This window comes from Polycladidibacter hongkongensis (assembly GCF_001561995.1).
Lineage (GTDB): Bacteria > Pseudomonadota > Alphaproteobacteria > Rhizobiales > Stappiaceae > Pseudovibrio > Pseudovibrio hongkongensis.
Genome location: NZ_LLWC01000024.1, coordinates 230,687 through 288,357 on the forward strand (window position 1 = coordinate 230,687; position 57,671 = coordinate 288,357).

Annotated in this window: 47 protein-coding genes (2 of these 47 running past the window's edge); 31 read left to right on the forward strand and 16 right to left on the reverse strand. The window is 53.2% G+C overall.

Annotated elements, in window-relative coordinates:
* The 9 genes from nuoN to dnaE form a co-directional block, all read left to right on the forward strand.
* On the forward strand, positions 1 to 853 hold the 3' portion of the coding sequence (gene nuoN, locus AYK82_RS12595; protein WP_068316313.1) for an NADH-quinone oxidoreductase subunit NuoN. Its footprint begins 590 nt before the window's first position; the window shows 853 of its 1,443 coding nt (coding positions 591–1,443); its start codon lies beyond the left edge, outside the window; its stop codon occupies positions 851 to 853.
* 12 nt (positions 854 to 865) lie between these two features.
* On the forward strand, positions 866 to 1,648 hold the full coding sequence (locus tag AYK82_RS12600) for a biotin--[acetyl-CoA-carboxylase] ligase (RefSeq protein ID WP_068316314.1): 783 nt from the start codon (positions 866 to 868) through the stop codon (positions 1,646 to 1,648).
* 54 nt (positions 1,649 to 1,702) lie between these two features.
* Complete coding sequence (locus AYK82_RS12605; protein WP_068316315.1) at positions 1,703 to 3,367, forward strand: ribonuclease J; 1,665 nt, start codon at positions 1,703 to 1,705, stop codon at positions 3,365 to 3,367.
* Between the two features lie 366 nt (positions 3,368 to 3,733).
* Entirely contained in the window at positions 3,734 to 4,138 is a 405-nt protein-coding gene (gene mce / locus AYK82_RS12610) for a methylmalonyl-CoA epimerase (RefSeq protein ID WP_068316316.1), read from the forward strand.
* Positions 4,139 to 4,320: 182 nt separating this feature from the next.
* On the forward strand, positions 4,321 to 4,590 hold the full coding sequence (locus tag AYK82_RS12615; protein WP_068316464.1) for a DUF1467 family protein: 270 nt from the start codon (positions 4,321 to 4,323) through the stop codon (positions 4,588 to 4,590).
* Positions 4,591 to 5,027: 437 nt separating this feature from the next.
* The gene (gene proS, locus AYK82_RS12620; protein WP_068316318.1) at positions 5,028 to 6,359 is read left to right on the forward strand and encodes a proline--tRNA ligase; all 1,332 of its coding nucleotides are present in this window, start codon (positions 5,028 to 5,030) and stop codon (positions 6,357 to 6,359) included.
* Positions 6,360 to 6,476: 117 nt separating this feature from the next.
* Positions 6,477 to 7,763 (forward strand): lipoprotein-releasing ABC transporter permease subunit, encoded by a 1,287-nt coding sequence (locus AYK82_RS12625; protein ID WP_068316324.1) that lies wholly within the window; start codon positions 6,477 to 6,479, stop codon positions 7,761 to 7,763.
* Between the two features lie 2 nt (positions 7,764 to 7,765).
* A complete protein-coding gene (locus AYK82_RS12630) occupies positions 7,766 to 8,485 on the forward strand; it encodes an ABC transporter ATP-binding protein (RefSeq protein WP_068316327.1) in 720 nt (239 codons plus the stop codon).
* Positions 8,486 to 8,791: 306 nt separating this feature from the next.
* Positions 8,792 to 12,229, forward strand: coding sequence for a DNA polymerase III subunit alpha (dnaE, locus tag AYK82_RS12635; protein ID WP_068316330.1), 3,438 nt, complete (start codon positions 8,792 to 8,794; stop codon positions 12,227 to 12,229).
* A 126-nt stretch (positions 12,230 to 12,355) separates the two neighbouring features.
* Here the strand turns inward: dnaE and AYK82_RS12640 are convergent, their stop codons facing one another.
* Positions 12,356 to 13,051, reverse strand: a complete 696-nt coding sequence (locus AYK82_RS12640; RefSeq protein WP_068316332.1) for a hypothetical protein — start codon at positions 13,049 to 13,051, stop codon at positions 12,356 to 12,358.
* Between the two features lie 80 nt (positions 13,052 to 13,131).
* The gene (locus AYK82_RS12645) at positions 13,132 to 13,734 is read right to left on the reverse strand and encodes a DUF4410 domain-containing protein (protein ID WP_068316334.1); all 603 of its coding nucleotides are present in this window, start codon (positions 13,732 to 13,734) and stop codon (positions 13,132 to 13,134) included.
* Positions 13,735 to 14,031: 297 nt separating this feature from the next.
* Between AYK82_RS12645 and rpsB the strand changes: the two genes are divergently transcribed.
* The 15 genes from rpsB to AYK82_RS12720 all read left to right on the forward strand — a co-directional run bounded on the left by rpsB (position 14,032) and on the right by AYK82_RS12720 (position 29,039).
* Positions 14,032 to 14,820 (forward strand): 30S ribosomal protein S2, encoded by a 789-nt coding sequence (gene rpsB, locus AYK82_RS12650; protein ID WP_068316336.1) that lies wholly within the window; start codon positions 14,032 to 14,034, stop codon positions 14,818 to 14,820.
* 183 nt (positions 14,821 to 15,003) lie between these two features.
* Entirely contained in the window at positions 15,004 to 15,927 is a 924-nt protein-coding gene (tsf, locus tag AYK82_RS12655; RefSeq protein WP_068316338.1) for a translation elongation factor Ts, read from the forward strand.
* Between the two features lie 67 nt (positions 15,928 to 15,994).
* Positions 15,995 to 16,714 (forward strand): UMP kinase, encoded by a 720-nt coding sequence (gene pyrH, locus AYK82_RS12660; RefSeq protein ID WP_068316339.1) that lies wholly within the window; start codon positions 15,995 to 15,997, stop codon positions 16,712 to 16,714.
* Between the two features lie 81 nt (positions 16,715 to 16,795).
* Positions 16,796 to 17,353 (forward strand): ribosome recycling factor, encoded by a 558-nt coding sequence (gene frr, locus AYK82_RS12665; RefSeq protein ID WP_068316341.1) that lies wholly within the window; start codon positions 16,796 to 16,798, stop codon positions 17,351 to 17,353.
* Positions 17,354 to 17,377: 24 nt separating this feature from the next.
* Positions 17,378 to 18,148 (forward strand): isoprenyl transferase, encoded by a 771-nt coding sequence (locus tag AYK82_RS12670; protein ID WP_068316467.1) that lies wholly within the window; start codon positions 17,378 to 17,380, stop codon positions 18,146 to 18,148.
* Positions 18,145 to 19,044 (forward strand): phosphatidate cytidylyltransferase, encoded by a 900-nt coding sequence (locus AYK82_RS12675; protein ID WP_068316344.1) that lies wholly within the window; start codon positions 18,145 to 18,147, stop codon positions 19,042 to 19,044. The genes AYK82_RS12670 and AYK82_RS12675 overlap by 4 nt, the downstream gene beginning before the upstream one ends.
* A gap of 35 nt (positions 19,045 to 19,079) precedes the next feature.
* Positions 19,080 to 20,258, forward strand: a complete 1,179-nt coding sequence (dxr, locus tag AYK82_RS12680; protein WP_068316347.1) for a 1-deoxy-D-xylulose-5-phosphate reductoisomerase — start codon at positions 19,080 to 19,082, stop codon at positions 20,256 to 20,258.
* 131 nt (positions 20,259 to 20,389) lie between these two features.
* A complete protein-coding gene (gene rseP, locus AYK82_RS12685) occupies positions 20,390 to 21,526 on the forward strand; it encodes an RIP metalloprotease RseP (RefSeq protein ID WP_068316350.1) in 1,137 nt (378 codons plus the stop codon).
* A 166-nt stretch (positions 21,527 to 21,692) separates the two neighbouring features.
* Positions 21,693 to 24,068, forward strand: coding sequence for an outer membrane protein assembly factor BamA (gene bamA, locus AYK82_RS12690; RefSeq protein ID WP_068316353.1), 2,376 nt, complete (start codon positions 21,693 to 21,695; stop codon positions 24,066 to 24,068).
* Between the two features lie 70 nt (positions 24,069 to 24,138).
* Positions 24,139 to 25,179, forward strand: a complete 1,041-nt coding sequence (gene lpxD, locus AYK82_RS12695) for a UDP-3-O-(3-hydroxymyristoyl)glucosamine N-acyltransferase (RefSeq protein WP_068316360.1) — start codon at positions 24,139 to 24,141, stop codon at positions 25,177 to 25,179.
* A gap of 91 nt (positions 25,180 to 25,270) precedes the next feature.
* A complete protein-coding gene (fabZ, locus tag AYK82_RS12700; RefSeq protein WP_068316362.1) occupies positions 25,271 to 25,741 on the forward strand; it encodes a 3-hydroxyacyl-ACP dehydratase FabZ in 471 nt (156 codons plus the stop codon).
* Complete coding sequence (gene lpxA / locus AYK82_RS12705) at positions 25,742 to 26,545, forward strand: acyl-ACP--UDP-N-acetylglucosamine O-acyltransferase (RefSeq protein WP_068316365.1); 804 nt, start codon at positions 25,742 to 25,744, stop codon at positions 26,543 to 26,545.
* 14 nt (positions 26,546 to 26,559) lie between these two features.
* Positions 26,560 to 27,405 (forward strand): LpxI family protein, encoded by an 846-nt coding sequence (locus AYK82_RS12710; RefSeq protein WP_068316368.1) that lies wholly within the window; start codon positions 26,560 to 26,562, stop codon positions 27,403 to 27,405.
* Positions 27,395 to 28,609, forward strand: a complete 1,215-nt coding sequence (gene lpxB / locus AYK82_RS12715) for a lipid-A-disaccharide synthase (protein ID WP_068316371.1) — start codon at positions 27,395 to 27,397, stop codon at positions 28,607 to 28,609. The genes AYK82_RS12710 and lpxB overlap by 11 nt, the downstream gene beginning before the upstream one ends.
* A gap of 31 nt (positions 28,610 to 28,640) precedes the next feature.
* Positions 28,641 to 29,039 (forward strand): hypothetical protein, encoded by a 399-nt coding sequence (locus tag AYK82_RS12720; RefSeq protein ID WP_068316373.1) that lies wholly within the window; start codon positions 28,641 to 28,643, stop codon positions 29,037 to 29,039.
* Between the two features lie 31 nt (positions 29,040 to 29,070).
* Here AYK82_RS12720 and AYK82_RS12725 read toward each other — a convergent pair whose 3' ends face one another.
* The 6 genes from AYK82_RS12725 to gltX all read right to left on the reverse strand — a co-directional run bounded on the left by AYK82_RS12725 (position 29,071) and on the right by gltX (position 35,991).
* Positions 29,071 to 29,487, reverse strand: coding sequence for a hypothetical protein (locus tag AYK82_RS12725; protein WP_068316375.1), 417 nt, complete (start codon positions 29,485 to 29,487; stop codon positions 29,071 to 29,073).
* Entirely contained in the window at positions 29,474 to 31,522 is a 2,049-nt protein-coding gene (locus tag AYK82_RS12730) for a glycosyltransferase (RefSeq protein ID WP_068316377.1), read from the reverse strand. Before AYK82_RS12730 ends, AYK82_RS12725 begins: the two co-directional genes overlap by 14 nt.
* Complete coding sequence (locus tag AYK82_RS18015; protein WP_156453352.1) at positions 31,522 to 32,547, reverse strand: glycosyltransferase; 1,026 nt, start codon at positions 32,545 to 32,547, stop codon at positions 31,522 to 31,524. The genes AYK82_RS12730 and AYK82_RS18015 overlap by 1 nt, the downstream gene beginning before the upstream one ends.
* Entirely contained in the window at positions 32,547 to 32,852 is a 306-nt protein-coding gene (locus tag AYK82_RS12745; RefSeq protein ID WP_156453353.1) for a hypothetical protein, read from the reverse strand. The genes AYK82_RS18015 and AYK82_RS12745 overlap by 1 nt, the downstream gene beginning before the upstream one ends.
* A gap of 190 nt (positions 32,853 to 33,042) precedes the next feature.
* Positions 33,043 to 34,335 carry a citrate synthase gene (gene gltA, locus AYK82_RS12750; RefSeq protein ID WP_068316390.1) on the reverse strand — a complete coding sequence of 431 codons (1,293 nt, stop codon included), beginning with the start codon at positions 34,333 to 34,335 and terminating at the stop codon, positions 33,043 to 33,045.
* A gap of 231 nt (positions 34,336 to 34,566) precedes the next feature.
* Positions 34,567 to 35,991: a glutamate--tRNA ligase gene (gene gltX / locus AYK82_RS12755; RefSeq protein ID WP_068316392.1), complete on the reverse strand. Its 1,425-nt coding sequence runs from the start codon at positions 35,989 to 35,991 to the stop codon at positions 34,567 to 34,569.
* A 133-nt stretch (positions 35,992 to 36,124) separates the two neighbouring features.
* Here gltX and AYK82_RS12760 point away from each other — a divergent pair, with 133 nt between their 5' ends.
* Complete coding sequence (locus AYK82_RS12760; RefSeq protein WP_068316399.1) at positions 36,125 to 38,494, forward strand: ComEC/Rec2 family competence protein; 2,370 nt, start codon at positions 36,125 to 36,127, stop codon at positions 38,492 to 38,494.
* Between the two features lie 14 nt (positions 38,495 to 38,508).
* On the opposite strand, the gene lexA is transcribed toward AYK82_RS12760, so the two are convergent.
* The 6 genes from lexA to AYK82_RS12790 form a co-directional block, all read right to left on the reverse strand.
* On the reverse strand, positions 38,509 to 39,222 hold the full coding sequence (gene lexA / locus AYK82_RS12765; RefSeq protein WP_068316402.1) for a transcriptional repressor LexA: 714 nt from the start codon (positions 39,220 to 39,222) through the stop codon (positions 38,509 to 38,511).
* Positions 39,223 to 39,368: 146 nt separating this feature from the next.
* Positions 39,369 to 40,595 (reverse strand): molybdopterin molybdotransferase MoeA, encoded by a 1,227-nt coding sequence (locus AYK82_RS12770; RefSeq protein ID WP_068316404.1) that lies wholly within the window; start codon positions 40,593 to 40,595, stop codon positions 39,369 to 39,371.
* 58 nt (positions 40,596 to 40,653) lie between these two features.
* Positions 40,654 to 41,178, reverse strand: a complete 525-nt coding sequence (gene moaC / locus AYK82_RS12775) for a cyclic pyranopterin monophosphate synthase MoaC (RefSeq protein WP_068316406.1) — start codon at positions 41,176 to 41,178, stop codon at positions 40,654 to 40,656.
* A gap of 57 nt (positions 41,179 to 41,235) precedes the next feature.
* A complete protein-coding gene (gene trpC / locus AYK82_RS12780; protein WP_068316408.1) occupies positions 41,236 to 42,027 on the reverse strand; it encodes an indole-3-glycerol phosphate synthase TrpC in 792 nt (263 codons plus the stop codon).
* 9 nt (positions 42,028 to 42,036) lie between these two features.
* Positions 42,037 to 43,053, reverse strand: coding sequence for an anthranilate phosphoribosyltransferase (gene trpD, locus AYK82_RS12785; protein WP_068316410.1), 1,017 nt, complete (start codon positions 43,051 to 43,053; stop codon positions 42,037 to 42,039).
* Between the two features lie 73 nt (positions 43,054 to 43,126).
* Positions 43,127 to 45,016 (reverse strand): peptidylprolyl isomerase, encoded by a 1,890-nt coding sequence (locus AYK82_RS12790; RefSeq protein ID WP_068316413.1) that lies wholly within the window; start codon positions 45,014 to 45,016, stop codon positions 43,127 to 43,129.
* A 264-nt stretch (positions 45,017 to 45,280) separates the two neighbouring features.
* On the opposite strand from AYK82_RS12790, the gene tpiA reads away from it, so the two are divergent.
* From tpiA to AYK82_RS12810, 4 genes are all read left to right on the forward strand, one after another.
* Complete coding sequence (gene tpiA, locus AYK82_RS12795; protein ID WP_068316416.1) at positions 45,281 to 46,027, forward strand: triose-phosphate isomerase; 747 nt, start codon at positions 45,281 to 45,283, stop codon at positions 46,025 to 46,027.
* A 101-nt stretch (positions 46,028 to 46,128) separates the two neighbouring features.
* Complete coding sequence (gene secG / locus AYK82_RS12800) at positions 46,129 to 46,500, forward strand: preprotein translocase subunit SecG (RefSeq protein ID WP_068316419.1); 372 nt, start codon at positions 46,129 to 46,131, stop codon at positions 46,498 to 46,500.
* A 149-nt stretch (positions 46,501 to 46,649) separates the two neighbouring features.
* On the forward strand, positions 46,650 to 48,278 hold the full coding sequence (locus tag AYK82_RS12805) for a CTP synthase (RefSeq protein ID WP_068316422.1): 1,629 nt from the start codon (positions 46,650 to 46,652) through the stop codon (positions 48,276 to 48,278).
* 311 nt (positions 48,279 to 48,589) lie between these two features.
* Entirely contained in the window at positions 48,590 to 50,503 is a 1,914-nt protein-coding gene (locus AYK82_RS12810; protein ID WP_068316425.1) for a TolC family protein, read from the forward strand.
* A gap of 1 nt (position 50,504) precedes the next feature.
* On the opposite strand, the gene AYK82_RS12815 is transcribed toward AYK82_RS12810, so the two are convergent.
* On the reverse strand, positions 50,505 to 52,505 hold the full coding sequence (locus tag AYK82_RS12815) for a P-loop NTPase family protein (protein WP_068316428.1): 2,001 nt from the start codon (positions 52,503 to 52,505) through the stop codon (positions 50,505 to 50,507).
* A gap of 272 nt (positions 52,506 to 52,777) precedes the next feature.
* On the opposite strand from AYK82_RS12815, the gene AYK82_RS12820 reads away from it, so the two are divergent.
* Complete coding sequence (locus tag AYK82_RS12820; protein WP_156453354.1) at positions 52,778 to 54,097, forward strand: hypothetical protein; 1,320 nt, start codon at positions 52,778 to 52,780, stop codon at positions 54,095 to 54,097.
* A gap of 142 nt (positions 54,098 to 54,239) precedes the next feature.
* On the opposite strand, the gene AYK82_RS12825 is transcribed toward AYK82_RS12820, so the two are convergent.
* Positions 54,240 to 55,193 (reverse strand): tetratricopeptide repeat protein, encoded by a 954-nt coding sequence (locus tag AYK82_RS12825; protein ID WP_208976489.1) that lies wholly within the window; start codon positions 55,191 to 55,193, stop codon positions 54,240 to 54,242.
* A gap of 525 nt (positions 55,194 to 55,718) precedes the next feature.
* On the opposite strand from AYK82_RS12825, the gene parE reads away from it, so the two are divergent.
* A protein-coding gene (gene parE, locus AYK82_RS12830; RefSeq protein WP_068316433.1) for a DNA topoisomerase IV subunit B crosses the window boundary here: on the forward strand, positions 55,719 to 57,671 show its 5' portion. The gene runs 114 nt beyond the window's last position; the window shows 1,953 of its 2,067 coding nt (coding positions 1–1,953); its start codon is at positions 55,719 to 55,721; its stop codon lies beyond the right edge, outside the window.

Here is a 57,671-nt window from a genome sequence, read left to right on the forward strand (position 1 = left end):
TGGCGGCAATGGGGCATCACTTGGGCTCGTGTTCGGGCTGGTGTTTATACTTGCCGGTCTTGCCTTCAAGATTTCCGCTGTACCGTTTCACATGTGGACACCGGATGTTTACGAGGGGGCACCAACGCCTGTGACCGCATTCTTTGCAGCGGCGCCTAAAGTGGCAGCGATTGGTATGTTGATGCGCGTGCTTGTCGATGCGTTTGGTGGCATTGCCAGCGACTGGCAGCAAATCATCGTGTTTATCTCCATTTTGTCCATGGCGCTTGGTGCCTTTGCGGCGATTGGCCAGAAGAATATCAAGCGCATGATGGCGTATTCTTCCATTGGGCATATGGGGTTTGCGCTGGTTGGGCTTGCGGCAGGTTCGCAGGTTGGCGTTGAAGGGGTGCTGCTTTACATGAGCGCCTATCTGGCGATGACGCTGGGGACCTTTGCCTGCATCCTGTCCATGCGCCGTAAAGAAGGCATGGTTGAGGATATCAGCGATCTTGCGGGGCTATCGCGCACCAATCCGCTGATGGCGTGGCTGCTTGGTTTCTTGTTGTTCTCGCTTGCCGGTATTCCACCGTTTGTGGGCTTTTGGGCAAAGTATGCAGTGTTTACCGCAGCGGTGGAGGCGGGGCTGTATCCGCTTGCTATCATTGGTGTGATTTGCTCGGTTATTGGCTGTTTCTACTATCTTCGTGTGATCAAGGTGATGTTCTTCGATGAGCCTCAGGGCGAGTTTTTGCCGATGTCGGGGGAAATGAAGATTGTACTTGGTCTTTCTTCCATTGCTGTTGTGTTCTACGCAGTTGGTGGGGATCCAGTGTTGCGGGCCGCGCATCTTGCCGCCGGCTCGCTGTTCTGATAGCAACGCTTTATGCACGAGAAACTGATTGATAAAGGCCCGGTGCACACAGCTCCGGGCTTTTCCTTTGAGCACTTTGAAAGTCTGGCTTCGACCAACCCTGAAGCTTTGGCCCGGGCGCGCGACGATGGCCTCAGCCAGCATTGGATTGTAGCCGATGAGCAACGGGCCGGGCGGGCACGGCGGGGACGCAACTGGACATCGGAGAAAGGCAATCTGTTTGCCTCGGTGGTGGTGCGCTTTGCACAAGAGCCGCAAAGACTTATGCAGTTACCGTTTGTGGCGGCACTTTCGCTGATGGAGGCGGTGGAGCTTGCTTGCGGCGCGCATGGGTTGATCGAGCTTAAGTGGCCCAATGACCTGCTGGTGGAAGGCGCTAAGATCTCAGGCATTTTGTTGGAAAGCGAGCCGGCTGAGCAAGCAGGTCAGGTAAACGTGGTGTGCGGCTTTGGTGTCAACTGTTTGCATCACCCGGATATCGCCATGTATCCGACCGTCTCGCTGGCAGGGCTTGGCTACCGGGTGGCGCCGCAGGATTTGTTCTTGCAATTGGCGGCACGTTTTGCCGCATGGATTGAAATTTGGCAGGGGCCTGGCGGTTTTGACGAGGTGCGTCGGCGCTGGCTTGCGCGCGCAGCAGGGCGAGGCAAAATGCTGACCGTGCGGCTGCCCAATGAAGAATTTACAGGTGTTTTTGTTGATCTGGATGCCTTTGGTCGTCTGATCCTGGCTTTGGACAATGGCAAGGAGCGGCTGGTTTCAGCTGGTGACGTTTTCTTTCCCAACCTGCGCTAAACACCTTTGATAATGATTGGCGCTGCCTGTGAAGCGCGCCCTAGGAGAAAACGAATGGGTGATAAATCCCAGCTAGTGTTTTTGCCGCTTGGCGGCGTTGGTGAAATTGGCATGAATTTGGGCCTCTACGGGGTTGGCCCTGAGCATGACCGCCAGTGGTTGGTGGTGGATTTCGGCGTATCCTTTGCCGGGCCGGAGCTGCCGGGGGTTGATTTGGTGCTGCCGGATATCCGCTTTTTGGAAGAGGAGCGCTCTCGTATCGCGGGTATTGTGATCACGCATGCGCATGAGGATCACTACGGCGCGCTTGCCTATTTGTGGCGGCGATTGGAGTTGCCGCTTTACACCACGCCGTTTACCGCGATGCTGCTGGAGGCCAAAGTGGCGCATGATGGCGGCGAGGCTATTCCGGTTAATCTGGTTAATCAGGGAGAGCGGCACCAGATTGGCGCGTTCGACGTGGAATTTGTCGCCATGACACATTCGATCCCGGAACCGTGTGCGCTGGCGATCCGCGCGGGCGGGAATCTTGTGGTGCATTCGGGCGATTGGAAGATTGATCTGACCCCCGGCATTGGCAAGAGTATTGATCTGGAGCGGCTTGGCGAGCTTGGCGATGAGGGGGTGGATGCGTTTATCTGCGACAGCACCAACGCCATGCGCGAGGGCATCAGCCCCAGTGAAAAGGATGTGCGGGCAGAGCTAACCGAGATTATCAAGGCGGCACCACACCGGGTGGCTGTGACCACTTTTGCCTCCAATGTGGCGCGGATCCGGGCCGTGGCAGAGGCCGCGCGTGATGCGGGACGCGAGGTGGTGGTAATTGGCCGCTCCATGCAGCGTACCATCGAGATTTCCAAGGAACTGGGGTATCTTGATGGGTTGCCCGCATTTTTGGATGAAGAGGCGTACGGGCACTTACCGCGAGAAAATGTAGTGGCGCTGCTGACTGGTTCGCAAGGGGAAAACCGGGCGGCGATGGCGCGGGTTGCTTCGGATTCGCATCGCAGTGTGGCTCTGTCAAAAGGGGACACGGTTATCTTTTCATCCCGCACCATTCCGGGTAACGAAAAAGCGGTGATTGGCATCATCAACCAATTGGTAGAGGATGGCATCAAGGTGATTACGGACCGTGATGCGCTGGTGCATGTTTCGGGGCACCCACGGCGCGGGGAGCTGGCGCAGGTCTATGATTTGCTGCGACCTAAGCGGGCGGTGCCTGTGCATGGAGAGCCGATGCATTTGCAGGCGCATAAAGAATTTGCCCTGGGACGCGGTATTGAAGATGTGCAGTTGATGCGCGACGGGGACATGATGCGTCTAACACCCGGACCGCTTGAAATAATCGATGGCGCACCTGTGGGTATTTGGGTTCGTGATGGGCGGCTGATGGCCCCGCCTGAAGAAACAGGTGTGCAGGAGCGGCGCAAGCTTTCCTATGGCGGCGGTGTGGTTATATCACTGGCTGTAAGCGGGAAAGGCGAGCTGCTGGGCGATATCGAGGTGGTGCTTTATGGGCATCCGGATGAAAATGAAGCCGGGGTTGCTTTTGAAGAGGTGGTTGCCGATGCTGTTTATGGGGCGATCATCAGTATTCCCAAAGCGCGGCGCCGCGATGTGGAGTTGGTGCGCGAGGCGGCCCGTCGGGCGGGGCGCTTTGCAGTTGTCGAGCATTGGGGCAAGAAGCCGCTTTGCAAGGTGATCGTGCATCGCGTGTGATCCATGTTGACTAAGGTTGGATAATAGGGCTGAGAGAGGATATCGGGTAGAGCGCTGCTTGCGCCTGCCGCAAATCTGTTGGGTAGTATGGCCGGGCGGCAGAAAAATGAACGGGCAGTGGGTTCCGGATGGTGCAACTCGCTGAGCGGCCTTCGCATCCAGCGCAGTTAGGCTCTCTTCATCCCTTGTGTTCGTTTTTCGCCTGCTGGTGGTGCTTGTTGCTGCAAATTCGTTCGCTGCTGCTTGTCGCAAGGATTGGTGTTGTCCATTGCAATACCAAGAGCCTCCTTCGCCCTTTGTCGTGATTGCCAAGCGGTGTGCGCTTTGCTTTTGTGTTGGCTGATTAAAGCAACGAGGGAGTGGCGAATGATTGGCCGATTGAACCATGTGGCAATAGCGGTGCCGGATTTAGCGGCAGCGGTTGCGACGTATCGAGATGTTCTGGGAGCTGAGGTCTCGCAGCCGGTTGACCAACCCGAGCATGGGGTGCGGGTGGTGTTTGTCACCTTGCCCAATACCAAGATTGAGTTTTTAGAGCCACTTGGCAGTGGCTCTCCAGTGGCAAAGTTTCTTGAGAGAAATGAAGCTGGCGGCATTCACCACATTTGCTATGAAGTAGACGATATTCTTGCCGCACGCGATACATTGCTTGCTCAAGGGGCGCGGGTGCTTGGTGATGGAGAGCCAAAGATTGGTGCCCATGGTAAGCCGGTTTTGTTTCTACACCCGAAGGATTTTTTGGGTACGCTGATCGAGCTTGAGCAGGCATAGTATTTCAAAGTGCGTTGCAGCTGCAGCATCGTGGTGTGTCAGGGGCGCCGTTTCTGCAATAGGATGCAACTCTAGAGGTTCTTTGCATCTGCGGCGTGAGTGTGACTTTGGCTTGACATTAAACGTAAAAATGCGTAGCGGCTTGGGCGTGGAAGGTCACGTTGTCGCTTTGGGAGGTTTTCTTGTCACTTGCACTTGGAATTGCCGTTTACTTTATGATCTGGTGGGTTTTGTTTTTGGCGATCCTGCCGTTTGGCGTGCGCACCCAAGGCGAGGAAGGCGAGGTGGTGCATGGCAGTGTCGAGAGTGCCCCAGCTAAGCCGATGTTGTTGCGTAAGGCGCTTATAAACAGCGTGGTGTCCGGCGTTGTGTTTGTTGCACTCTATGTATTTTTGGAGTCTGGGCTCGGAACAAGATATTTGCCGATGATTGACCGTTTTATGGGGCATTGAGCAAGCGGAAATTGCGGGCTTGAGGTAAAGAAAAGAAAAAGCAGAGCCGAAGCTCTGCTTTATCGAAAGTTTCGCGCTACGCACTATTGCGTTTCTTAGACGCCGCTGCTCCAGATCGCTTTGATCTAGGCGCTAGTGCATGTTCCTCCCAAGACTACCGCGATGTGGCACGCCTCAAGTGGGCGCTGCCGTTTTTGTTGCTCGTATATTACAAAACTGTTTGTCAATTGTCATCAAATTGTCGCGTTAAGCCTAAAGTTTACTCCTGCCTAATATATTGGCAGTGATTTTCGCCATGATGGACCGGTTTCCTTTGTAAATGCGTGCGGAAAATGGCGAAGAACCGCAGCAAAACCGGTACGGGGCTTGTTTTTTTCCCTCAGGTTTGGTTTGAGTAAGTTTCGTTTAACCTGCTGAAACCAGATGAGTCTCCTTTTATGCGTCTGTCCCGTTATTTTCTGCCAATCCTGAAAGAAAACCCAAAAGAGGCAGAGATTGTTTCGCACCGGCTGATGCTGCGTGCGGGCATGATTCGCCAGCAATCCGCCGGGATTTATGCTTGGCTGCCACTTGGGCTGCGCGTACTGGAAAAAGTGCAGAAGATTGTTGAAGAAGAGCAGAAGCGTGCAGGTGCAGTGCAGCTGCTGATGCCCACGGTGCAATCAGCCGATTTGTGGCGGGAAAGCGGGCGGTATGATGCGTATGGCAAAGAGATGCTGCGCATAACTGACCGCCACGAGCGCGAGATGTTGTTTGGCCCGACGAACGAGGAAATGATCACAGATATCTTCCGTGGTTATGTACGCTCTTACAAGGATTTGCCGCTTAATCTGTTCCATGTGCAGTGGAAGTTTCGTGATGAGGTGCGGCCGCGTTTTGGCGTGATGCGTGGGCGCGAGTTTTTGATGAAGGACGCGTATTCCTTTGATGTTGATCAGGAAAAAGCACGCGCGGCCTACAATCGTATGTTTGTTGCGTATTTGCGTACCTTTGCCCGTATGGGGCTTACCGCCATTCCAATGAAAGCCGATACCGGGCCGATCGGCGGTGATCTTAGCCACGAATTCATTGTTCTGGCTTCGACAGGTGAGAGTGAAGTGTTCCTAGACAAAGACATTTTGTCCTTGCCGATACCGGGCGAAGATACGGATTTTGACGGCGATCTTTCCCATGTGATTGACGCGTGGACGTCGCATTATGCGGCAACAGACGAAATGCATGACGCGGATGCATTTGCTGCGGTGGACGCAGGTAAGCAAGAGCAAGCGCGCGGGATTGAAGTTGGCCACATCTTCTACTTTGGCACCAAGTATTCCGAGGCGATGGGCGCGAAGGTCGCGACTGGCGAAGGAAGCGAGGTGCCAGTGCATATGGGTTCCTATGGTATTGGTGTGTCACGTCTTTTGGGTGCGCTTATTGAGGCGAACCATGATGATGATGGCATTGCCTGGCCTATGTCGGTGACACCTTTCCATGTGGGTCTCATCAATATGAAGCCAGGAGCGGAGACTGATCCGGTTTGTGATGCACTTTACAAGCAGTTGGAAGAGGCGGGTGTCGAGGTGCTTTACGATGATCGTGACACTCGGGCAGGCGCAAAATTTGCTTCTATGGACTTGATTGGCTTGCCTTATCAGGTGGTTGTCGGGCCACGTGGCTTGAAAAGCGGTGAAGTGGAATTGAAGACCCGCGCAACTGGTGAGAAACAGATGTTAAGCCCAGAAGCTGCGCTGAACTTGTTAATTGAGGCTGTTAAGGCGCAAGGTTAAGGCCTTTGGCTTTGTTTTGCCTCAAATGATACATACTTAGGCGAGGGGCGTGCAGCTGACGTGGCAGCACGCCCCTCGCATTTAGGAAATCGGGCCTTTTCCCGTTGCGGGGGCGATATGCACGCAAGAGAAACCATAGACAGCAAACGGCAGGTGCGCCCTTTTGCGGCTTTTGAATGGATGCTGGCAGGGCGATATTTGCGCTCGCGCCGCAAAGAAACCGTGGTTTCGGTGATTGCCGGCTTGTCTTTTGTTGGGATAATGCTTGGTGTGGCAACCTTGATCATTGTAATGGCGGTGATGAACGGCTTTCGCACTGAGTTGCTTTCCAAGATACTCGGCATCAACGGGCATGTGTTGGTGCAGCCGATTGATGGGCCGTTAACCGATTACAAAGACGTTGCCAAACGGATCTCAGGCATCGAGCGGGTGACATTTGCGATGCCGTTTGTTGAGGGGCAGGCGATGGTCTCGGGCCCCGGAGCTGATCTGGGTGCGTTGTTTCGCGGAGTGTCGCAGGCTGACCTTGATCAGTTGCCATTGGTTTCTGGAAATATCAAGAGCGGCACTCTAAATGGGTTTGATAGTAGCGACGGTATTGCTGTTGGCACGCGACTGGCGCGTCAACTCGGGGTTGCGGTTGGTGATCAGATCCGGGTAATTTCGCCGCGTGGGAGTGTTACTCCGATGGGTGTTGCACCGCGCATTAAGGCGTATCCGGTGGTGGCAATCTTTGAAATTGGCATGAGTGAATATGATGGGTCAATTGTTTTTATGCCGTTTGAAGAGGCGCAGCTTTACTTTAACAAAGAAGAGCAAGCTACTGGAATAGAAGTCTATACTGAAAATCCAGACGATATGAGCGGGCTGCGTGCGCAGGTGGAAGAGGCGAGCGAACGTTCCGTTTATGTGAGTGATTGGCGCCAGCGCAATATGACTTTCTTTTCGGCGCTTGAGGTTGAGCGCAATGTTATGTTTTTGATCCTGACACTGATCGTGCTGGTGGCAGCGCTTAATATCATTTCTGGAATGACGATGTTGGTGAAGGACAAGGGCAGGGACATTGCAGTTCTGCGAACCATGGGAGCGACAAGCGGTGCGGTGTTACGGGTGTTTGTTATTACCGGGGCGAGTATAGGTACCGTGGGAACTTTTGCGGGATTTGTGCTTGGTACTGTGGTTTGCCTGAATATTGAGAGCATTCGGCAGGCGATTTCATGGATGACACAGACGGAGCTATTTTCACCTGAGCTATATTTTCTCTCAAAGCTGCCTGCTGAGATGGATGGTTTTGAAACCGGCTTTGTGGTGTTGATGGCCTTGGTGCTTAGCCTGCTCGCTACTTTGTACCCGGCGTGGCGTGCAGCGAAGCTGGATCCAGTTGACGCGCTGAGGTATGAATGACAATGGAACAGGTTTCGACTGTTGCGACCGGTAATCCCCAAGAGAACCTTGCTTTGTCTTTGCGCGGAGTGGCGAAGCGCTACTTTGAAGGGGGGCAGGGGCTGGAGATTTTGTCAGGCGCTGAGCTTGATGTGTATAATGGCGAACTTGTGGCGCTTGTGGCGCCATCGGGAGCAGGTAAATCAACGCTTTTGCATATGGCAGGACTTCTGGATAGTCCGGACGAAGGCGAAGTTTACATCGGCGGGCAGGCATGCTCTGGTTTGGGCGATAATGAGCGTACGAGAATACGCCGGATGGACATTGGGTTCGTTTATCAGTTTCACCAGTTGTTGCCCGAATTTTCAGCGCTGGAGAATGTCGCACTGCCACAAATGATTGCTGGCCTGAAACGTGCCGTGGCAGAAGAGCGGGCCAAGCAGTTGTTGGAATACATGCGCCTAGGAGCACGCCTTTCTCATCGGCCAGCGCAGCTATCAGGTGGTGAGCAGCAAAGGGTTGCTATTGCCCGTGCAGTGGCCAACGGCCCGCGTGTACTGCTTGCTGATGAACCTACTGGAAATCTGGACCCTACGACATCCTCCTATGTATTTGATGCACTTAAAGCGCTGGTTCGCGCATCGGGTGTGTGCGCACTGCTCGCTACCCATAACATGGAGCTCGCCAAACGCATGGATCGGCGTATAACCCTAAGGCAAGGGAAAATCGTCGAACTAAAATAGGCTCTGCATCTCACTCCTCCACGAGGCCCGTTGGTCATAGACCTGCGGGCCTTTTTGTTTTCTATATGTTCTTAACCATATAATGAGATTTATGCGATCCTTGAATGTTCAAGGGTTGCGAATTGAAGAAATAAAGTGAACTATAGGGGAACATACAGTGATCATGGGGGTGCTATGAGACTTTTCCTGCGAGATGTGGTTGCCTATGCAGCGTTTCTGCTATTCTGCACGAGTTTGACAATATGGGCGGATGCACTGGCCTTTGGACAATAGTGCTGTATTGCCTTAAAATGGGGTCCTTACTTGATGTCCGCATCGGCATTTGTTCATCTGCGAAACCATAGTGCGTACTCTTTGCTTGAAGGAGCATTGCCTCTCGGGCGGCTCATAGATCTTGCGAGTAAGGATGAACAACCTGCACTTGCGATAGCCGATAGCGGTAATTTATTCGGCGCGCTTGAATTTTCTGAAAAAGCGTACGGCGCGGGGGTGCAGCCAATAATCGGCTGCCAATTGACTGTTGACTTTTCCGAGATTGGCGCTTTGGGCGGCGATGAGGACACATTAGCCGACTTAGTGTTATTGGCCTGTAGTGAAGAGGGTTATGAGAACTTAATGGACTTGAGTTCTCGCGCGTTTTTAGACACTGAGCCCGGTTTGAAGGCGAATGTACCGTTTTCGAGAGTGTGCGAGAGGGCAGGCGGGCTGATAGTGCTTACAGGTGGTTTGCTTGGTCCGTTGAATAAGGCGATTTGTGCGCATCATCCTGAAGTTACCGAGGTTGTGCTCAAGCAGCTGAGAGCGAGCTTTGATAACCGGGTGTATGTTGAATTGCAGCGCCATGGTATGCACCTTGAGGATGTCGCGGAGCCAGAGCTGCTTCGTCTTGCTTACGCACATGAGCTACCGTTGGTGGCAACCAACGAGTGTTTTTTCCCCGATGAGAGTTATTTTGAGGCTCACGACGCCTTACTGGCAATCTCTGAGGGAAGAGTTCTTGTGGAGACGGATCGGCGGCAGCTTACCGCTGAGTTTCGTTTCAAGACGCAGCGGGAAATGATCAAGGCGTTTGAAGATGTGCCAGAAGCTATCGACAATACGATTGAAATTGCGCGACGCTGCCATTATCGCCCGCTAAAACGCAATCCCATTTTGCCCCGCTTTACCGGGGCCAAAGCGCCTGCCGAAGAAGCAGAGGTAGCCGAGGCGGAGGAGCTGGCGCGGCAGGCCAAGGAAGGCTTGCAACAGCGTCTCGCGATACATGGTCTTGCTCCTGAGCTTGAGGAGAAGGATTATTGGGAGCGGTTGGACTATGAGCTTGGCATCATCACGCGGATGAAGTTTCCAGGTTACTTCCTGATTGTTGCAGACTTTATCAAGTGGGCCAAGGCTCAAGAGATTCCCGTTGGGCCTGGACGTGGGTCCGGGGCAGGGTCCTTGGTAGCATGGTCGCTGACGATCACGGATCTGGATCCGATGCGCTACTCGTTGCTGTTTGAGCGGTTTTTGAATCCAGAGCGTGTTTCTATGCCCGATTTTGACATCGACTTTTGTCAGAATCGACGTGAAGAAGTTATTCGCTATGTGCAGCGGAAGTACGGCCATCAACAGGTCGCACAGATTATCACCTATGGTACATTGCAGGCTAAGGCGGTTTTGCGTGATGTGGGGCGTGTGTTGCAAATGCCTTATGGACAAGTTGATCGCTTGTCCAAGTTGGTTCCCGGGACTGCTGCAGCCCCAGTCTCTTTAAAAGAGGCGCTAGAGCAAGAGCCAAGATTGCGGGAGGCGGCGCGCAACGAGGAAGTGGTCGCGCGTCTGCTTGAAATGGCGCAGAAGCTGGAGGGGCTTTATCGCCATGCTTCAACTCACGCTGCAGGTGTGGTGATAGGGGATCGACCGCTAGAGCAGCTGGTTCCACTTTACCGCGATCCTCGTTCGGATATGCCAGTCGCTCAGTTTAATATGAAGTGGGTGGAGGCGGCCGGACTTGTCAAATTCGACTTCCTTGGTCTTAAAACACTGACCGTTATCCAAACTGGACTTGATTTACTTCGGCGGCGCGGGGTGGAAGTGGATATCGCCGCTATTCCCATTGATGACAAGAAGACCTACGAGCTGCTTGCCAAAGGCGAGACGGTTGGTGTGTTTCAGTTGGAAAGCCAAGGCATGCGCCGGGCGATCGCTGGGATGCGGCCGGACCGTTTCGAAGATGTGGTGGCCTTGGTGGCGCTTTATCGCCCCGGTCCGATGGACAATATACCGATATATAATGCCGTAAAGCATGGCGAGCAGGAGCCTGATTTCCTACATCCTTTGTTGGAGCCCATTCTCAAAGAGACCAATGGCATTATTGTATACCAAGAGCAGGTAATGCAGATTGCGCAGGTACTTTCTGGTTATTCTCTAGGTGAAGCGGACTTGTTGCGGCGCGCAATGGGTAAGAAGATCGCTTCGGAGATGGAGATCCAGCGTGCTCGCTTTACAGAGGGAGCGGTCGAACAAGGCGTTGATAAAGATCAGGCAGGGATGATCTATGATCTTGTCGCGAAGTTTGCCAATTATGGTTTTAACAAGTCGCATGCGGCAGCTTATGCGCTTGTCGCCTACCAAACGGCTTATCTGAAAGCGAATTACCCAGTTGAGTTTCTTGCCGGTATCATGACGTTGGATCTTGGCAATACCGATAAGCTCGGGGATTTTCGTCAAGAAGCGCAGCGTATGGGGATTGAGGTTGTGCCTCCTTCCATTAATCGTTCTTTTGTACATTTTGATGTTCAGGATGGAGCGATTGTTTATGCGCTTGGGGCGATCAAAGGTGTCGGCGAAGCGGCGATTGAGCACATCGTTGAAGCGCGCGGTGAATGCCCATTTGCCGACCTTGCCGATTTTGCCAGCCGAATTTCAATGAAGGTTCTTAACAAGCGCTGTATCGAGAATTTGGCGGCGGCTGGTGCGTTCGACGAACTTAACCCAAATAGGGCGCAGGTCATTGCTGGTATTGATCGTATTGCTGGTATGGCGCAGCGTACAGAGGACAACGCGCTTTCGGGTCAAGATGAATTGTTTGGTGGCGCCGGGGACCCAGAGCCATTGATATTGCCTGTTGTTGATCCTTGGCTCCCCTCTGAGAAACTGCAGCGCGAGATGGCAAGCGTCGGGTTTTACATTTCGGCGCACCCATTGGATGAGTATCGTGAGTTGTTCGAGAAGCTTCGCGTGCAGCTTTGGAAGGAGTTTGAGCACTCTGTGCGCGGCGGGGCGGCAGCAGGGCGGCTTGCGGGTACAGTGCTTTCGATGCAGGAGCGCAAAACCCGAAACGGCAATCAGATGGGCATTGTGCGCATTTCGGATCCAACCGGACAGTACGAGGCGTTGCTGTTCTCAGAAACCCTTGGTCAATACCGCGATAGTTTGCAGGTTGGGGCATCTGTAGTGCTGTTGGTGCAGGCGGATATGCGTGATGATGAGGTTAGTGTACGGATACAACAGGTTGAGCCACTGGAGAATGTAGCGTCACGGATTCATCGCTCGCTGCGGGTGTTTTTGAGCTCGGCACAGCCCCTTGAGGTGTTGCGCCGACAGTTATGCGGCGGCGGTGACGGGGAAGTGAGCTGTGTTTTGATACTGGATGGTGGTCAGCGTGAGGTGGAAGTCCGTTTGCCGGGCCGCTATCAACTTTCGCCGCAGCTGGCAGGGGCGCTGCGCTCTTTGCCTGGGGTGGTTGAGACGCAGATGCACTGAATGATGTCGGTAAAGCGCTTTGGGCAGGATGCTTGAGCCTCTCTAGGGTCTTATCCAATTTCCAATTAGAGGCGAACGGTTTGAGGCTACTTGAAGAGGGGCGAGTTTTCTCGCCCCTGAAGCATCTTAGAAGATCTCTTTGATTATTTGGTCTGCGCATTGCTTGCCTAGCTCTGCAGCTGTTTTGTTTGCAAGCTCAACTCCTGCTTTACTGAAGTCACTCAAATCGTGACTCTTCTTAACTATGCACTGTGCTTGGGCAAGTGGTTCTCCACCTTCCGAGGAAGCGATGATCACGTACGCACTATACTGGAAATTGAGGTTAGCAAGACCGCTGATTCCTGACATATCCGACAGGTAAGTTCCCGGCTCTATATCTAGGATGTAACCTTTGTAGCCCACTTGCTTGGCATATTGGGCGAGCTGTTCGATACGTTTTTTTGAGTCAAATACATCTTTTGTGTAAAGAGGTCCCTCCTTCACACCAGAAAATCTAAGGTTTTTATTGGCCTTTAAATGGCCGACAATACGCGAGCGCAGGGAGGTTAAAGGAGGAACGGTCGCGCGAGGGGCCGATCTTAGTTCGTCATAGGTTCCAGATGCTGCGTTGACTGCACCGACAATGGCCATGCCTAAGAGACCTGCGCCATACATGGTCGTATCGGTTCGGAATTCATCTGAACTCATGTTTTCTAAGACTATAATTGGGCCAGTGGAGAGCTTTTGTTGGCTTTCCGAGTTTAGTTTTACCGTTTTCATACAGCCAGTCATGACCAAGGCGATGGCCGCTGATAAAGCGATTTTTGTCAAGTGCTGTTTCATTGAGTGCTCTTTCAATAGACTTAGCGCGCAACCATTTATGAGAGTTCATAGTTGCTGGCTGCAGCGCTTAAATTGATTAATTACTGCTTTGATTTAGCTAGAGACTTTGCAATTTTCTTAGCTACTGGTGGAATAAACGAGCGAGCATCCTGCGCGGCTGCAATGGCGCCACCGAGGACCCAGCTGGTTTTGTCTACTTTGATTTTGCCTAGGTTTGCACCTGTCTTGGCGTCACTCACGTTCACGTCTGCATCAAAGTGAGAAGAACCAGCTCCGAAACCGATCATTGCTCGTGCCAGCGCGCTCCCGTCTTCAAATTCGGTGATTGCACCAGAGACCAGCGCAACGTTGCCTTTGTATTTGCGGGCGAGGGTTTTCGCGTTGGCATTTAGACCAATGCGCACAACCTTGGTAAAGGCGTGGGTGCTGCGGGTGTTGTTGTAGATATGCTTGGCGAAGCTTTTGCCCACATGCCGCATTTCTTCGGGATCATTGTCGATTTTAGCTTCAGAAAAATCAAAGTCTTTGATCAGCACTGTTTCATAGGCGCGCAAATCAGTGTCTGATTTATTCTTGCCAGAAACGGATTGCAGCTTGGAGGTTGTACCGCAGGCGGCAAGCGCAGTGAAAGAAAGAACTGCGAGAAACTTTATTACCCGTTCAACCAAAAGAGTGTTGTTCATAGTATGAATTCCTTATTAAATTCTCCCTCCGCTGCTTTAGGGTTTTGTTAATTATTTTGCAACTCTAAATTATGTTGCATTATAATGCTCTCTATGCGGGAATTTTTTGGTCGCGTGGATTGTGCTTGTTGATCTTGTTTTCATGAGAGCTTGAATTTTTTTGATGGGGTCTCTATAAGGCCCTCATCCCACACGCAGGGGCGGGTGTGTCTTTATGGACGCGCCCATCCGGTAAAGGCGCAGCGACAGCTGTTCCCCTGCGGAGGTATAAACCGGAAAATCAAGGAGTTAACGGTCATGGCATTGCCTGATTTCACTATGCGCCAGCTGCTGGAAGCCGGTGTCCACTTCGGTCACCAGAAGCACCGCTGGAATCCAAAGATGAACAACTACATCTTTGGCGTTCGCAACAACATCCACATTCTTGACCTTGGTCAGACTGTTCCTTTGCTGCACCAAGCACTGAAAACAGTTTCTGACACTGTTGCCGGCGGTGGCCGCGTGCTGTTGGTTGGCACCAAGCGTCAGGCTCAGGAAGCTGTTGCCGATGCAGCTCGTCGTTCTGCTCAGTACTACGTCAATGCACGTTGGCTGGGTGGTATGCTGACCAACTGGAAGACCATCTCCCAGTCTATTCAGCGTCTGCGCAAAGTTGAAGCACTGCTTGAAGGCGGTGAAGCAAACCGTATGACCAAGAAGGAACGTCTGTTCCTTGACCGCGAGCGCGAGAAACTCGAGCGCAACCTTGGCGGTATCAAGGACATGGGCGGTATTCCTGACCTGATCTTCATCATCGATACCAACCGCGAAGCAATTGCAATTCAGGAAGCACGTCGCTTGAACATTCCTGTTGCTGCAATTCTGGATTCCAACTGTGATCCAGATGGCATCACCTTCCCAGTTCCTGGGAACGACGATGCTGGCCGCGCGATTGCGCTTTACTGTGACCTGATCGCCCGCGCTGCCATTGATGGTATTGCACGTGCGCAAGGTAGTATGGGTGCTGATCTGGGTGCTTCTGAGGAAGTCCTGGAAGAGCCTGCCCTGGCAGAAGAAGCCGCTGGCGAAGCGCAGGCTGAAGGTTAAGCTTGTTTGCTGCCGACCTTGGAGTGATCCATAGGTCGCACCACTAAAGGATTTGTGACGGCGTTTTTCGTGATTTGCGAAAGGGCCGTCACATTTTCGATGTGACAAGACGGTAAACCCCTTTGGAAGTCGGTGTTTGCCGCGCTATTCGTTTTTCACAACTTCCGTCCAAGAGGCGTTCCGATGAGCATTACTGCTGCTATGGTTAAAGAGCTCCGCGAAACCAGCGGTGCAGGCATGATGGATTGTAAAGCTGCCCTGAAAGAAACAGGCGGCGATATGGAAGCAGCTATCGATTGGCTGCGCACCAAGGGCCTTGCTAAGGCTGCCAAGAAAGCTGGCCGTGTGGCTGCTGACGGTCTGGTTGGTGTTGCTGCTAACGGCAATGTTGCTGCTGTTATCGAGCTGAACTCCGAAACCGACTTTGTTGCCCGTAACGAAGTGTTCCAGAAACTGGTTCAGGACGTTGCTGGTGTTGCTGTTGGTCTTGAGGGTGACGTTGAAGCGCTGAAAGCTGCTCCGTTCCCGGGTTCTGAAAAGAATGTTGAAGAAGAGATCAAGGACGCTGTTGCAACCATTGGCGAGAACATGACCCTGCGTCGTTCCGCTCGTCTTGCTGTTGAAAAAGGCGTTGTTGCTTCATACGTTCACTCTGCTGCGGCTGAAGGCCTTGGCAAGATCGGTGTGCTTGTTGCGCTGGAATCTGCTGGTGATGCTGACAAGTTGCAGGCGCTGGGTCGTCAGGTCGCAATGCACGTGGCGGCGACCAACCCAATGGCGCTGAACACCGAAGAGCTGGATCCTGCTGCTGTAGAGCGCGAGCGTACCGTTTACATGGAGCAGGCCCGCGAATCCGGTAAGCCTGAAAACATCATCGAGAAGATGGTTGAAGGTCGTCTGCGCAAGTTCTACGAGGAAGTTACCCTTGTAAAACAGAGCTTCGTTATCAACCCAGACCTGACTGTTGAGCAGGCTGTTGAAGAAGCTGCAAAAGACGCTGGCACCGAAATAAAGCTGGCTGGCTTTGTTCGCTTTGCTCTGGGTGAGGGCATCGAAAAAGAAGAAACCGACTTCGCTGCTGAAGTTGCAGCTGCTGCCGGTAACTAATTTTTTAGGGGCGCCGATTCCAATCGGCGCCCTTATTGTATCTGGACTTTGCTAAGAGGATTGAAGAATGTCTCAGGATCTTCGCTGGAAACGCGTTTTGCTGAAACTCTCGGGTGAGGCATTGATGGGAGACCAAAACTTCGGGATCGATCCGAAGGTGGTTGAACGTGTCGCGGAAGAAATCGCTGAGGCGGTACGCCTCGGGGCGCAGTTCGGTATTGTTGTGGGAGGTGGTAACATCTTCCGCGGTGTGGCAGTGGCAGCCAAGGGTGGCAACCGGGTAACCGGTGACCATATGGGTATGCTCGCCACAATAATGAATTCGCTCACACTTGCTGATGCACTGCGCCGCAATGGTATTCAAGCCCGCGTGCTGTCCGCTGTGCCGGTGCCTTCCATTTGCGAGACATTTACTCAGCGCGGGGCTGAGCGCTACATGGAAGATGGGGATGTCATCCTGTTTGCCGGTGGTACGGGTAACCCGTTCTTCACAACCGATTCCGGTGCGGCGTTGCGGGCGGCAGAAATGCAGTGCAATGCCTTCTTGAAAGGCACACAGGTGGATGGTGTTTACAATGCTGATCCGAAGCTGGTGCCTGATGCTACCCGTTTTGAGACGCTGACTCCGGGGGAAGTTCTTGAAAAAGGGCTGAAAGTGATGGATGCGACGGCAATTGCCCTTGCCCGTGACAATGCTATTCCTGTAGTTGTTTTCTCCATCCATACCTCAGGTGCGCTTGTGAATGTGTTGCGCGGGCAGGGCCTGTTTACGGTGATTGAAGATTAATCGCGCAATGCGATTGTTCTGCCTCAGGCGGTGCGATTAGCGCTGTTGCGCTGCGCCCGCCCTAGTTTGAAAGAGGATATTATGTCTGAGCTGGATTTTGCTGATCTAGAACGCCGTATGAGCGGCGCAATCAACGCTCTTAAAACCGAGTTTTCCGGCCTGCGTACCGGTCGTGCTTCGGCAAGCATGCTGGACACGATTACCGTGGATGCCTACGGCTCGCCGATGCCGATCAATCAGGTGGCAACCGTTTCAGTGCCTGAACCGCGCATGGTTTCTGTGCAGGTATGGGATCGTTCCATGGTTGCTGCCACTGAAAAAGCGATTCGTGAATCCAGCCTTGGCATTAATCCGGTGGTTGATGGGCAGGTGCTGCGCCTACCAATTCCAGAGCTCAATGAAGAGCGTCGTCTGGAACTTGTTAAGGTTGCGCATAAATATGCGGAAAACGGCAAGGTTGCGATCCGGCATGTGCGCCGTGATGGCATGGACGCCATCAAAAAGCTCGAAAAAGCTGGCGACATGGGTGAAGACGAGAGCCATGGCGCGCAGGATAAAGTGCAGAAAATGACCGATGACTTTATCAAGCAAGTGGATGACGTGCTGGCTAAAAAAGAGCAGGAAATCAAGCAAGTTTAATGCTTGAAGACAGGTATGGCATTCATGGTTGATCCAGTCGAGATATTTGTACAGCAGGATTTGCAAGAAGTTGCAGAGGGTGCTGTGCCTCGGCATGTGGCGATTATCATGGATGGCAATGGCCGATGGGCCTCGCGCCGGGGGTTGCCCAGAACAGAAGGGCATCGGCGCGGGGTGAAGACCGTGCGCGAAATTGTAAAGCGGGCGCAAGAACAAGGAGTGGGCTATCTCACCTTGTTTAGTTTTTCCTCTGAAAACTGGAGCCGCCCGGCAAGCGAGGTGCAGTTCTTGCTCTCCTTGTTGAAGCGGTTTATTCGGCAGGATTTGATGAAGCTGCGCGAGGCTGATGTGCGCGTGCGCATTATCGGCTGTCGCCACAATTTGCCTGATGAATTGCTGCGGGTGCTGCAGGAGGCGGAAAGCGCAACAGAGGCCTGCACCGGAATGGTGTTGCAAGTTGCCTTTAACTACGGAGCGCGGGCGGAGATTGTTCGTGCTGTACAAAAGCTCACCGCGGAAGTGAGTGCGGGTGCGCGCTCGGTAGAGAGTATCGATGAAGAGATGATCTCGCAGGCGCTGGATACGGGCGGTATGCCTGACCCGGATTTAATAATTCGCACAAGTGGCGAACAGCGGCTCTCCAACTTTTTGTTGTGGCAGGCTGCATATTCTGAATTCTATTTTACCCCGCTGGCGTGGCCTGATTTTGATGCTGCTGCCTTTGACGATGCTCTGGCCGCCTTTGGGGCGCGCGAGCGGCGATTTGGCGGGCTGACAGCCAAGGTTGGACCATGACAAAGCAAGACAAAGCGCCGGGCGGTGGTGATGGCGATGATGGCCGCGGAACCGGTGTTGTGGGCCGTTTCTTGCGGGCCTATCCGGATTTTCTGCTGCGGGCTGGGTCGGCAATTGCTTTGCTGCCGGTTGCATTGTTTGCACTTTGGGCTGGTGGTCTTTGGTTTTTGCTATTGGCGCTTGTGGCTGCCGGGCTTTGTTTTTGGGAGTGGAGCGCGATAATTGGTGTCTCGCGGCGTTCACTGGCTTCTTTGTTCGGTTATGGGCTGCTGGTGGTTGTTGCGGCGTTGCTTTACTTTGGGCGGGCGCAGGAGGCGCTTGGCCTCGTTGCGGCAGGCACGATTGTCGTGGGGATGAGTGCGGGGATTAACCGCGTCGGGCGCTGGTTTGGCGAGGGGTTTGTCTACGCCGCGCTGGCGCTGGTTTCCATTTATACCCTGCGCATGAGCGACCATGGTTTGGGGCTTGTGTTTTACCTGATGGTTGTGGTTTGGGTGACCGATGTGGGGGCTTATATCGTTGGGCGTTCTCTTGGCGGGCCAAAACTGTGGCCTGCTATTTCCCCCGGAAAAACCTGGAGCGGGGCGCTTGGTGGCTTGCTTCTGGGCTCTTTGGGCGGGCTTGTTGCCGCTTGGCTGGTGCTGCCTGATGCAGGTATTGGTGCGTTTTTGCTTGGGGCGCTGCTCTCTGCACTTTCCCAAGGGGGGGACTTGTTTGAATCGGCCCTTAAACGACGCTTTGGCGTAAAAGATTCCAGTCACTTAATCCCCGGCCATGGCGGTATGCTGGATCGGATTGACGGGTTGGTGGCTGCCAGTGTTGCCGCTTATGTGCTGGCGGTTCTGCTTGGCGGGGCGTTGGGCGCGCCGGGTGCAGCGCTGCTGCAGTTGTTTTAGCCCATAATTTATCGCTTTTAGGGTAAAGGAACGGCATGGCGCAGCAACGGATAATCTCTCTATTTGGTTCGACAGGCTCGATTGGCTGCAGCAGTATTGACTTGCTGCAGCGTGACCGCGAGTTTTTTGCTGTTGATACTTTGGTTGCCTATCGCAATGTAGCGTTGTTGGCCGAGCAGGCGTTGGCATGTCATGCAAAGCTTGCGGTGATTGGCGATGAGAGCTTGCTTCCTTCGCTGCAAGAGGCGCTTGCAGGTAGTGGTATCGAGGTTGCCGGTGGGCGCGGGGCTGTGCTGGAGGCGGCGGCGCGGCCTGTAGATTTGATGGTGAGTGCTCTTGTTGGCGCTGCCGGACTGGAACCGACGCTATGCGCGTTGGGGGCCGGGGTGCAGGTGGCGCTGGCCAACAAAGAATCTTTGGTGTGTGCAGGACATTTGGTGAAAGCGGCCCTGTGCAAAGCCGGTAAGCCGTTGTTGCCGGTTGATTCAGAGCACAATGCGATTTTTCAGGTTTTTGAAGGGCGCAATGAAGCGGCGGTTGAGAAGCTGGTGCTCACCGCTTCAGGCGGACCGTTCCGAACTCTGGAGCGGGCGCAAATGGCCGATGTGACGCCCGCGCAAGCCTTGAAGCATCCCAACTGGGACATGGGCCAGCGGATCTCTATTGATAGCGCGACGATGGTCAACAAGGGACTGGAGTTTATCGAGGCGCTGCACCTGTTTCCGGTTAGTGTGGAGCAGGTGGAGGTTTTGGTACATCCGCAATCGCTTATTCATTCAATGGTGCAGTATCGCGATGGGTCAATGCTGGCGCAGTTGGGTACGCCTGATATGCGGATCCCTATTAGCTACTGTTTAAATTACCCTCAGCGTGGGCAGGTGCCTGCGCAACGGCTGGATCTGGCGCAAATAGGCCAGATGACCTTCGAGGCGCCCGATGAGAGCCGCTTTCCAGCGCTTGCTTTGGCGCGGCAGGTGGCGCAATTGGGCGATGGCGCCGGAACCGCCTACAATGGGGCGGATGAAGTCGCTGTTGCAGCTTTCCTTCAAGGTCAGATTGGCTTTTTACGGATCGTGGATTGTATCGAACATGTGCTGAACGTGCTTGATAAACGGCAGATGCTGGTTCAGCCTGAGCGCCTAGAGGATGTGTTGGGACTTGATGGAGAAGTTCGTAAACTTGCCGGTGAATATATTGCAAACACGGGCAGGTAGCTGTGTTGTTTGGGGCAGGCTACAATATGCTGTATGTCCCGCCGGAAGTTGCGGGTTGCCCGAATGATTGTTTTAAACAAGACTATGTGTGCCTTGCTGAGCATTAAGGCCGGTTAAGAGGAAATGGACTGATGAACGTGTTTGACTTCTATCTGGCCGGACCGCTCGGGGTCATTCTGCCTTTCCTGTTTGTTTTGACCGTGGTGGTGTTTTTCCACGAACTCGGGCACTTCTGGGTTGCGCGGCGCTGTGGTGTTAAAGTTTTGACGTTTTCGGTGGGGTTTGGGCCTGAGCTCATTGGCCGAAATGACAAGCTGGGCACGCGGTGGAAACTCTGTGCAATTCCGCTTGGGGGCTATGTCAAGTTTGCCGGTGACGAGAATGCGGCGAGCATGCCAAGTCGAGAAGATATTGCGAAGATGGATGAACAGACGCGGCGCACCGCATTTTTTGCCAAGCCGGTGTGGCAGCGCGCGCTTGTGGTGGCAGCCGGGCCGTTCGCCAATTTTCTGCTGGCGATTGTTATCTTTGCAAGCATGTTGTTTTTCTTCGGACGTATGGAGACAGCACCTTATGTCGATAAGGTGATGCCCAACACAGCCGCACAGGAAGCGGGGCTAGCGGCTGGTGATCTGATTGTACGGATTGACGGAGAGGCAATAGACAGCTTTTCCCAGCTGCAAAGGATTGTCTCGGCCAGCGCGGGGCAGGCTTTGCAAATGGAAGTGGAGCGGAATGGTGAGCTTGTCGGGTTGGAAGTAACGCCGCGCCGCACGGAAGTTAGTGACCGATTTGGCAACAAGACCAGTGTCGGGCAACTCGGCGTGCAGCGCTCGACTACGGCCGAGCAATTGGTGCATCGGCAGTATGGCCTTGGCGAGGCCGTGGTGGGCGGTGTCAAAGAAACGTGGTTCGTGATTGCTCGCACGGGTGGCTATATCGGCGATATGTTTACCGGTAAGGAGGATACGTCACAGCTGGGTGGGCCTATCCGGGTGGCGCAGATCTCTGGGCAGGTGGCTTCCTTGGGCTTTTTGCCGCTGTTGAACCTGTGCGCGGTGCTGTCGGTGAGTATCGGTTTGCTGAATTTGCTGCCGGTGCCGGTGCTCGATGGGGGGCATTTGATGTTTTATGCTTACGAGGCGGTACGCGGAAAACCACTTGATGAACGAATTCAAGAGATTGGCTTCCGTATCGGAATCACCTTAGTGTTGTTCCTGATGATTTTCGCATCATGGAATGATTTGGCGGCGCTGATTGGCCCCTAAACGACTTAAGGTTGTGAGTGCGCGTGGATTTTACGGTGATTTTGCTGCCTCAAGGTTGCTTTCAGCGTAAATCCTTGTACAAAGTTCCAAGGTGTTTCAGATTCTATCCATAACCTAGGGCTGTAAAAATAACAGTTCGGGCCAAGAATAAAGGCATAGCAGACCTATGCAGTCATTTAAGAACCTGTCTCGCGTCTCTCTTCTGGCGATGGCCGTCGCGGCCCCGGGAGCAGTGCTGGCGACAAATATTCCGTTGATCGGTGCCGAGCAGGTGGCCGCTGCGGTGGTGAATAAGATTGTGGTTAATGGGGCGACGCGTATCGAGCCGGATACCGTTCGTGGCTATATGACCATTCGCCCTGGTAAGAGTTTTGGTGCCTTTGACATCGATGAGAGCTTGACCACGCTGTATGCGACCGGGTTGTTTGCCGATGTAACAATCGCGCAAAAAGGTAGTACCCTCGTTGTAAATGTGGTTGAGAACCCTGTGATTGGCCGTGTGTCTTTTGAAGGCAATAGCCGCATCAAAGACAAGGCGCTGAAGGGTGTGGTCCGTTCGACCGAGCGCTCCATGATGACACAGGCTCGTGTTCAAAGCGATGTGCAGAACATTCTTGAAGCTTATCGCCGCTCCGGCCGCTATCAGGCGTCTGTCGAGCCGAAGCTTATCGAGCGTGACAACAATCGTGTTGATCTGGTCTTTGAGATCGAAGAGGGTGATAAGACCGGCGTTTCCCGTATCAGTTTTATCGGTAATAAAGAGTTTTCCGATAGCCGTTTGCGTGAGCAGATCAAGACCCGTGAGTCGGGCTTTTTGAGCTGGCTGCGTACGACAGACGTATATGATCCAGATCGCTTGGAAGTTGATAAGGAATTGCTGCGTCAGTTCTACTATCAGCACGGCTATGCGGATTTCCGCATTGTCTCAGCTGTTGCGGATCTGGATCGCGAGCAAAATATCTTCTACGTAACCTTCACAGTGGATGAGGGTGACAAGTACAGCTTCGGTGATATCAATATCGATAGCTCGCTGTCGGCGGTGGATCCTGCTTCACTTGAGGGTGTTGTTCGCACAAAAAGTGGAGAGACCTACAATTCACTTGAAGTTGAGAAGACGCTGGAAGACTTAACTGTTGAAGTGTCCAAGTCCGGCTTCGCCTTTGCGCAGGTTCGCCCGCGTGGTGAGCGGGACTATGATGCCAAAACCGTGTCTATCACCTACTACATCGAGGAAGGTCCTCGAGTTTATGTAGAGCGGATTAATATTCGCGGTAATGATCGGACGCGCGAATATGTTATTCGCCGCGAGTTTGATCTGGCTGAAGGTGATGCGTACAGCCGCGTTCTGCTAGATAAAGCTGAGCGTCGTTTGGTTAATACCCGTTACTTCAAAAACGTTCGTATTACCCGCCAGCAGGGTTCGGCCCCTGATCGCGTTATTATCAATGTGGATGTTGAAGAGCAGCCAACCGGTGAAATCTCCTTTGGTGTCGGGTACTCCACATCTGACGGTGTCATCGGCGATCTGTCTATAACCGAGAAAAACTTCCTCGGCCGCGGCCAGTTTGTGCGTGCAGCTGTGGGTGGTGGTACTGATAACCAGAAATATGAGTTCAAGTTCGTAGAACCATTCTTTATGAACCGCCGTATTTCAGCAGGCTTTGATATCTATCGCCGCAACAAGAAGAAAACGTCCAGCCGGTCTTATGCAGAAACCACGACTGGTGGCGGTATCAACTTTGGTTTGCCACTGCGCGAAGAAGAGTTGACGCTGAACTTGTTCTATAAGTTGTATCAGCGTGATTTGACCCGCTCTGACTTGCCGAACAATCCGACTAAGGACGATTGTGATGACAAGGGCGTATCTGCCGCGGTGTGTGACTCGCTTGGTAAATATCTGACGTCTACCGTCGGCACCTCGCTGGTTTACAACACGCTGGACAATATGTTCAGCCCAAGTGAAGGCTTCTACGCTAAGGCTACTCAGGAAGTTTCCGGTGTTGGTGGCGACTCGCAGTATCTACGCGGTGAAGTAGAGGCGCGGACCTACAAAGAAATTATGCCGTCATGGGGTCTTGTAGGGATGGTCAAGGCGTCTGGTGGCTACGTTTCCGCATGGGGCAATCGCTTGCGGGTGTCTGACCAGTTCCAAGCTGATAGCTCGAAAATTCGTGGCTTTAAGACCAATGGCTATGGACCGCGCGATGAAAACGGTGAAGCGCTGGGTGGTACCTACTACGTAGCTGCGACTGTGGAAGGCACGTTCCCATTCCCTGTGTTCCCAGAGGAGCTTGGTCTTTCCGGTGCGGTATTTGCTGATGCTGGTTCGCTGTGGGGTGTTGATGGCGACTTGGCAAAAGCTGTTGTTGCAGATGACTCCAAGATCAAGTCTGAAGACTTCAATGTCCGTGCCTCGGTTGGTGTTGGTGTGCTTTGGCAGTCGCCGTTTGGCCCACTGCGTGCAGACTTTGCATGGCCGCTTGTTAAGGACGATGTCGATGAAACGCAGATCTTTAAGCTTGGCGGTGGTACACGCTTCTAATCTGCCGGTAAATTGAGTAAACTCGGCCGCCGAAGCCTTCGGCGGCCGTTTTCGTGTTTATAGGACGCTTATGACAGAGAGTGACTTCTTTCCTGCGCCAACTCCCGTTCGTGTTGCTCAAGTGGCGGCTTGGGCGGGGGCAGAGATTTGCCGCGGCGATGACAGTACGCTGATAACCCATGTGGCGCCGCTTGATGCGGCTGGTCCGGGTGCGCTGGTGTTTATCGAAAACCCGAAATACGTTGATCAATTGGACGAGACCAAGGCTTCCGCGTGTTTGGTGCCCAAAAAGTATCTGGATCGCGTTCCTGACGGTGTGGTGCCGCTGCTTGCCAAACAGCCGTATAATGCGTTGGCGCTTGTTCTTGCCCAGCTCTATCCTGATGCGATGGCGCCCATGCCTGTTAGTGATGCCTTGGGTGTGCATCCGAAAGCGCATGTGAGCGATGGTGTGCATTTGGAAGAGGGCGTGTGTGTAGAGCCGGGCGCTGTTATAGGCAAGGGGGCACATATTGGTGCGGGAACGCATATTGGCCCCAATGCAGTGATCGGAGCGAACTGCCAGATCGGCCGGGCGTGCCGGATCGGCGCCAATGCCATGGTTCAGCATGCGCTAATTGGTGACGAGGTGATCATTCATCCCGGCGTGTGTATCGGCCAAGACGGTTTTGGTTTTGCCATGGGCGCAGGCGGGCACGCGAAAGTCCCCCAGTTGGGCCGGGTTGTTATCCAAAAGCACGTTGAGATTGGTGCAAATACCACAATTGACCGGGGTGCCAACCGCGACACGATTATCGGAGAAGGTACCAAAATCGATAATCAGGTACAGATCGGGCACAATGTGCAAGTTGGGCGGCATTGCGTGATCGTTTCGCAGGTCGGTATCTCCGGTAGCTCCACGCTTGAGGACTATGTGGCCATTGGCGGGCAAAGTGGTGTTGGTGGTCATGTGACCATCGGCATGGGCGCGCAAGTGGCGGCAGTAAGTACGGTGCATAGCGATTTGAAACCCGGCGGGCGCTACGGCGGCATGCCTGCCAAGCCCGTTAAGCTGTGGTTTAAAGAATTGGCGGCGGTGCGACGACTTGCCGAACGTGGCAGCGAGAAATAAACCAAACGCAAGATCAGGAACGCGCTTTGGCTTAAACCAAGAGTTAGAGCTGCGGCGCTATATGAGATGAAATAGGTATTGAGGCTTTAAAATGAGCGAGAACGAAACAAAGGAACTGGCAGTAGCAGATATCATGCGGGTGATGGAATTGCTTCCGCATCGCTATCCTTTCTTGATGATTGACAAGATCATCGATATGGATGCTGACAATTCCGGTATCGGTATCAAGAATGTCACGATCAACGAGCCGTTCTTCCAAGGTCACTTTCCAAGCCAGCCGGTAATGCCGGGCGTGCTGCTTGTTGAAGCGATGGCGCAAACCGCCGGTGCCTTGTGTGTGCATGCTCGTGAAAACAAAGGCACACCTTCCTTGGTTTACTTCATGACCATTGATAAGTGTAAGTTCCGCAAGCCAGTGGTGCCGGGTGATCAGGTGCAATTCCACGTGAAGAAAGTGCGCAATCGTGCGACGATCTGGAAGTTTGATTGCACCGCCCTTGTAGAGGGACAAAAAGTTGCTGAAGCTGAAATCAGCGCCATGCTGGTAGATTCCGAGGACTAAATGGCAAATATCCATCAAACCGCGATCATCGAAGATGGGGCGGAGCTGGCGGATGATGTGGTGATTGGCCCTTATTGCCATGTGGGCGGCAAAGTTCGCCTTGGCGCGGGGGTTGAGCTAAAATCTCATGTGGTGGTGGCTGGGCGGACCCATGTGGGCTCTGGCAGCGTTATCTATCCGTTCGCCAGCATTGGGCATCGGCCACAGGATTTGAAATATGCTGGCGAGGATACGCTGCTGGATATCGGCAGTAATAATCAGATCCGCGAGCATGTGACAATGAACCCCGGGACAGCCCATGGCGGCGGCGTCACCAAAATTGGCAATAACTGCCTGTTTATGGCGTCAACCCATGTTGGCCACGATTGTCAGGTTGGTGATTTTGTCATAATGGCGAATAACTCGGTGCTGGCGGGCCATGTGGAAGTGGAAGACCATGTCATCCTTGGTGGTACATCTGCTGTGAAACAGTGGGTTCGCCTTGGGGCTCATTCGATTATTGGCGGCCTCGCCGGTGTCGAGTTTGATGTGATACCATTTGGCTCTGTCATTGGTGATCGCGCGCGTTTGCACGGATTGAACCTCATCGGCCTTAAGCGGCGCAACTTTTCGCGCGAGGAAATCCATGCGCTGCGCGGGGCTTACAAGGCGGTGTTTACCTCAGATGAAGGTACCTTGCGCGAGCGGGCCAGTAAGGCACGGGAAGCCTTTGCCGGGTTTGCCAGTGTCGAGACAATGACCCGCTTTATTACAGACCGCGAAAACCGAAGGTTTTGTGTGCCAAGGGTTGGCGAGGAAGCTTAGGCGAGTATTACAGGATGCATCAGCAGCGCGCGGCAGGGCCGCTTGCGGTGATTGCCGGGGGCGGGCAGTTGCCTGAAGAAGTGATCGAGGCGGCGCGGGCCAGCGGGAGAGATGTGCTGCCTATTGCCATTCAGGGGGAGGCTTCAGCCTCCCTTTTGCGCTTTGAGCCGGTGGAGCTGGGCTGGGCGCAGATTGGTAAGCTGTTTGATTTGCTGGCAAAGCATCAGGCCAAAGAGCTGGTGCTGATTGGTTCGGTGAGCAAGCGACCGGATTTCACGCAGGTGCTGGGAGATTTTGGCACCATGCGGCGGCTCCCCAAGATCATTGCCGCGCTTAAAGGCGGCGATGACAGTTTGCTTGTCAAGGTCATGGGGTTGTTTGAGGCAGAAGGCATCCGTGTGCTCGGCGCCCATGATGTGGCACCGCAGCTACTTGCTGGGTCTGGATTGCTTGCTGGTCCTCACCCTAGCGATGATGCGCTTGCAGAGCTGGAATTTGGCAAGCAGGCCCTTAATACATTGGCGGATCTGGATATGGGGCAGGCGCTGGCTGTGAAGCAAAAGCGCGTGTTGGCTGCGGAGGCGGCAGAAGGTACGGATCTGATGATCTCGCGGGTATCAGAGCTGCGGCAGCTGGGGCGCATCCGCAGCAAGGGCCCCGCGGGCGTCTTGGTGAAAGGGGCGAAGCGAGGGCAGGATCTGCGCGTTGATTTGCCCACCATCGGGCCAAGTACGGTGCGCGGCGTCGCGGCTGCGCAGTTGCAAGGTCTGTTTGTTGAAGCAAAGCGGGTACTGATCGCGCAGAAGGCAGAGACGCTGCGTTTGGCCAATAAACAGGGGGTGTTTATCTATGGCTACTGAGCGTGAGCAGGGCGCCACACAGGGCCCGCTAAAGCTGTTCGTTGTGGTTGGTGAGGAATCTGGCGATCAATTGGGTGCAGAGCTGGTAAAGGCACTGCGTCCGATGGTGCCGCAGGGAATCGATTTGCAGGGGGTTGGAGGCGAGCGTCTCGAAGCGCAGGGTCTTACGTCGCTGTTTGACCTTGAAGAAATTGCTGTCATGGGGATTAGCGCGGTTCTGGCGCGGCTGCCGAAAATCGTGAAACGGGTCTATCAAACCGTGGATGCGGTGGCGGCGGCGCGGCCCGATGTGCTGCTCATAATTGATAGTCCGGATTTTACCCATAACGTGGCCAAACGGGTGCGCAAGCGGGCACCGCACATCCCGATTATCGACTATGTTTCGCCCTCGGTATGGGCATGGCGCTCGGGCCGGGCGAAGAAGATGTCTGCCTATGTAGATCACCTGCTGGCATTGCTGCCGTTTGAGCCGGCGGCGCACGCGCGCCTTGGTGGGCCGGCAACCACCTATGTTGGACATCCGTTGATCGAGCGCTTGGCGGAGCTGCGCCCGGCAGAAGGTGAGCGGTCTCGGCTTGGTCAGGGGCAGGACACTTTGCTGGTGCTGCCGGGAAGCCGCGGCAGTGAAGTAACACGCTTACTCGAACCGTTTGGCGAAACTGTGCGACAAGTCTGCGCCAAGCACGAGGGGCTGCGGGTTGTTGTGCCTGCTGTGAAGGCGCAGGAAGCGCGGATCCGCGAAGGGGTGGCTGCATGGGGTGTGCCGGTTGAGATCGTGTGTGGGGAGCAAGCGAAGTTTGCCGCTTTCCGGCGCGCACATGCGGCACTGGCAGCCAGCGGCACTGTGTCGCTAGAGCTTGCGATTGCAGGTGTGCCAATGGTGGTTGCCTATAAGCTAGATTGGTTCTTCCGACGTCTTAAGTGGCTCAACACCTATATCAAGATCGCGGAGGTCGACAGCATTGTCCTGCCAAATCTGGTGGCGGGAGAAAACTTCGTGCCGGAGTTCATCGAGGAAGATGCAGCGCCAGATAAACTGGCAGGCGCGCTGTTGTCGCTGCTGACAGATACTGGGCAGCGCGAGGTCCAACTGGAAGCAATGCAACGACTCGACAGCTGTATGCGACTGCCATCTGGGGATAGTCAGGCGCGAGCTGCGGCAAATATACTCGTTAAAGTTGCTGGTGTGCAAAATTTCTCCTAGTCTATCGCTCTAGTGGAATAGGGAGAGTGATTTGAATAAGTTAATTAAAATCTTCATTAGCGGGCTACTTATATTAAGTGCATCTGCTGCTGCGGCAGAAACCTATCAGGTTAGGGCGAAAAAAAATCGCGTGACGCCAGTCGATTTTCTCATGTACTTTAATGTGGATACTTGTGATTACCTTGCGGTTCCGCGTGGGCGGGTCGTAAAAGCGCCAAAACACGGCGAGGTAACCTTAAAAAAGCATCGGGAAAAGCTAACTGGTCGTCACTACAAAAAATGTGATGGTGCGATTGTTCCCGGGCTGATGGCACTTTACAAGCCCAAAAAGGGCTTCAAGGGGCAAGACGAGTTCAAGGTAGAGTACAAGACCCATTACCCCGGAGGGGTGGAGTACGATAGCCGTACATACAGAATCATCGTAAAATAAATAAAGCGCCGCAATCGCGGCGCTTTTGCTTTTATTGGAGCTCAATTATAAATGGTGTGCCCCAAAGGTTTTGCAACTGCTCGATTTGGAGGTTTGCTTCCTCATCGCCCATGTTCGATATTCGCTCAATTCTAAAGCCCGCTTGTTCAAGGCCACAATAATCGATCTTTGAGAAGATGACAGGGATGGTGTTTTTCTCTGCGGCAATCGACGCAAGCTTGAGTGCAGTGGCATTTATGTTTTCCAGAGGCTTGGAGACCATAAAAGCGATTGCAAGCTGGGTGTCCTGTGCGAACAAGCTTTCAGATGGTGCCATTCCCTCACTTGCAAGGCAGTTTCCTGCTTCTGGTGCGAGGCGGTTATCAAACGGGGCTAACAGGCTATCAATACTCTGAGGCTGCCTGCCGGAAAGCGTTGAGAGGATCACAGCATATTCATTGGTGTTCATTGTGAGCTCCACTGATGATTTCGGCAGCTGCCTGATTGCCGCGCTCTGGTAAGTTGAAGGATTGCAGGGCGGACGTTAAAGAGGCCTGCGTTTGAGGGCACAAGCCCTCGTCAATTTTGTAGGTGAGGCTTTCAAAGTCTGTGGGCTCTACATCTAGCGCAAGGCCAGCTTCGGAGGCGGTGGTAGCTCTGGCAGCTTGATCATCCATGAAGCTTGCCATCTGCGGCACGAACAGGGTTGGGATGGCATTGTAGAGAACATCGTGAAAGGTGTTATAGCCAACGGCACTGACCAGCAAGTCGCATGACTTGATCAGCGGAAGTGCATGATGTGTTTTAACGATCTTCGTATTTTGCCAAGTGTAGAGGGCGGGGTTGACTTGTGCAGTTGGCCAGATAACGACCAAGTGCAGAATGTCGTTTTGTTGTTCGAAGTAAGAACAGAGGGTGTTTAGCTGCGCAGAGCGGTCAGCAGCGACACCGCCGCCCAGCATGGAGACAACGAGTTTTCTAAACGGCGTTTGAAACTGTTGGGCTAGTCTTGCGCGGATCTGCTGCTGCTGGGAAACATCCAGCTCCAGATGTTGAGCAATCGGCCCCACTTCGTAAACATGATCACCGGTCGATATGGTTTGGTTGAGCGCGTCCAGAGCCTCTAGAGGCACGATGACTTTGTTGAATGCTTTTTCCCTATCGAGGGCCACACTGTTGTTCTGTGTGTTTTGCCAAAGTCCCCGCCTGATCCAGATCGCATGAAGCTGTTTCTCGTAGATGTTGCGATAGATACTGTCAAAAACATATCCACCATCGAACACCAGTGTGTCGCCCTTGTTAAGATTGGCGGCAATGCGATGATAGTTGACGAGATCGTTGGCGTAGGGTGTGGCAAGTTGAGCAGAACGGCTCACCAAGGGGACCGTGTCAAAGCCATAGCGGGTCAACATTGGGATGCAGCTTGGAAACGCCGCGAAATTGACCATACTTTGTTGATGTAGTTCGCTGGCGACGATTGAGCAGCGCTGTGCATGGCCAAGTCCTACACCATTGGTCGGCACGAAGAGGATCTTTTTTTCGCCGGTTCTGGATGTGTCCTCTGCCCGTGAGCGTTCTGGCTCGCCGAGCATTGGGGCAAGAACGTTTTGCAGGCTATGTAGATGCGGCTTGATTGCCTGGCGTGACTTTTCCTGCAATATCTGCAGGGAAGGGAGAATGCTCGTTTGTAGATAACCGGGCAAATGAACAAGATCGTGCGGGCCAACAACGGCTGCTGAGTCGATTGGAGGCAACTGAGCATTGCTACAATTGATTGTAACGCTCCCGTTGACGAAACTGTTCATGAGTATCGCCTGCGCGATACTATTTTTTTTTGGAGCTTGACCTACGACAAGGATGCCTTGGGCGCAGGATAGATCAACCGCGCTTAGTTCAGAGTAATGGAAAATCTTTGGCGCATTGCCTAGTAATCCGCGCAGGCGCTGTTTTCCCTCTCCTGTTGTAATGATCCGCAGGTCAAACTGCTTATCAATGCTCAAAGCCTGTAGTGCCCAGATCTGATTATCCTCGGAGATGTTAGGGCTTAAAACGCAGAGAGGGACTTTGGTATTCGACAAGTTGTTTAGCGGCGCGCCACAACTGACAGTTGCGCAGTGCTTTGCTTCGCCTGCTGTTACACTTGGCAGGTAGGAGACTGTTCGCCCCGTGATTATTGCGTACTTATTCTTAAGGGAGATGTGGCTGTTTACGTCAAGATCTGGTGCGCTGAGAAGGACGTCTGCGTTATCACAGAGTTTTAGATTGCGAATGCGCTCCGCCCTGTCATCGGCAAGGTGGTTTGCGTTTAAGACAATAAGCGTGTTGGCAGCTTCTTCACCTGGCTCTTTGTATTTCGACAAGCCATAGGCTTGGGCCTGCAATAGTGGCTCGGTTGCTTCATAGGACACTGAAGGATTATATCCCGCCGCCCGAAGTTGGGATAGGCTGAGGAGCTCGTTGGTCAGTGTTTTGTCTGGTTGGGCAAGAATATCGACGAGCAACATTAGGCTATAACACCGTTTAGTTTTGACAGGAAGGATGCATCAGAGAAGTTGTGCAGGTAGCTCTGTGCCTTGATTACTTGCGCTTGATAGGCGCTTGGATTGTTTACATAGTGTTCTATTAACTGATCGACATCATCGATTTCGGCACTTGCCACGGTGTTGTTAAATGTCTTAGCCAAGCGGTGCTCTGTGATCACCAGTTTTCCGGCAGCCGTTGCTTCGGCAAGGACACGGCCGAAGCTTTCTTGCCACATTGGATTGACGTAGTAGATAAAGAAGTCAAATTTTTGCAAGAACTGCGCTACAGCCATTGTGCCGAAGGGAAGTAACTCAACGTTGCTTTGTTGCTCGAAAGTCTCTCCCAGACTGTCGCTGCCAAGAATTCCACAATACTGCGCATGGGGTGGGAACAGCTTCGCCATCGCTGATGTATTTGGAAACTTCTCGTGTCCGGGTCGAGAATGTCGGCCTCTACGGTCACTTGGGGATTGGGTAGGGGGAAGCAATTCGAAATGGCATTTATTAAACCAATCGAACTTAAGTATTTGCCAGCGCCTATCCAGAAAATGAATAGCGTGCTCAACTCCCTCACGATTTCCTGGAGATATCGGAGCTATGTAATAGTTTTGCGCGATTGTGGCGCGTTCGATTAGGTGGAAACAGGCGGCGGCATTAAACCCCCAGTCTCCTTGAGGGGTACAGAGGTTCTCGTGACAGATCACAAAAAGGTTTTGGCAAGCAAAGCGCTGATTAAACGAGCTATCGAATTTTAAAAATACCGGATTGTGCAACACGATATTGCGGCAGCTAAGAGGTCGCTGATTTTCGTACACGGGCAGTTTGTGGCGTTCGACAGCCTCGAGTACTGCGGGGTTGTCTGGGCGCCCCTTAAACATTGATGCCCGAGTATAGCACACTGCAACGGTATAGTTTTGTTTGAGGGCGTCTATCTCAGCAGCAAATGCTGTAGAGGTACCCCCGGGAAACCGGGGGTCCACCACCAAAAGAATGTCTTCCTTGAGCATTAGTAGATGGCATCACTGGAAGAGATATTGTCAACCTTTGGCATTGTAGGGCTAGTGAAACCCAGCGCAGAAAACAACGTTCCACTGCTGCGCTGAAAACCCTTGATAGATTTTGCCAGCGGGTCATTGCCCTGAGCGATGCGCGGATTAGCCTCGATAAACGCATTGAGGCCATCAACATCGTTGTTTGCAACCAGTTGTTTTACGGTGTTTAGCTGTTGCTCAGAAAACGCCGCAGCCGCTGGTGAAGCAAAGGATAGCGCTACCGCTACGGCGGCGAGTTGTTTGGAGAGTTTTGTTTTCATTGTATCACTCATGCAAAATTAGATATTTGCAATAAATGACGCAGAGTAAGTTGATTCTCAATTGTTTTATTAGATTATCAAACAATAATAATAATTAAAAATTTAGTCTAATGCTCATTGAAAATGACGTTATAAAAAGAAGGGCGACCCAGTGGGTCGCCCTTGCAATTTGTTGTGATCAGCTAATTGACTAGCTGCGTTGATCAATAGGCATGTAGTCGCGCGGTGCGGCGCCGGTGTAGAGCTGGCGTGGGCGACCAATACGCTGGGATGGATCCTCGATCATTTCTTTCCACTGGGCGATCCAGCCTACAGTTCGTGCCAGTGCGAACAGCACGGTGAACATGCTGGTCGGGAAGCCCAGAGCACGCAGGGTAATGCCGGAGTAGAAATCGATGTTTGGATAGAGGCGTTTCTCGATGAAGTATTCATCGGACAGGGCAATGCGCTCCAATTCCATGGCAACATCTAGCAGCGGATCGTCTTTGATACCAAGCTCTGCCAGTACTTCATGCGTGGTTTTTTGCATGATACGGGCGCGTGGATCATAGTTTTTGTAGACGCGGTGACCAAAACCCATAAGGCGGAACGGGTCACTCTTGTCTTTGGCGCGGGCGATGTACTCTGGAATGCGATCAACAGAGCCAATTTCGGCCAGCATATTCAGTGCGGCTTCGTTAGCGCCGCCGTGTGCTGGGCCCCACAAACAAGCAATGCCAGCGGCAATACAAGCAAACGGGTTGGCGCCGGAGGAACCAGCCAGACGCACTGTGGAGGTGGAGGCGTTCTGCTCATGATCGGCATGCAAGGTGAAGATGCGGTCCATGGCGCGCGCCAGCACCGGATTGACCTTGTAATCGTCGCAAGGAACGGCGAAGCACATGTGCAGGAAGTTGGAGGCGTAGTCCAGATCGTTGCGCGGGTAAACGAAAGGCTGACCGACATGGTACTTGTAGGTCATCGCCGCAATGGTTGGTAGCTTGGCGATCATGCGCAGCGAGGCAACCATGCGTTGGTGCGGATCGGAAATATCGGTGCTGTCGTGATAGAATGCGGACATGGCGCCCACTGTACCTGTCATCACTGCCATCGGGTGCGCATCGCGGCGAAAGCCGGAGAAGAGGCTGCGCATTTGTTCGTGGATCATGGTGTGATGGGTGACGCGGAAGTCGAAGTCTTCCTTTTGTGCACGGTTTGGCAGCTCGCCGTAAAGCAGCAGGTAGCAGGTCTCTAGAAAGTCACCATGGTCTGCCAGCTGTTCAATTGGGTAGCCACGATAGAGCAGGGTGCCTTCGTCGCCATCAATAAAGGTAATTTTTGATTCACACGATGCGGTGGAGGTGAAGCCCGGATCGTAGGTAAACTTTCCTGTCTGACCATACAGAGATGCGATGTCGATAACATCTGGACCTACGGAGCCGCTCCGCACGTTCAGATCCCAAGATTCATCCCCGATTGACAGTTTTGCAGTCTTGTCGCTCATGTTTGGCAACCCCCTCGTTCTAATCCCCGAAAGTGATCGTTCAGATTGTGTACGAATGAATACACGTTACAAAATGACACCACCACCCATTAAGGGAAATTGTCTTGGGGCTTTGCTAGCGCATTTGCCTCGATAGGGCAAGTAGATTGGAGGATACGTAGATTCGCCTATGATTGAAAACGCACGGAAAACAGCGTAATCCGTGCGTTATTCGTTAGAAACTAATGGGTTTTACCCACAGACGTCGCGCAGGCGGCCCAGTGATTCGTCGCGGCCCAAGCCAACAAGGACATCATAGATACCCGGCGATGTTGTCTTGCCTGTGAGGGCGGCACGCAAGGGCTGTGCAACTTTACCAAGTTTCAATTCGGCTTGTTCTGCTGTGGCTTTCACGGCGGACTCCGTAGTCTCCATGGTCCATGCATCGAGATCTGAGAGATTCTCGGTAAGGCGGGCAAGCACGGCCTTGGCTTCATCACTGAGCAGCTTTTCTGCCTTTGGCTCGATGGAGAGCGGACGGGTTGCCCAGAGATAGCTTGCACCATCTTTCAATTCGACCAGTGTTTTTGCGCGTTCCTTCAGGGCCGCCATGGATGCAAGCAGTGTATTCTCGTTGTCGCTTTGTTGGAGCCATTCCAGAATGGGAGCACCGTCTTCAATAGCTGCGAGGAACACTTTGAAGTGCTGCATCAATTCTGGATCATTCGTAGAGCGCATGTAGTGGCCGTTGACATTGGCCAGCTTCTGGAAATCCATTCGTGATGGCGACTTGCCAATGGCATCAAAATCAAACCACTCCAGCATTTGATCGGTGGAGAAAATTTCATCATCGCCATGGCTCCATCCCAAGCGGGCGAGATAGTTGCGCATAGCAGCTGGCAAATAGCCCATAGCGCGATAGGCTTCAGCTCCGGTTGCGCCGTGGCGCTTGGAAAGCTTGGCGCCATCTGGGCCGTGAATAAGTGGAATGTGGGCCATGCTCGGCACGTCCCAGCCAAGAGCCTTGTAAATCAGCACCTGACGGGCGGAATTGGTGAAGTGATCGTCCCCGCGGATTACGTGGGTGATGCCCATGTCATGATCATCGACCACGACGGCCAGCATATAGGTCGGCGTGCCATCAGAGCGCAGGAGCACCAGATCGTCAAGATCCTTGTTCGGGAAGGCAACAGTGCCCTGTACTTCGTCGTAGACAGTGGTTTCGCCATCGAACGGTGCCTTCAGGCGAACGGCAGGGGCAATTCCTTCTGGCGCTTCTGAGGCGTCACGATCACGCCAGCGACCATCGTAGCGCGGTGGGCGCCCTTCTTCTCGCGCCTTTTCGCGCATCTGGGTGAGTTCTTCAGGTGTGCAGTAGCAGTAATAGGCCTTGCCTGCTGCGACCAGCTCTTCGGCGACCTGTTTGTGGCGCTCAGCGCGGGAAAATTGCGAGATCGGCTCGCCTTCCCAGTCCAGCCCCAGCCATGTGAGGCCATCAATCAGGGCTTCAACGGCCTCTTGTGTGGAGCGCGCGCGATCGGTGTCTTCGATACGCAGCAGCATCTTGCCGCCTCGGCCTTTGGCGTAAAGCCAGCTGTAGAGCGCGGTGCGGGCACCGCCGATGTGCAAATAGCCGGTAGGTGAGGGGGCAAAGCGGGTGACGACTGGTTTGCTCATGAGTTTTGGCAATCTTTCTGCGTTGATCCTTGAAATACGGCGGACGCCGTTTGTCTAGCAGCTGTGTAGCATAGAGGAGACGAGTGCCCAAGAGACTAGCGGGCCTAGAACAAGCAAGACAGTGGATCACCCGATGAGCGAGATGCGAGTAAGCGGCTTTGGTGTCTTGGATGCTAGAGAAAATGCTATGCCGCACACGCACAGCTCAAGCAGAGTGGGGAGAGCTTGGCGTGTGTGCAAGGGTGAATGGGCTGCTTTTAAGCGTGAAGGAGACAGGGCTGTTGAGCTTGGCGAAGGGTTGAGCTGGGGGGCGTTGGCCTTTGCCGGCGGTCTACTGCTGTTTTTACGGTTTCCACATATTGTTGGTGATTGGCGACTGACGTTGCCTATGGCTTTGCTCGCCGGAGGGGCGTGGTTGTGGCTACGCGGGCGGGGGCAGGCGTGGGCCGCTATGTGGTGCGGATTGCTGCTGCTGATTGTTTTGGGGAGTGTACGGTTTTCCCTGGGAGTTGCCTTGCATGATCATGGTGTGTTGAAGGGAGCGTATTATGGGCAGGTTGAGGGGCGCGTGGTGGCAAGGCGGGTGTCTGCAAGTGGCAGAGAGGTGTATACGCTGGACCAGCTGCGCTTTTTCAAAAGAGTAAAACTCAAACGTGGTGACCAGCTTTTACGCGTTGAGGTAAGTGTCCCGGCCAAGTACCCGCGCTATCAGTTGGGTACCCGTTTATCCTTGCAGGTGCTTTTGCGTGAACCAGAGGCTCGTTTGCTTCCTCGAAGCTACGACGCTGCTTGGCATGCGTTCTTTCGCGGGGTGGGGGCAATTGGGTTTACGCGGGGGCCGCCGCGTCAGCTCGCGGCAAGTGACGAGGCAGGTGCTTTGACGGCTAGTTGGCTTTTGGCCGCGCGGCAAGCTTTGCTGATCATCCGCTATGGCGTGCACCAACGTATTATGGATGCTGCGGGCGCGGAGGCGGCACGTGGTGCGGGGATTGCTGCGGCATTGGTGAGCGGTTTGCGGCACGAGATCTCGCGGGAAACCTATCAAAGCCTGCGAGTAGCGGGTTTGGCCCATATCCTTGCGATTTCAGGTCTACATATGTCGCTCGTGAGTGGCTTTGTTTTTCTGGTTGCAAGGTTTTGTAGTGCTCGTGTGAGCGTTTTGAATAGGCGTGGCTGGGTCAATAAAGCCGCTGCGTGTTGCGCGCTACTGGCAGCCCTGTTTTATCTCGGAATTTCAGGTGGAAGTGTGGCGACACAGCGGGCTTTTGTGATGGTGGTTGTCGCACTTGGAGCTGTCGTGCTGGGACGCGAAGCGTTGAGCATGCGCTCTGTTGGCATTGCCGCATTTGTGGTGTTGCTTTATGCCCCAGAACAGGTCGTGGCGCCGGGCTTTATCATGTCCTTTAGCGCGGTGGCGGCCTTGGTGCGGTGTTATCAACTCTTCCCAAATGCGCTAAGCACAAGGATTGGTGAGAAGCAAAGTGTAGGCGAAGGTCTAACCTGCGCTATCGTAGCCTTTTTTCGCAAGTCAGCCAGATGGTTTGCCGGGTGTGCAGTCACATCAGTGGTTGCTGGATTGGCAACTGCTCCAAGTGCCGCATATTTTTTTGCAGAGACAGCACCGCTTGGGCTCTTGGGAAACCTGCTGGTGATGCCGCTGTTTTCGCTGGTGCTCATGCCGCTGCTGGTCGCTGCGCTTGTTCTTGTTCCGATCGGCTTGGATTTTGTTTGGCAATGGTTGGCGCACGGCTACAACTTGCTTGTTGTTGTTGCCGAGTATGTCGAGTGGCTTTCACTTGGGTTGCCCCACAAAGTTTACTTGCAACATAATTGTTTCCTATCGCTCTTGGCGGCGATAATCATAGGGTGCGCTGGTCCTGGGAAGCTAAAATGGTCATCAGTTATCATTGCTATTTTTGTTCTGTTGAGCGCGACTGTTCAGAGCAAACCGAATTTTGCGATTAGCGCAAATGGGAGGCATTGGGCTTTCTTGACAGAAAATAGCAAGGGCGATCCGGTAGTTTTTACAAGCGCCAAAGACAAGAGTTTTATTGGTAGAAGCTTGATGCAAGCACTTGGCTACGCTGGGCAGGTCATAACTTTGCGGGGACCTTTCAAAAAATATGCGGATCGATATGGGATCTCAATAGGTCACAGCACCTGCGATGAGTTGGGGTGCGTTCATTACCTTAGGCCTTTTCCTGTCTCCGTCTCTGCGGATGGAAACACGGGTCATCTGGACGACTTTATTATCGCGCACTCCAAACACCCAGCCGCGTTGCCAGAGGATTGCCATTTCGCCCATATGGTAATTACACATTTGCAAGTGCCCAAAGGGTGTGGCCAGATGCAGATTCAAAACTACGAGCAAGTAGGTGATAGGGTTGTGAAGGGGAACCTCTACCGTGTGTCGCTTGCGCTTGGGCAGGAGTTGGTGAAAGGCAGCAACAGAGTCACGCGGGTGGAATCATTGCCTCGCCCAGTATCAGGCTTGCTCTATTGATAGGTCATTGAGTGTTAGTAGCGACGGAAGAGCGCGACCATTTTTCCTTGCACGCTAATGCGATCAGGGCCGAAGATTCTGGTTTCATAGGCTGGATTTGCCGCTTCCAAGGCGACGGTGCCACCCTTCTTTCGAATACGCTTCAAGGTCGCTTCTTCATCATCTACAACAGCGACGACAATCTCGCCGTTCTCAGCAGTTCTACATTTTCTTACGACAACGGTATCGCCATCCAAGATACCAGCGTCGACCATCGAGTCTCCGCGCACCTCAAGGGCGTAGTGCTCTCCATTACCTAGCATGTCTGCGGGCATGGCTACAGAATGGCTTTTGTTTTGAATGGCTTCAATTGGCACTCCTGCCGCGATACGACCCATAACCGGGATTTCCAGCGTTGGTACGTCTTGGTTGGAGCTGTCGTGCAAAGGATCAGTCCGATTGCGCGAAAGGTCACCTTCGATAACCTCTGGAGTAAATGTTTTTCGACTAGGCAGGTCTTGCTGGCCACTAACAGCTTCGGGAAGTTTCAAGACTTCTAGCGCTCTTGCGCGGTTAGGAAGCCGGCGAATGAAACCGCGCTCTTCGAGAGCTGTTATCAAACGGTGAATACCAGACTTTGATTTTAGCTCTAGCGCCAATTTCATCTCATCGAAAGAAGGCGGGATACCACTTTCCTTCAAGCGGCTGTCGATGAATAACAACAGCTCAAGTTGCTTTTTTGTTAACATGTCAGCCACTCCGTTTTAATTGTCGTATCTCAAAAGAGAACTGTTTTGGACAAATCACGAACACAAGGTAACCGTTCCTCATGTGTTCTGCAACCCTTAATGGAGCGGGGTTAATATCAGGGGATTTTTGTTTAGTGGAAGAACGGCTAGTTAGTAGATGTCAGCGGGAGAAATGGCACCTTATCGCCTGAAGCGGTGGGCTCTGCATGCGGGGGGCGAATGATAAGTACATCAGCCTGGGTTAGAGCGGAGAGCATAGAGGAATCTTGATTTGGTAAGGGAGTGAGATGCATGTCACCTGATGGCTCAATCGCAAGCGATGCTCGTATGTAATCTTGACGGATACCGTTCGCGGGCAGGGCCATTGTGGTGATCGCCTGAGCATTGGAGCGAGACAGTAAATGCTGCCTCGGGGCGCCTTGGAGTGCCGCCAACAGCGGACGGGCGAAAAGCTCGGCACATACAAGAGAGGAGACCGGATTACCCGGTAGCCCAAGAACGGCCATGGGGCCGATGTTGCCGAACATTAAAGGTTTACCTGGACGCATCGCTATACGCCAGAAATCGATATTAAGGCCGTGATCTTGTAAGACCGGGCGGATAAGGTCGTGGTCGCCTACTGAAGCACCGCCGAGGGTAATGAGTAGATCAGCTTTTGATGCTATTGCGCGTTTGACACGCTCTGCGATGTCTTGAGGGGTATCAGCGGCGATGCCGAGTAGCTCAGGTGTGCCACCACAGGCCTTAACCAACTCGGCAAGGCCGTATTGGTTTGAAGCGATAATTTGGCTTGGACCGGGTTGATTGCCTGGTTCGACGAGTTCATCGCCATTCGCCAGTATGGCGACTGTTGGTCTTTTATAGACCGTAGGCGATGGAATATTCATCGCGGCAAGCAGAGAGAGTTCACGGTAGCCGAGTAACTGGCCGCTTTCGAGAAGCTGCTGGCCCTTGGAGAAATCTAGGCCTGCTGGACGCACATATAGGCCTTTTGAAACCGGTTCTTGGACTGTGAGTACCTGGCCTTCGACCTGTGCGTTTTCCTGAATTAGGATTGCGTCTGCACTTTCAGGTACTGGTGCACCGGTGAAGATCCTCAGAGCCTGACCAGGCCCCAAGCTGCCTTTGTAGTGGTGCCCGGCAGGGATTTCGCCAACAACTTGTAGGGTAGCGCCTGTGTGTGCTGCGTCTTGCGAGCGAACGGCGTAACCGTCCATTGCGGAGGCAGAGAATGGTGGCTGAGTTCTCGTAGCGATGGCAGGTTGCGCCAGACGTCGCCCGCCAGCTTTAACAAGAGGGACGGTTTCTGTTGCACCTGGCTTAATTGCAGATAACAGACGTTCGGTCGCTTCTTCTACTGAGATTAGGCTCACGTTAGTGCTCCTGCTGCTGGCAAATAGTTGTTTTTGAAAGGGGAGGTTGGACAGCTGTTTATTCGATTGGTGCGCGGTAATCGCCGGACTTGCCGCCGGTTTTTTCTAAAAGCTGCACCCCTTCTATGATCATAGATTTGTCGACGGCTTTGGCCATATCATAGATGGTAAGTGCGGCGACGGAGGCCGCAGTTAACGCTTCCATTTCAATACCGGTCTGTCCATTCACCTTTGCCATAACCTCAATTTGAATGCCCGGTAGATCTGGCAGGGGTGTGAACTCAACAGTCACTTTTGAGATTGGGAGCGGGTGACACAGCGGAATAAGCTCGTGGGTGCGTTTGGCGGCCATGATGCCGGCGATGCGGGCAGTGGCCAGTACGTCGCCCTTCTTGGCATTGCCAGCAAGGATGGTTGCAAGCGTCGACGCTGCCATGCGCACGCGCCCGCCCGCGCGGGCGGTGCGGGTGGTGACGCTCTTCCCAGAAACGTCGACCATGTGTGCCGCGCCGGTGGCGTCTATATGGGTAAGGTTCGGATTTTCTGCGTCTTTTGGAGTGTCGTTGCTTGGTTGTTTGGTCACAGTGAGGTTTCCGATTTTTTATTTTCCAAAAGGCGGAGTTTGCATGAAGCAGATTGTTTAGCGTTTTAATAGCGCTTTTGTGGCCGCCTCGACATTAGGCTGGCGCATCAGGCTTTCGCCGATCAAAAAGGTGTTGATGGCGTGCTGCGACATGTCCGCTAGGTCTTGTGGAGTAAACAGGCCTGACTCACCTACAATGATGCGCCCCTGAGGGATCATTGGCGCGAGGCGCTTGCTTGTATCAAGTGAAGTTTCAAAAGTCTTCAAATTGCGGTTGTTGATGCCGATTAGGGGCGAGGCAAGTGACAAGGCGCGTTCAAGTTCGGCTTCATCGTGCACTTCAATCAAAGCATCCATGCCAAGGGCGTGGGCGGTTTCTTCCAGCTCTTTTGCCAGAGCGTCTTCTACCGCAGCCATAATAATCAGGATACAGTCGGCGCCCCATGCGCGTGCCTCAAGCACTTGATAGGTATCATATAGGAAATCCTTACGTAAAACGGGCAGGGATGTTGCCGCTCGGGCACTGCGCAGGTACTCGGGAGCTCCTTGAAAAGACGGCGTGTCTGTCAACACTGACAGACAGGTAGCGCCGCCAGCCTCATAGGCCTTGGCGAGCGTTGGCGGATCAAAGTCTTCGCGGATCAAGCCCTTTGACGGGCTTGCCTTTTTGACCTCGGCGATGAGAGCATAGTCGCCGGCGTCCAACCTGGCGCGCAGGGCTTTGGCAAAGCCGCGCGGCGGAGTGGCGCGCAGGGCCATGTCCTGCAATTCACTCAACGAAGTTGTTGTTTTGGCCGCGGCGATTTCGTCGCGTTTGTAAGCCTCGATCTTTTTAAGGATATCTGCCATAGGTCTTGTTTAACTTGCGTTTGAGATGCGGACAAGGCGTTCAAGTGTTTGCAGGGCGGCGCCACTATCGATGCTTTGGGTGGCCATTTCTACGCCTTGGCGCAAATTTTCGGCTTTGCTAGCAACAATCAGCGATGCGGCGGCGTTCAGCAGGACAATATCGCGATAGGCGGAGGGTTCGCCTTCCAGCACGCGGCGGGCGGCGGCGGCGTTGTATTTGGGATCGCCGCCTTTTAGCGCATCTGCTGATGCGACAACAATCCCTGCATCCTGTGGTGTGATGGTGAATTCGCGGATCTTACCGTCTTCAAGGGCGGCAACATAGGTCTCACCAGTGGTCGTGATTTCGTCAAGGCCATCGCTGCCGTGGACGACCCATGCCTTCTCGCAGTTGAGGTTGGCTAGAGTTTCGGCCACAGGCCGCACCCATTTGCGATCGAACACACCCGTCATCTGGCGGCGAATGCTGGCGGGATTGGCCAGTGGACCAAGCAGGTTAAAAATGGTGCGTGTTCCAAGTTCCATGCGCGCGGGGCCGACATGTTTCATGGCACTGTGGTGGTTGGGGGCGAACATGAAGCCAATGCCGGCCTCTTGGATACATTTGCCGATTTTTGCAGCGGAAATATCCAGATTGATGCCAAGCTCTGCCAGTGCTTCGGCCGAGCCCGACTTGGAGGACAAAGACCGGTTGCCGTGTTTGGCAACAGGCACACCGCAGCCAGCGACCACGAGCGCCGTACAGGTGGAGATGTTGTAGGTACCTGATGCGTCGCCGCCCGTGCCCACAATATCGATCGCGTCCACTGGCGCTTCCACGCGGATCATTTTGGCGCGCATGGTGGCAGCTGCCGCGGCAATTTCGTCCACTGTTTCACCGCGCACGCGCAGGGCCATGAGAAACCCGCCGATTTGTGCGGGGGTGGCATCGCCACTCATGATGATTTCAAATGCGTCTTGGGCAGCAGCGCGGGAAAGGGGGTGGCCATCGGCCACATGGGCAATATGGGGTTTAAGCGCGCTCATGTCTGCTCCTTAAAAAACTTAGATAAAAAAGGGAAGACCCCCGCACCTGAAACGGTGCGAGGGCTTACTGTTGTTATTGGCTTTGCAAACCCATGTAGCGGGCCAAATTGGTTTGATTGGTACGCACACCCAGATCTTTTTCCAATTGGGAAACAAACTGGTTGAGCAGTGTAGCTTCCAGTGCGTTGTCCAGCTCACCTTGCAGGCGCTGCGCAAGCAGGCTTTCCATATCAAGCACCGGTACATCATCTTTTGTGACCACAAGCAGGATACGGCTGCCGCTGTGCCCGGCGACATCTGCCGTGGTGCCTACTGGGCCGGAGAATGCGGCAGAAATGGCACTTAGGGGCAGCTGCGCTGTTGCTTGCTCCCGGTGCAGATCTTGCGCACTGGCAACGGTGAGACCGTGTTTTGCCGCGATGTCAACGAGGGACGTGCCGTCTTGAAGCGCCTTGAGTTCGGTTGCTGCCAAGTCAGCTAGCAGTTTAGCACGTTGCTGCGCGGTGTAATTGGCCAATACCTGTTCACGGACCTCGCTGAGTGTGCGCTCACGGCTTGGAACAATGTCGGTGACATCATACCAAAGGTAGCCTGTGGAGCCGAGCTCTAGCGGATCGTGCTCGGTGCCCATTTCTGCTGTGAATAGCGCAGGCAGCAGAGCATCAGCGGCTGGAACATTGGCAGCGCTACCCTGCTGGGTTTTTCCAGCTGCATCAACAGGCGCCAGCTCTTCAACCGCAAGATCAAACCGTTTGGCGATTTCGCTTAAGGTTTCACCGCCAGCGCGGGCATCTTCGATGTCATTGTACAGATCTTCAAGAGACACTGCGGCGGCGTCTTCTGCAAGCTCTTTACGAATGTCTGCTTCGACCTCAGCGAGTGGCTGCGACCCAGCGGCCTGAGCCTCTGTTACCTTAATAATCGCGTTGGTAAATGTACCTTCGATCACATCGCTAACCGCGCCGGTGTCTAGCGCAAATGCGGCATCTGCCAGTTTGTCATCGATAAAATCAGTCTTGGCAAGAAGGCCAAGATCGATGCTGTCGGCGGTTTCACCGCGTGCGATGACCAGTTCTTCAAAGGAGGTGCCTTCTGCCAATTGCTTGGCAGCGTCGGCGGCCTTATCCTTGTTTGTGAAGCTTAACTGCAGCACACGGCGCTTTTCCGGGGTGGCGTAGCTGGCTTTGTTACGCTCGTACACATCTGCAACAAGGCTTGCGTCCACATCCTCGGGCTTAGCCAGCGTGTGCGGGGAAACCATCAGGACACGGGCGGCGCGGTATTCCGGCGCGTCGTAGCCTTTCTTGTTTTCCGCATAGTATGTTGCCAGCTCTTCTTCTGAGGGGGCAGGTACGTCGGTGATGAGGTCTTCTTCAAGGGTGAGGAAATCAACCGCGCGGCTCTGGTTCTCATAGCGGGCCAAGAGATCGACCATGGCAACCGGTGCTTTGAGGCCACCAACGATTGCGGCTGCAAGCTGCTGACGTTCTGCTGCCTCTTGCTGTTGCAGCACAAACTCGTCCTCGCTCATGCCGATTGTGCGCAGAACTTGAGTGAGCTGCTGGCGACTGAACTGACCGTTCAGCCCTTTAAAGGCAGGGGTTTCCTGAATGGTCTTAACGATGGCCTCGTCAGACACGCCAAGTGACTGAGTGGTGGCTTCGTCGTTCAAAGCCGCTTCTGCGATCAAGGTGCCCAGTACACGCTGGGGCACGCCAAAAGCAGCGCCCTGTTCGGCGGTGACATCCCGGCCAATCTGGCGGGAGAGCGCGGCGAGCTCGCGTTGATAGCGCTCTTGGAATTTAATCGCGGAGATTTCGGTGTTGCCGACGGTGGCGACGGAGGTTGAGCCAAAGCCGGTAAACACGTCGGCAATGCCCCAAACAGCAAAGCTCAACACCAACAGACCAATCAAAATTTTGGCCATCCATGTACCGGCGCCTTTGCGCAGCGCATCCAGCATAATATCTTCCGTTTCTCATCAGTTAATGGGCCGGGCGCATATGATTTTGCGCCGCTGATGCCCTTTTGGCCGAATAAAAGCCGTTTAAAAGCTGAGGGATCATAAAGTTCCTTCCGCTTTTGGGCAAGAAGGCGCGGCGGATTGACCCCGATTTGATTGCAGGTGTTGTGTGCAACTTTTCTTGCGCCTAAACAAGAGGCGTTCTATCAACACTGCGTTAGTTATTACCCCCAAGACCCGACGCGTGAGCACAGGAGATATTAAATGAGCATTCGTCCACTTGTTGCCGGTAACTGGAAAATGAATGGCCTTGGTAGCGCACTTGATGAGCTGAAAGCCATGGGTGAAGGTTATGGTGCGGACCTGAAAGGCGCTGTTGAGCTGCTTATTTGCCCCCCGGCACTGCTCGTTGCAAAAGCCGCTGAAACTGCCGGTTTTGCTATTGGTGCGCAGGATTGCCATGCCGCCGTATCTGGCGCTCACACAGGCGATATTTCCGCTGAAATGGTGAAAGATGCCGGAGCTTCCTATGTGATCCTTGGCCACTCCGAGCGCCGGACTGATCATGGCGAAACCGATGCGCAGGTTCGCGCTAAAACCGAAGCTGCATGGCGTGCTGGCCTTGTCGCTATTGTTTGTGTTGGTGAAGTTGAAGCAGAACGCAAGGCTGGTAAAGCTGTGGACGTTGTTTCCCAGCAGCTGGCTGATTCTTTGCCAGAGGGCGTGAATGCGAAAAATACGGTTGTTGCCTATGAGCCTGTGTGGGCTATTGGCACCGGCATGACGCCAACTCCAGCGGATGTGGAGGAAATCCACACAGCGACCCGCGCGAAGCTGGTTGAGCGTTTTGGTGCAGAAGGCGAAAAGATCCGCATCCTTTATGGTGGTTCTGTTAAGCCGAATAATGCAAAAGAATTGCTGTCTGTTGCAAATGTGAACGGTGCGTTGGTTGGCGGGGCGAGCTTGAAAGCTGCTGACTTCCTCGGGATTGCGGCAGCGTACAGCGCGTAAAAACGCATGCCAGCGCAATTTTGCTGTGGCTTAAGGGTAGAAACAGCGCAAGTTTTGAGCTAGAAAGCGCTCAACTCAACTCGAATATCAAACGGATACCTATGCAAACCGTTCTTATTGTTATTCATCTTATGGTGGTTCTGGCGATTATCGCCATGGTGCTGCTGCAACGCTCCGAGGGCGGTGCCCTTGGTATGGGCGGCGGCGGTGGCGGTGGCGGGTTTATGACCAGCCGCGGGACAGCGAACGCACTTACCCGAGGAACCGCTATTTGTGCTGCGATTTTCTTTTGTACCTCATTGGGCCTGACTTTGCTGGCGCGCTGGGACGAACGTCCTGCATCGCTGCTAGAGCAAGTTCCGGCAACCACGCAAAGTGAAACAGGCGAAGCTGGCAACGGCCTGCTTGATACCCTGAAAGAGCAGAGCAATATTCCTGCAACCGATGGACCGCAGGTTCCTGCTGCGCAGTAACCTGACGCTCATTGTTTGTGGCGTACCTTGATGGGAAAACATCAAGGACACTGTAATAGAGTAACTGGCACCGTGACTTGTTGCGGTGCCAGTGCTTTTACGTGATATAAGACTAAGGGCAAAAGCCCAAAACATATCGGTAGAGATCCATGGCGCGGTATATCTTCATCACCGGTGGCGTTGTGTCTTCCCTAGGGAAGGGACTTGCCTCCGCAGCTCTTGGCGCGGCCCTGCAAGCGCGGGGCTATAAAGTTCGGCTACGTAAGCTGGATCCCTATCTTAATGTTGATCCGGGCACTATGAGCCCCTATCAGCACGGCGAGTGTTATGTGACCGATGATGGCGCCGAGACAGATCTGGACCTTGGTCACTACGAGCGGTTCACCGGACGCTCTGCAAATAAGCAAGACAACATCACCACTGGCCGCATTTATCAGGAAATTATCGCTAAAGAGCGGCGCGGCGATTATCTTGGTGGGACCGTGCAGGTGATTCCGCATGTGACCGACGCGATCAAGAACTTTGTTCTGGATGGCAATGAGGGCTATGATTTCGTGCTTTGCGAAATTGGCGGCACCGTTGGCGATATCGAGGGCTTGCCGTTCTTCGAGGCTATTCGCCAGTTGGGCAACGAGTTGCCACGTGGGCAGGCGGTTTATATCCATCTTACCCTGTTGCCATACATTGCCAGCGCTGGCGAAATGAAAACAAAGCCGACACAGCACTCTGTGAAAGAGTTGCGTTCCATTGGTATTCAGCCTGACATTTTGATGGTGCGTTGTGATCGCCAGATTCCGGAGAATGAGCGCCGCAAACTGTCGCAGTTTTGTAATGTGCGCCCTGAGGCTGTCATTCCGGCATACGATGCCAAGAGTATTTATGAGGTACCGCTGGCCTATCACAAAGAGGGCCTTGACGAGCAGGTTCTGGATGCCTTCGATATTACCGGTTCGCCTTCAGCGGATCTGAGCCGCTGGGAAAAGATCGTTGATGGTCTGCACAACCCCGAAGGGGAGGTGACCATTGCGATTGTTGGCAAGTATACTGTGCTGAAAGATGCTTACAAATCCTTGATTGAAGCGCTGGTGCATGGCGGCTTGGCAAACTCTGTCAAGGTCAATTTGAAGTGGCTTGAGTCTGAGGCCTTCGAGGGGCAAGATCCCGCGTCGGTGCTTGAAAACGTCAACGGTATCTTGGTGCCGGGCGGATTTGGCGAGCGTGGGGCAGAGGGCAAAATTGCCGCGGCGAAGTATGCGCGTGAAAATAATATCCCTTATTTCGGTATCTGCTTCGGTATGCAGATGGCTGTTGTGGAGGCGGCGCGAAATCTTGCAGGGCTCAGCGCGGCGTCTTCCTCCGAGTTTGGCGGTGAGGGCGAACCAGTTGTCGGTTTGATGACCGAGTGGGCCAAAGGCAATGCGAAAGAGGTTCGCGAAGCCACTGGTGATCTGGGCGGGACCATGCGCCTTGGTGCTTACGACGCGCGCTTGAAGGAAGGGTCCAAGATCGCAGAGATCTACGGCACTTGCGATATTTCTGAGCGCCACCGCCACCGTTATGAAGTAAACATTGCCTATCGTGAGCAACTTGAAAATGCCGGGATGGTGTTTTCCGGGACCTCGCCAGACGGGGTGTTGCCGGAGACCGTCGAGATCCCAAGTCATCCTTGGTTTATCGGAGTGCAGTATCACCCCGAGCTGAAATCTCGTCCGTTTGAGCCGCACCCGTTGTTTTCGGCGTTTGTCGGCGCGGCGCGGAATAACAGTCGGCTGGTTTAAGCTTTAGCCTGTTCGGGTTTAAGGAGGGCTCATTAAGGCCCTCTTTTTTTGTTTATTGGGTATGATATTATGCTGATGCGCCGATATCCATTTAGAATTGGGGATGCGGCATTGCGCTTCTCTAGCATTTTAGGGGGCGGGACTGTTGGGGCATAATTGAGGGCTTATTTTCACTAAAATTGACAATGATGGAAGTATCCCCTTAGTGTTTTATGGCGATTGCCTCGGAGTGACCATGCCTTACTGAGCTTGCTAGAATACGGATGTTTGAGAGTGGAAAGTGCTCTCACCTCGCGTATCTGGGGGCATCGGTGTTGCGTAACTTTATTGGACTATTCTTGTGGCTTGCCTGCATTTCCGGCACCAGCGCAGCGTATGCTTTTGGGTTGCGAGACGCTGTGATGCTGGCTTTGCGAGATCACCCACAGGTACAGGCATCGCAACTGCGGGCCGAGGCTGGTGTGGCCGCAGTGGGTGTGGCACGGAGCGGCTATTATCCTCGATTTGATTTGCGGGCGAATGCCGGTGCTGAGTGGATTGATAAGCGTTCGTCCCGGCGGGATAGTCGATATTGGTATGGTCCCTACGGTGTTGGACTGCGTGCTCGGCAGATGCTGTTTGACGGGCGGCAAACCCAAAATGCTGTCGCTGCACAGTCGGCTGATGCGCGCGCCGACAGCTTTGAGACAATTGAACTGAAAGAATTGATTGCGCTTGATATAGCCCGCGTAATGAGCGGGTTGGCTGCCAATGATGAGTTTGGACGATATGCGCGAGAAAACCACGCTTACTTGCAGCATGTGCTGAATCAACTTGATAAGGGCTTGAAGCAAGGTCTTGTTTCAATTGCGGATGTTCAATTGGCACGTGAGCGATTGCAGCGGGCACGCGCGTTTGAAGCTCAGATCGAGCGGGCCAGACAAGAACTGCTTGCAAGTTTTGAAGCGCTTGTGGGCCGTGCCTATCCCAAGGCAGTTGGGCAACTTCCTGATTTACAAAGGGGGCTGCCAGAAAGTGCCGCTGCGCTTTTCGCATCTGCTCAGCGCGCCAGCCCTTTGCTAAAGAAATTGCAAGGGCGAAGTGAGGCAGCGGCTGCGCGTGCGGCGGAGGCAACAGCAGGTTATTATCCAAGGGTGGATCTAGAGGTTGCGTCGCGATTTGATGAGAACATCGAGGGGCGGTCCGGCATAGATAGCTCGTCGGAGGCTTGGGTGGTGATGCAATGGAACCTTGGCAATGGCTACCGAACGTCGAATGAACGCTCGCGCAGTGTGGCATTAGCGGGTGCGCGCCGTCTTGATGTTGACCGCGCCGCGCGTCGTATCCGCCAACGGTTGGAAAGCGGTTTAGGTGCCCGCGCGGCTATGAAAAGAGAGCTTGCTGCGATAACGCAACAAATCGAAACAGCACAGGCCCTGCGCTACTCCTATGAAAAAAAGTTATCGCTACGCGAGGCCCAGCTTTTCGATCTATTACAAGTGCAGGAAGACTATTTTCGGGCGCAAACGACAGGCGTTGATTTGCGGTATTCCCTAATTCTATCAGGTTATCAGTTGCTTGCGGACGCAGGGTTGTTATTGGTTCGATTGGATTTGCAGGCAGAGCGTGTGACGCGTGTGGATGGCGCGCTTCGTGCAGAGAAGGCACAAAAGGCAAGCGCAATGGCGCTGGAGGGCAATGGAGAACGTGTTGCTACGCGTATACAGGCGATTGCTGAAGGCGTCCAGCCTGCATCAATACATAGCACGCGCCAGCCCGTGCTGGCACCACCAACCGGAGTTGCAAGTATCGACTACGACATTCCTGCACGTCATATCGCGTCTAGTGTGCCATTGCTAAAGCCGCGTGATCGCATCAACAGCGCGGATACACCTGTGAAAGGCAATGACATACCTCTGTTAAAAGGTCTGAAAGTGCAGCCGATCCCGTTAGTGAAACCCCTCAGTGAGGGAGCTGAGCCAGATGTTGCGCTGGTGAGCAAGCGGCAGACAATTAGTGGGCGTGCTGTTGGTGACAAGCAGGCAATATATCGACTTGTTAAGACACGGCAGATTTCTGGGACGGGACGTGCAAGAGCGGGCGCAACCGAAGCGCTTGTCTTACGTATGGATGAGGGGAGAGGCGATGGTTATCGTCTCACCAAAACACAAACGGCCGATGTCTTGACGCACCTCAAAACCACGCGTGGGTGCGCGCTTTTTCATCGTGCGTCGACAAAGAGGTGACTTAGGTGCTTTCAAGCGCTTTATGGTAGTCGTTGCGCGTATCAGTTAGTATTTTATAGCCTTGTAAAGAGACAAGCCGCTTTGCCAAACGGAGCGGAGCTGCTCTGCTGGTTGAGAAGACAAGCGTTTGTGACGCCAAAAGGTGTTCTTCCAGTGCATTTATGAAGTGCTCTTCTTGAGCGGCATCCATCTGCGCTGTGGGATCTTCAAGTATCACAAGGGGAGGATGATTGAGAAAAACACGCGCCAGGTGCAAGTGATGGCAAGCACCACGCGGTATTTTTTCTGCTATTTCGGCGGCATTCATATCCAGACTAAAACCAGCGGAATCAAAAATATCCAACGCCCCACATTGCTCAAGCCCTTCGATAATCGTTGAATCGTCAAGCATTGCGCCGCTTGGGGTTAGATTTTCGCGCAGGCTTATAGGTAAGAAAGGCAATTGCCAATCTATGTAGCAGATGTTTTGAGCAAGTTCGATTGGATCGATGCGTTGTGTTTTTGTGCCTTCTATGCGGCATTGCCACCGATTGCTTATTTTCAGTCCTGCAATTGTTTCAATAAGTTCGCCTCGGATTGCAATTGATCCGCCAAGGGCGGCGACCTTCTCGCCAGCGCTGACGCTTAAAAAGGAGTTAAAACGCTCGCCGTTCTTTGCGAGGCTTAACTGAAAGCTGCCATGGCGGATTTTTTTTGCTTCATAAACACTTTTAACTTCATTGATTTTCCTCTTCGAGGAGAGGAATACGATCGGTTCAGTCATTCGTAGAAGAACAAATGCAATGAGTAGGCCAGCAACATCCAAGGGCGCGGTGTTGTTGCTAGCGGACACTGCTATCCAGAGGATGAACAAGATTGCAGACAGAAACAGTGATCTGGACAATGCAAAAAGAAACGCATCAAGCGCAGTAAACTGTTTTTCGTCTCGACGCATTTGAGGGTATATTTTTTGCCATTGTGTTTCCAATAAACCAAGTGCTCTTAGCGCTTTCCTATTGGCTGTCGTAAATAAATTTGTCTCTATATTTTCATGGAGTATGGCTGCCCTTTTAGGGCGGAGTGTAAACACTGCTGTGTTAATCACAAATAGTAGGACAGCGGCTGTTGCAAGTTGAATATCTGGGAGCAACAATAAGGCTGAGCATGCAAGTATGAAGCGCGCCAGAAGCGGCCAGAGAGAGATACAAGGAACCTCTGTAGTAGTGCCGTCAGGTACGTGTCCATTGTGAAAAAATGCTGATACCTTACTTGTGTGTATCTGAGACGCTCGCTCCGAGAATAACACTTGAGAAAAATAGGCAAGAATCACTCGCCCGTACAAATCCAAAGTAATAACACCCGTAATAAGTAAAAGTGCCTGTTGATTTGAAATTGATAGCGAAGAATTATTGACATAAAGCAGGATAACTAGCGCAGTAGCAGGCGCAATGATTTCAGTTGTACTAAGTGCTATAGTGTGCCACCTGCTAGTACTTTGTTTGTTTTTAGTCTTAAAAGTGGGAGGGGCTGCGTCTGAGCGCGGTAAGTCAGCGGTTTGGATTAGATAAACCGTGTTCGTATTGCGCCTATCAACTTGCTGAGGGCTCAGGAAAAGCACGCCTCCACCTGCTCCGAGTAAAACAACCTTTAATTCATGCTGTCGGCTTTTCTCCAGTAGTAGAGCAGGGCCATCCTGTCCAAAATCAAGAAGTGCGGGAAGGTGTTTCGCATCGATTTGGCTGGGCTTGCCACGAAACGGCTTGAGAGTCAGGTTGTTGTTGCTGCATTCGCTTACAAAATCGCTTTTACGAAACCGGTACAACTCTCCGCTAGTGTGTTGGCCTTCACTGCCGAAGTCGCTTGATAGCTTGTTAAAATGGGCAAGGACACTATGAAGAGCAATACGCCATACGTCTTCTAACTCTTCACGAGGCGGGTTTCTTGCTATTTCTGGTTGCTCTCCTGATGCTGGAGATGCCGCGTCTCCAGCTGAGTTTGCGCTTTCAGTGGCCGATGCCACCATTCTTTTGCTCCTGATGCGTGTTTGGATGTCCTAGTCTAGCCTGTCCTATCTCAAAGGTATTCTCCTAGGTTTCATAGATCGATTAATTGGGGGCAGCCAACGCTAAAAATTAAAGCTAGAGTGAGAGGAACAAAAGATGAATATATCTGCAAATGTTGCTTGTTTGAAGTTCATTGTTGAGGACTATCATGCACCGAATAGGGAATTGGGCCCTAGGTCTCCCGATCTTTTTAGCGATGGCTCTTTTGGCTTGCTTGGCCTTTTGGGGTCCTGTGCAAATCAAAACTGATAAACAGCGCTTTGCCTATGGGCTTAATGCTGAAAGGCTCGTGGCACTTAAGAGGATTGCAATGCCGGTAGTTGCTGGCTTGGATGGCGTCCGGTTGCGTATACCGCTTGGGGCAGACAAGCTAGAGTTTCGCAAAAAAGAGACAAATGCACCGTTAATCATGCAGTTAGAGCAGCATGAGCTTGCACGAACACAACTACTTGCGAATATAGCTTGGCTAGACGCGCTTGAAATCTCGGGGCTAGGTACTAATGAGGTTCGATATCCTGAGGCTTTGCGAACAACGACATCCCATAGTGATTTGACGCTTGGCCAGTTGCAAACTCTTCGTACCCAAACGGAGGTTTGGGCGAGATTGTTGTCTGATTTAAAGCACATGGACCAAAGAATCGGGCTTTTGCAGGAAGAAATTGCGCTCAAAGAACCGTTCGTGGAGGAACTGATTGTTCCTCGAGTTGATATGCTGCGCTTAAAACGAGAACTCGCGGAGCGAGAAATGGAAAAAAGGGAGCTATCGATCAAGGCTGGGATAATAGAGTCAAGATTTGATGAAATCAAAGCGGAACTGGTTGAGGCAATGAAGGTTGAGTACCTCTCGCTGGAGGAAAAGGTTGAGAAACTAAAAAAAGGTGCGGTTGAGGCAACTGGAAATGGGAAAGTTGTTTCCAGTATTTTTTTTCCCGAACCAAATGATGGTGGTGAATTACTATCGATAATGAGTAAAAAACCAGACCACGATCAGATATTCCTATGGCTCAATTTGACACAGTTGATTTCAACCTATGACATGGATGTGCGGAGCAGTATTCACGGCTCGTTGGTTGCCATGGATGAAAGCCTGTTTTTGGTTTTATCTGGAACAACGCATTCTTCCATCACAAACAATGGGGCTGCTAGGAATGTGGAGATACATATTCAGTGTGGCTCAGCCGTGAGGAAACAGATGCCGTATTCAGCTGGTACCATTCCCGTTCTTGTGGATCACAAGACTACCGATCAGAAACCGCAGGATGAAGGGCAAAATGGGCTTGTAGGACGGGCTGTGTCCAGCCCATGCCAACTCCAAGATGAAGTGGGGCTAACGAATGCTTATCCGACAATTGCCGGAGAATGGGATTGGCTGATTATTGATAGAGTAGAAGTTTATGAAGGTAAGACTGAAACGACATTGTTCCTGACTAGAGAGGATGCAGCATCACCTGAGCAAAAAATGGTTGGGCTTGGAGGGCTCATAGAAGCACAGGTATCAAAAAGGCTAAAGGAAATCAAAGAGGTGTTTCAGATACCCACTGGGCGTATATAAGCGAAACTGTGTTGCCTTCAACATTGCTATTTGATGTCTCGGCTTGACCTGTGTCTTTGGCGTTGTCACGTAAACTTTAACAACACCCCGCTGAGTATCTCAGCGGGGCTTTGCTTTTATCTCTCTGTAAAAGGCAGGCCTCTCACTCGTTATCACTTGCAACCGCCGCTGCAGCAACCATCTCCCCGCGGCGAAGCATCCACGCCTGCGCCCATTGCGCTGCGGTATCCTGATCTACTTCTTCTGCGGAAGCATTAGCCCGCTCAAGCAATTCGCGCAAATGCTCATTCCTGTCTTCATCACCGCCTGCGCTACGCATCTGAGCAAGGGTAATCCACTTGAGCCCCTTCAGGCGCACCTCTGGATACCCTTCGGAGAAAAACAGCAATTCACCGAAGCGGGCTTGCGCATTCACGTGCCCTTTGGTCGCCGCCAGCTTCAACCAGCGCGCCGCCAAGCGCAAACTGAAGTCGGCATTATCTTTATCCAGATAATAAAGGCCCAGCTGGAACTGTGCCTCTGCATCACCAAAATAGGAAGCTGCGTAATTAAGCACCTCAACGGCCCGGGCGCGATCAGCCTTAATCGGCGAACCCGCGATTCCCGTCATGTAATAATCGGCAATCTCTACCAAGGCATTGGCAACAAAAGGCGCGGTCGCTCCACGCGGATTGTCTGAGCCATGCCGCCGCAGTACCTGCGAAAAGTAATGAAACGCTTTGTAGTCATCTTCAGGCACACCGTCGCCGGTGGCGTACATGCGCCCAAGCTTCCAAGCGGCAATCCCATGGCCGTTTTGAGCTGCATAATTTAGGGGATCAATCGCCGCTGCCTTGTCACCGGCGTAATAGGCTTTCGCGCCTCTACGCAACGCCTCTTGCGGGCTCACCGGATCGATTGACTGCACGGCTGACAAGGCATCCGCCGGATTTGTCGCTGGCAATTCAACGCCGCCCTTAGGGCTCTCCTGCGCATACACAGGCGCCACAAGGCCGGTTGAAAAAAGCAGCGGCAAAGCCAAGGCAAGACCAAGGCCGGCGTTGCGTCGGCGCATATAAGCACCTGCTTGCAAAAAGCTATTTGAAACTGACATCATTTTTATCTGCTTGGCAAACATGTTCTCAAAACGGCTTCTAGAGGAGAGTATCCCACGATCATGCAATATGGCCGGTAAAAAATGTCTTTTTTGGCACCCAAATCAAGCAGCGCGGCGACTTTATCGCGAAATATCGATTTCACTCCCTTACTTAACCGTCTTAACACCCTGTTTTCCCAAAGAGCCTAGAGCATCACCTCTTTGCATGAACTATAAAAAATTGGCAATATTTCAGAGAGTTGCCTCTTTAAGTTCATCAACTAGCTTAACCGCTACAAACACAGATGTGGCCATGAAGCCACACAGAGCAAAAGATAGTGCCCTGTCATCGCCCTAAGCCCAGTTGTTTGAAAGCACCTTCCATAAAGCAACCCTCAAGCGCTTGCACTCACAACCAAGGCCGATTAAAAACACCATAACTTTACTGGGCTTTATATCGCCGCACTCCAGTTTTGCGGCAGATACGCTGCGTCGCTAAGATTCGTTGAAGCATGACGCAACAACTTCATAGGTTTTTTGGGGCATATGAGCGCGAACGACGATCTTTTTGCAGTAACGGACGAACCGGCAGTAGGCCCGGCGACAACCAAAGCAAAGCCAAAGCCTGCGGCAAAAGCTGCAGGTGCCACCAGCGCACAAACGTCGCCCCCCGCTAGCACATCCGGCGAGTATACCGCAGCTGATATTGAAGTTCTGGAAGGCTTGGAGCCAGTACGCCGTCGGCCCGGAATGTACATCGGCGGCACGGACGAAAAAGCGCTGCATCACCTGTTTGCAGAAGTCATTGACAACTCGATGGATGAAGCTGTCGCCGGACACGCCAGCTGGATTGATGTGCACCTTGGCGCAGATGGCTACCTGACCATTACCGATAACGGTCGCGGCATCCCGATTGATCCGCACCCAAAATATAAAGACAAATCGGCGCTGGAAGTCATCATGACCACCCTACATGCCGGGGGTAAGTTTGATAGCAAGGTATATGAAACTTCTGGCGGCTTGCACGGGGTCGGCGTATCTGTTGTTAACGCCCTTTCTGAGGAGCTGGTCGTGGAGGTTGCTCGCGCGCGCAATCTGTATCGCCAGACCTTCCGCCGCGGCCACGCCGTGGGGGCGCTAGAGCATGTGGGCGAGATCCACAACCGCCGCGGCACCATGGTGCGCTTCAAGCCGGACGCAGAGATTTTCGGCGCCACCGCCAAGTTTAAACCCGCCCGGCTTATGAAAATGGCCCGCTCTAAAGCCTATCTGTTCGGGGGGGTCGAGATCCGCTGGCGCTGCGATCAGGAGCTTCTGGAAGAAAACAGCCCAGTGCCCACGACGGCCACCTTTCATTTCCCCGGCGGCTTGAAGGACTTCCTTACTGAAGAACTGGGCAAAGAACGGCGCGTTGCCGAAGAAATATTTGCAGGACGCACGTCTGCCACAGGAAAACATGGCGCCGTAGAATGGGCTGTCTCTTGGTTTGCCGGCGATGGCTACGTAAACTCCTACTGTAACACCGTGCCAACGCCAGAAGGTGGCACTCATGAGGCAGGTCTGCGTTATGCCTTGCTGCGGGGCCTCAAGGCTTACGGCGAGCTCACGGGCAACAAGCGCGCTTCCATCATCACCGGAGATGATGTGATGACCTCTGCAGCGGCCATGCTCTCCGCGTTTATTCGTGAACCGGAATTCGTAGGCCAAACGAAAGACAAGCTAGCCACCAATGAGGCAACCCGCATCGTTGAAAACGCGGTGCGGGACGCTTTTGACCACTGGCTTACCGCATCCCCCAACCAAGCCAACAAACTGCTGGAATGGGTGATTGAACGCGCTGAAGAGCGGCTGCGCCGCCGCAAAGAGCGAGATGTTGCTCGCAAAACCGCCGTTCGCAAATTGCGCCTGCCCGGAAAATTGGCCGACTGCTCCATCTCCAATGCCGAGGGCACAGAGCTGTTCATCGTCGAGGGTGATTCCGCAGGTGGATCAGCCAAACAGGCGCGCAACCGCAAAACCCAAGCCATTTTGCCCTTGCGTGGAAAGATTCTCAATGTCGCTAATGCTGGCCGCGACAAGCTAGTGGCCAACCAGCTGCTCTCCGATCTGATACAAGCGCTCGGCTGCGGCACACGCGCCAATTATCGCGAGGAAGATCTCCGCTATGAACGCATTGTCATTATGACAGATGCGGACGTGGACGGCGCGCACATCGCCTCCTTGCTTATCACGTTTTTCTACAAGGAAATGCCGGATCTGGTCCTGCAAGGCCACCTCTATCTAGCAGTGCCGCCGCTCTACCGCATCTCGCAGGGCGGTAAAACCATGTATGCTCGCGATGATGCCCATCGCGATGCCCTCTTGAAGAAGCACTTCAAAAAAAATGGCCGCATTGATATCGGTCGCTTTAAGGGGCTTGGCGAAATGCTACCGGCACAGCTGAAAGAAACCACGATGAACCCGGAGAACCGCACCCTGCTGCAGGTGGTGGTAGAGGAA

Bases quoted from the DNA above. Each gene is read 5' to 3' on its own strand.
- AYK82_RS18015 (WP_156453352.1), bottom strand. From the start codon at position 32,547: ATGCTCAAGGAAGACATTCTTTTGGTGGTGGACCCCCGGTTTCCCGGG.
- lpxD (WP_068316360.1), top strand. From the start codon at position 24,139: ATGACAGAGAGTGACTTCTTTCCTGCGCCAACTCCCGTTCGTGTTGCT.
- trpD (WP_068316410.1), bottom strand. From the start codon at position 43,053: ATGAGCGCGCTTAAACCCCATATTGCCCATGTGGCCGATGGCCACCCC.
- tsf (WP_068316338.1), top strand. From the start codon at position 15,004: ATGAGCATTACTGCTGCTATGGTTAAAGAGCTCCGCGAAACCAGCGGT.
- rseP (WP_068316350.1), top strand. From the start codon at position 20,390: ATGAACGTGTTTGACTTCTATCTGGCCGGACCGCTCGGGGTCATTCTG.
- dnaE (WP_068316330.1), top strand. From the start codon at position 8,792: ATGTCCGCATCGGCATTTGTTCATCTGCGAAACCATAGTGCGTACTCT.
- gltA (WP_068316390.1), bottom strand. From the start codon at position 34,335: ATGAGCGACAAGACTGCAAAACTGTCAATCGGGGATGAATCTTGGGAT.
- secG (WP_068316419.1), top strand. From the start codon at position 46,129: ATGCAAACCGTTCTTATTGTTATTCATCTTATGGTGGTTCTGGCGATT.
- AYK82_RS12815 (WP_068316428.1), bottom strand. From the start codon at position 52,505: ATGGTGGCATCGGCCACTGAAAGCGCAAACTCAGCTGGAGACGCGGCA.
- AYK82_RS12625 (WP_068316324.1), top strand. From the start codon at position 6,477: ATGCACGCAAGAGAAACCATAGACAGCAAACGGCAGGTGCGCCCTTTT.
- AYK82_RS12600 (WP_068316314.1), top strand. From the start codon at position 866: ATGCACGAGAAACTGATTGATAAAGGCCCGGTGCACACAGCTCCGGGC.
- AYK82_RS12605 (WP_068316315.1), top strand. From the start codon at position 1,703: ATGGGTGATAAATCCCAGCTAGTGTTTTTGCCGCTTGGCGGCGTTGGT.
- AYK82_RS12825 (WP_208976489.1), bottom strand. From the start codon at position 55,193: ATGATGTCAGTTTCAAATAGCTTTTTGCAAGCAGGTGCTTATATGCGC.
- pyrH (WP_068316339.1), top strand. From the start codon at position 15,995: ATGTCTCAGGATCTTCGCTGGAAACGCGTTTTGCTGAAACTCTCGGGT.
- frr (WP_068316341.1), top strand. From the start codon at position 16,796: ATGTCTGAGCTGGATTTTGCTGATCTAGAACGCCGTATGAGCGGCGCA.
- AYK82_RS12725 (WP_068316375.1), bottom strand. From the start codon at position 29,487: ATGAACACCAATGAATATGCTGTGATCCTCTCAACGCTTTCCGGCAGG.
- AYK82_RS12670 (WP_068316467.1), top strand. From the start codon at position 17,378: ATGGTTGATCCAGTCGAGATATTTGTACAGCAGGATTTGCAAGAAGTT.
- AYK82_RS12675 (WP_068316344.1), top strand. From the start codon at position 18,145: ATGACAAAGCAAGACAAAGCGCCGGGCGGTGGTGATGGCGATGATGGC.
- fabZ (WP_068316362.1), top strand. From the start codon at position 25,271: ATGAGCGAGAACGAAACAAAGGAACTGGCAGTAGCAGATATCATGCGG.
- gltX (WP_068316392.1), bottom strand. From the start codon at position 35,991: ATGAGCAAACCAGTCGTCACCCGCTTTGCCCCCTCACCTACCGGCTAT.
- AYK82_RS12730 (WP_068316377.1), bottom strand. From the start codon at position 31,522: ATGTTGCTCGTCGATATTCTTGCCCAACCAGACAAAACACTGACCAAC.
- AYK82_RS12790 (WP_068316413.1), bottom strand. From the start codon at position 45,016: ATGCTGGATGCGCTGCGCAAAGGCGCCGGTACATGGATGGCCAAAATT.
- tpiA (WP_068316416.1), top strand. From the start codon at position 45,281: ATGAGCATTCGTCCACTTGTTGCCGGTAACTGGAAAATGAATGGCCTT.
- rpsB (WP_068316336.1), top strand. From the start codon at position 14,032: ATGGCATTGCCTGATTTCACTATGCGCCAGCTGCTGGAAGCCGGTGTC.
- AYK82_RS12805 (WP_068316422.1), top strand. From the start codon at position 46,650: ATGGCGCGGTATATCTTCATCACCGGTGGCGTTGTGTCTTCCCTAGGG.
- lpxA (WP_068316365.1), top strand. From the start codon at position 25,742: ATGGCAAATATCCATCAAACCGCGATCATCGAAGATGGGGCGGAGCTG.
- AYK82_RS12630 (WP_068316327.1), top strand. From the start codon at position 7,766: ATGGAACAGGTTTCGACTGTTGCGACCGGTAATCCCCAAGAGAACCTT.
- trpC (WP_068316408.1), bottom strand. From the start codon at position 42,027: ATGGCAGATATCCTTAAAAAGATCGAGGCTTACAAACGCGACGAAATC.
- lexA (WP_068316402.1), bottom strand. From the start codon at position 39,222: ATGTTAACAAAAAAGCAACTTGAGCTGTTGTTATTCATCGACAGCCGC.
- proS (WP_068316318.1), top strand. From the start codon at position 5,028: ATGCGTCTGTCCCGTTATTTTCTGCCAATCCTGAAAGAAAACCCAAAA.
- mce (WP_068316316.1), top strand. From the start codon at position 3,734: ATGATTGGCCGATTGAACCATGTGGCAATAGCGGTGCCGGATTTAGCG.
- AYK82_RS12745 (WP_156453353.1), bottom strand. From the start codon at position 32,852: ATGAAAACAAAACTCTCCAAACAACTCGCCGCCGTAGCGGTAGCGCTA.
- AYK82_RS12640 (WP_068316332.1), bottom strand. From the start codon at position 13,051: ATGAAACAGCACTTGACAAAAATCGCTTTATCAGCGGCCATCGCCTTG.
- AYK82_RS12710 (WP_068316368.1), top strand. From the start codon at position 26,560: ATGCATCAGCAGCGCGCGGCAGGGCCGCTTGCGGTGATTGCCGGGGGC.
- bamA (WP_068316353.1), top strand. From the start codon at position 21,693: ATGCAGTCATTTAAGAACCTGTCTCGCGTCTCTCTTCTGGCGATGGCC.
- AYK82_RS12645 (WP_068316334.1), bottom strand. From the start codon at position 13,734: ATGAACAACACTCTTTTGGTTGAACGGGTAATAAAGTTTCTCGCAGTT.
- dxr (WP_068316347.1), top strand. From the start codon at position 19,080: ATGGCGCAGCAACGGATAATCTCTCTATTTGGTTCGACAGGCTCGATT.
- AYK82_RS12760 (WP_068316399.1), top strand. From the start codon at position 36,125: ATGAGCGAGATGCGAGTAAGCGGCTTTGGTGTCTTGGATGCTAGAGAA.
- lpxB (WP_068316371.1), top strand. From the start codon at position 27,395: ATGGCTACTGAGCGTGAGCAGGGCGCCACACAGGGCCCGCTAAAGCTG.